55 protein-coding genes and 1 tRNA gene (1 of these 56 cut by a window edge) are annotated in these 57,103 nt (G+C 60.8%); 24 read left to right on the forward strand and 32 right to left on the reverse strand.

Features of this window, described 5'->3' with window-relative positions; genetic code table 11:
• Positions 1-97: 97 nt before the first annotated feature.
• The 3 genes from B0G83_RS38950 (at position 98) to B0G83_RS39655 (ending at position 2,433) form a co-directional block, all read left to right on the forward strand.
• Complete coding sequence (locus B0G83_RS38950) at positions 98-274, forward strand: SGNH hydrolase domain-containing protein (protein ID WP_258168466.1); 177 nt, start codon at positions 98-100, stop codon at positions 272-274.
• 522 nt (positions 275-796) lie between these two features.
• Positions 797-2,038, forward strand: coding sequence for a hypothetical protein (locus B0G83_RS34970; protein WP_146120342.1), 1,242 nt, complete (start codon positions 797-799; stop codon positions 2,036-2,038).
• Between the two features lie 203 nt (positions 2,039-2,241).
• Positions 2,242-2,433 carry an SGNH hydrolase domain-containing protein gene (locus B0G83_RS39655; protein ID WP_374954969.1) on the forward strand — a complete coding sequence of 64 codons (192 nt, stop codon included), beginning with the start codon at positions 2,242-2,244 and terminating at the stop codon, positions 2,431-2,433.
• 348 nt (positions 2,434-2,781) lie between these two features.
• On the opposite strand, the gene B0G83_RS34975 is transcribed toward B0G83_RS39655, so the two are convergent.
• Both B0G83_RS34975 and B0G83_RS34980 read right to left on the reverse strand, forming a co-directional pair.
• Positions 2,782-3,789 (reverse strand): hypothetical protein, encoded by a 1,008-nt coding sequence (locus B0G83_RS34975; protein WP_146120343.1) that lies wholly within the window; start codon positions 3,787-3,789, stop codon positions 2,782-2,784.
• A gap of 310 nt (positions 3,790-4,099) precedes the next feature.
• On the reverse strand, positions 4,100-4,894 hold the full coding sequence (locus B0G83_RS34980) for a hypothetical protein (RefSeq protein WP_146120344.1): 795 nt from the start codon (positions 4,892-4,894) through the stop codon (positions 4,100-4,102).
• A gap of 598 nt (positions 4,895-5,492) precedes the next feature.
• Between B0G83_RS34980 and B0G83_RS34985 the strand changes: the two genes are divergently transcribed.
• Entirely contained in the window at positions 5,493-7,124 is a 1,632-nt protein-coding gene (locus B0G83_RS34985; protein WP_181157162.1) for a TIGR04141 family sporadically distributed protein, read from the forward strand.
• A gap of 216 nt (positions 7,125-7,340) precedes the next feature.
• Here B0G83_RS34985 and B0G83_RS38380 read toward each other — a convergent pair whose 3' ends face one another.
• Positions 7,341-8,567, reverse strand: coding sequence for a hypothetical protein (locus B0G83_RS38380; RefSeq protein WP_146120345.1), 1,227 nt, complete (start codon positions 8,565-8,567; stop codon positions 7,341-7,343).
• Positions 8,568-8,852: 285 nt separating this feature from the next.
• Between B0G83_RS38380 and B0G83_RS34995 the strand changes: the two genes are divergently transcribed.
• Complete coding sequence (locus B0G83_RS34995; RefSeq protein WP_105511878.1) at positions 8,853-9,446, forward strand: recombinase family protein; 594 nt, start codon at positions 8,853-8,855, stop codon at positions 9,444-9,446.
• 728 nt (positions 9,447-10,174) lie between these two features.
• Positions 10,175-12,772: a KGGVGR-motif variant AAA ATPase gene (locus tag B0G83_RS35000; protein WP_146120346.1), complete on the forward strand. Its 2,598-nt coding sequence runs from the start codon at positions 10,175-10,177 to the stop codon at positions 12,770-12,772.
• 324 nt (positions 12,773-13,096) lie between these two features.
• Here the strand turns inward: B0G83_RS35000 and B0G83_RS35005 are convergent.
• From B0G83_RS35005 to B0G83_RS35025, 5 genes are all read right to left on the reverse strand, one after another.
• Positions 13,097-13,186 (reverse strand) — tRNA-Ser (locus tag B0G83_RS35005).
• Positions 13,187-13,246: 60 nt separating this feature from the next.
• Positions 13,247-15,265 carry a sodium:solute symporter family protein gene (locus B0G83_RS35010; protein ID WP_105511880.1) on the reverse strand — a complete coding sequence of 673 codons (2,019 nt, stop codon included), beginning with the start codon at positions 15,263-15,265 and terminating at the stop codon, positions 13,247-13,249.
• 4 nt (positions 15,266-15,269) lie between these two features.
• Positions 15,270-15,674 (reverse strand): DUF4212 domain-containing protein, encoded by a 405-nt coding sequence (locus tag B0G83_RS35015; protein ID WP_181157163.1) that lies wholly within the window; start codon positions 15,672-15,674, stop codon positions 15,270-15,272.
• A gap of 142 nt (positions 15,675-15,816) precedes the next feature.
• Positions 15,817-17,799 (reverse strand): acetate--CoA ligase, encoded by a 1,983-nt coding sequence (gene acs, locus B0G83_RS35020; RefSeq protein ID WP_105511927.1) that lies wholly within the window; start codon positions 17,797-17,799, stop codon positions 15,817-15,819.
• A 307-nt stretch (positions 17,800-18,106) separates the two neighbouring features.
• Positions 18,107-18,802: a hypothetical protein gene (locus B0G83_RS35025; protein WP_105511882.1), complete on the reverse strand. Its 696-nt coding sequence runs from the start codon at positions 18,800-18,802 to the stop codon at positions 18,107-18,109.
• Between the two features lie 287 nt (positions 18,803-19,089).
• On the opposite strand from B0G83_RS35025, the gene B0G83_RS35030 reads away from it, so the two are divergent.
• Positions 19,090-19,971: a DUF1521 domain-containing protein gene (locus B0G83_RS35030; protein WP_181157164.1), complete on the forward strand. Its 882-nt coding sequence runs from the start codon at positions 19,090-19,092 to the stop codon at positions 19,969-19,971.
• 216 nt (positions 19,972-20,187) lie between these two features.
• On the opposite strand, the gene B0G83_RS35040 is transcribed toward B0G83_RS35030, so the two are convergent.
• The 17 genes from B0G83_RS35040 to sctC are packed head-to-tail and all read right to left on the reverse strand — an operon-like array spanning position 20,188 to position 34,658.
• Positions 20,188-20,616: a hypothetical protein gene (locus tag B0G83_RS35040; protein WP_258168459.1), complete on the reverse strand. Its 429-nt coding sequence runs from the start codon at positions 20,614-20,616 to the stop codon at positions 20,188-20,190.
• A complete protein-coding gene (locus B0G83_RS35045) occupies positions 20,616-21,974 on the reverse strand; it encodes a FliI/YscN family ATPase (RefSeq protein WP_105511928.1) in 1,359 nt (452 codons plus the stop codon). Before B0G83_RS35045 ends, B0G83_RS35040 begins: the two co-directional genes overlap by 1 nt.
• Positions 21,975-21,985: 11 nt before the next feature.
• Positions 21,986-24,064, reverse strand: a complete 2,079-nt coding sequence (locus B0G83_RS35050; protein ID WP_105511885.1) for a flagellar biosynthesis protein FlhA — start codon at positions 24,062-24,064, stop codon at positions 21,986-21,988.
• 1 nt (position 24,065) lies between these two features.
• Positions 24,066-24,806: an EscU/YscU/HrcU family type III secretion system export apparatus switch protein gene (locus B0G83_RS35055; protein WP_105511886.1), complete on the reverse strand. Its 741-nt coding sequence runs from the start codon at positions 24,804-24,806 to the stop codon at positions 24,066-24,068.
• Positions 24,803-25,552 (reverse strand): EscT/YscT/HrcT family type III secretion system export apparatus protein, encoded by a 750-nt coding sequence (locus B0G83_RS35060; RefSeq protein WP_258168460.1) that lies wholly within the window; start codon positions 25,550-25,552, stop codon positions 24,803-24,805. Before B0G83_RS35060 ends, B0G83_RS35055 begins: the two co-directional genes overlap by 4 nt.
• On the reverse strand, positions 25,549-25,824 hold the full coding sequence (gene sctS / locus B0G83_RS35065) for a type III secretion system export apparatus subunit SctS (RefSeq protein WP_105511888.1): 276 nt from the start codon (positions 25,822-25,824) through the stop codon (positions 25,549-25,551). Before sctS ends, B0G83_RS35060 begins: the two co-directional genes overlap by 4 nt.
• A complete protein-coding gene (locus B0G83_RS35070; RefSeq protein ID WP_105511889.1) occupies positions 25,821-26,465 on the reverse strand; it encodes an EscR/YscR/HrcR family type III secretion system export apparatus protein in 645 nt (214 codons plus the stop codon). The genes sctS and B0G83_RS35070 overlap by 4 nt, the downstream gene beginning before the upstream one ends.
• Complete coding sequence (locus tag B0G83_RS35075; protein WP_105511890.1) at positions 26,462-27,433, reverse strand: FliM/FliN family flagellar motor switch protein; 972 nt, start codon at positions 27,431-27,433, stop codon at positions 26,462-26,464. Before B0G83_RS35075 ends, B0G83_RS35070 begins: the two co-directional genes overlap by 4 nt.
• Positions 27,430-28,389 (reverse strand): FliH/SctL family protein, encoded by a 960-nt coding sequence (locus B0G83_RS35080; RefSeq protein ID WP_105511891.1) that lies wholly within the window; start codon positions 28,387-28,389, stop codon positions 27,430-27,432. The genes B0G83_RS35075 and B0G83_RS35080 overlap by 4 nt, the downstream gene beginning before the upstream one ends.
• Positions 28,383-29,045, reverse strand: a complete 663-nt coding sequence (locus B0G83_RS35085; RefSeq protein WP_181157165.1) for a hypothetical protein — start codon at positions 29,043-29,045, stop codon at positions 28,383-28,385. Before B0G83_RS35085 ends, B0G83_RS35080 begins: the two co-directional genes overlap by 7 nt.
• Positions 29,042-30,025, reverse strand: coding sequence for a type III secretion system inner membrane ring lipoprotein SctJ (gene sctJ, locus B0G83_RS35090; RefSeq protein WP_258168461.1), 984 nt, complete (start codon positions 30,023-30,025; stop codon positions 29,042-29,044). Before sctJ ends, B0G83_RS35085 begins: the two co-directional genes overlap by 4 nt.
• Positions 30,025-30,336 (reverse strand): acyl carrier protein, encoded by a 312-nt coding sequence (locus B0G83_RS35095; RefSeq protein ID WP_105511892.1) that lies wholly within the window; start codon positions 30,334-30,336, stop codon positions 30,025-30,027. Before B0G83_RS35095 ends, sctJ begins: the two co-directional genes overlap by 1 nt.
• On the reverse strand, positions 30,336-30,806 hold the full coding sequence (locus B0G83_RS35100; protein WP_258168463.1) for a hypothetical protein: 471 nt from the start codon (positions 30,804-30,806) through the stop codon (positions 30,336-30,338). The genes B0G83_RS35095 and B0G83_RS35100 overlap by 1 nt, the downstream gene beginning before the upstream one ends.
• Before the next feature lie 49 nt (positions 30,807-30,855).
• Entirely contained in the window at positions 30,856-31,224 is a 369-nt protein-coding gene (locus B0G83_RS35105) for a hypothetical protein (protein ID WP_146120347.1), read from the reverse strand.
• Positions 31,225-31,239: 15 nt separating this feature from the next.
• Entirely contained in the window at positions 31,240-31,500 is a 261-nt protein-coding gene (locus tag B0G83_RS35110) for a hypothetical protein (protein ID WP_105511894.1), read from the reverse strand.
• Positions 31,478-32,575 (reverse strand): hypothetical protein, encoded by a 1,098-nt coding sequence (locus B0G83_RS35115; protein ID WP_105511895.1) that lies wholly within the window; start codon positions 32,573-32,575, stop codon positions 31,478-31,480. Before B0G83_RS35115 ends, B0G83_RS35110 begins: the two co-directional genes overlap by 23 nt.
• Positions 32,565-34,658, reverse strand: coding sequence for a type III secretion system outer membrane ring subunit SctC (gene sctC / locus B0G83_RS35120; protein WP_105511896.1), 2,094 nt, complete (start codon positions 34,656-34,658; stop codon positions 32,565-32,567). Before sctC ends, B0G83_RS35115 begins: the two co-directional genes overlap by 11 nt.
• Positions 34,659-35,095: 437 nt before the next feature.
• On the opposite strand from sctC, the gene B0G83_RS35125 reads away from it, so the two are divergent.
• The 12 genes from B0G83_RS35125 (at position 35,096) to B0G83_RS35180 (ending at position 44,537) form a co-directional block, all read left to right on the forward strand.
• Positions 35,096-35,395 carry a ribbon-helix-helix domain-containing protein gene (locus B0G83_RS35125; RefSeq protein WP_105511897.1) on the forward strand — a complete coding sequence of 100 codons (300 nt, stop codon included), beginning with the start codon at positions 35,096-35,098 and terminating at the stop codon, positions 35,393-35,395.
• A gap of 158 nt (positions 35,396-35,553) precedes the next feature.
• Entirely contained in the window at positions 35,554-35,964 is a 411-nt protein-coding gene (locus B0G83_RS35130) for a hypothetical protein (protein WP_105511898.1), read from the forward strand.
• 111 nt (positions 35,965-36,075) lie between these two features.
• Positions 36,076-36,687, forward strand: a complete 612-nt coding sequence (locus tag B0G83_RS35135) for a hypothetical protein (protein WP_146120348.1) — start codon at positions 36,076-36,078, stop codon at positions 36,685-36,687.
• A 90-nt stretch (positions 36,688-36,777) separates the two neighbouring features.
• Positions 36,778-37,671, forward strand: a complete 894-nt coding sequence (locus tag B0G83_RS35140; protein WP_105511900.1) for a DMT family transporter — start codon at positions 36,778-36,780, stop codon at positions 37,669-37,671.
• A 249-nt stretch (positions 37,672-37,920) separates the two neighbouring features.
• Positions 37,921-38,529, forward strand: a complete 609-nt coding sequence (locus B0G83_RS35145; RefSeq protein WP_105511901.1) for a TIGR00645 family protein — start codon at positions 37,921-37,923, stop codon at positions 38,527-38,529.
• Positions 38,530-38,584: 55 nt separating this feature from the next.
• A complete protein-coding gene (locus B0G83_RS35150) occupies positions 38,585-40,120 on the forward strand; it encodes a fumarate hydratase (protein WP_105511902.1) in 1,536 nt (511 codons plus the stop codon).
• Between the two features lie 206 nt (positions 40,121-40,326).
• Positions 40,327-40,806: a bacterioferritin gene (bfr, locus tag B0G83_RS35155; RefSeq protein ID WP_105511903.1), complete on the forward strand. Its 480-nt coding sequence runs from the start codon at positions 40,327-40,329 to the stop codon at positions 40,804-40,806.
• A 156-nt stretch (positions 40,807-40,962) separates the two neighbouring features.
• Positions 40,963-41,856 (forward strand): glutamate racemase, encoded by an 894-nt coding sequence (murI, locus tag B0G83_RS35160; protein ID WP_181157166.1) that lies wholly within the window; start codon positions 40,963-40,965, stop codon positions 41,854-41,856.
• 238 nt (positions 41,857-42,094) lie between these two features.
• Positions 42,095-42,331, forward strand: coding sequence for a bacterioferritin-associated ferredoxin (locus tag B0G83_RS35165; protein WP_035551619.1), 237 nt, complete (start codon positions 42,095-42,097; stop codon positions 42,329-42,331).
• Between the two features lie 279 nt (positions 42,332-42,610).
• Complete coding sequence (locus B0G83_RS35170; RefSeq protein WP_105511905.1) at positions 42,611-43,342, forward strand: energy transducer TonB; 732 nt, start codon at positions 42,611-42,613, stop codon at positions 43,340-43,342.
• Between the two features lie 27 nt (positions 43,343-43,369).
• The gene (locus B0G83_RS35175) at positions 43,370-44,101 is read left to right on the forward strand and encodes a MotA/TolQ/ExbB proton channel family protein (RefSeq protein ID WP_105511906.1); all 732 of its coding nucleotides are present in this window, start codon (positions 43,370-43,372) and stop codon (positions 44,099-44,101) included.
• Between the two features lie 16 nt (positions 44,102-44,117).
• A complete protein-coding gene (locus B0G83_RS35180) occupies positions 44,118-44,537 on the forward strand; it encodes a biopolymer transporter ExbD (RefSeq protein ID WP_105511907.1) in 420 nt (139 codons plus the stop codon).
• A 409-nt stretch (positions 44,538-44,946) separates the two neighbouring features.
• Here B0G83_RS35180 and B0G83_RS35185 read toward each other — a convergent pair whose 3' ends face one another.
• Positions 44,947-45,933: a LysR family transcriptional regulator gene (locus B0G83_RS35185; RefSeq protein ID WP_105511930.1), complete on the reverse strand. Its 987-nt coding sequence runs from the start codon at positions 45,931-45,933 to the stop codon at positions 44,947-44,949.
• Positions 45,934-46,055: 122 nt separating this feature from the next.
• Between B0G83_RS35185 and B0G83_RS35190 the strand changes: the two genes are divergently transcribed.
• The 4 genes from B0G83_RS35190 to hemP all read left to right on the forward strand — a co-directional run bounded on the left by B0G83_RS35190 (position 46,056) and on the right by hemP (position 48,520).
• Positions 46,056-46,934, forward strand: a complete 879-nt coding sequence (locus B0G83_RS35190; protein ID WP_105511908.1) for a pirin family protein — start codon at positions 46,056-46,058, stop codon at positions 46,932-46,934.
• 139 nt (positions 46,935-47,073) lie between these two features.
• On the forward strand, positions 47,074-47,472 hold the full coding sequence (locus tag B0G83_RS35195) for an OsmC family protein (protein ID WP_105511909.1): 399 nt from the start codon (positions 47,074-47,076) through the stop codon (positions 47,470-47,472).
• Between the two features lie 83 nt (positions 47,473-47,555).
• Complete coding sequence (locus B0G83_RS35200) at positions 47,556-48,038, forward strand: SRPBCC family protein (RefSeq protein WP_105511910.1); 483 nt, start codon at positions 47,556-47,558, stop codon at positions 48,036-48,038.
• Positions 48,039-48,253: 215 nt separating this feature from the next.
• The gene (gene hemP, locus B0G83_RS35205) at positions 48,254-48,520 is read left to right on the forward strand and encodes a hemin uptake protein HemP (protein ID WP_105511911.1); all 267 of its coding nucleotides are present in this window, start codon (positions 48,254-48,256) and stop codon (positions 48,518-48,520) included.
• A 312-nt stretch (positions 48,521-48,832) separates the two neighbouring features.
• Here hemP and B0G83_RS35210 read toward each other — a convergent pair whose 3' ends face one another.
• From B0G83_RS35210 to uvrB, 5 genes are all read right to left on the reverse strand, one after another.
• Positions 48,833-50,239, reverse strand: coding sequence for a 4Fe-4S binding protein (locus B0G83_RS35210; RefSeq protein ID WP_105511912.1), 1,407 nt, complete (start codon positions 50,237-50,239; stop codon positions 48,833-48,835).
• On the reverse strand, positions 50,236-51,081 hold the full coding sequence (locus tag B0G83_RS35215) for an FTR1 family protein (RefSeq protein ID WP_105511913.1): 846 nt from the start codon (positions 51,079-51,081) through the stop codon (positions 50,236-50,238). Before B0G83_RS35215 ends, B0G83_RS35210 begins: the two co-directional genes overlap by 4 nt.
• A gap of 66 nt (positions 51,082-51,147) precedes the next feature.
• Complete coding sequence (locus B0G83_RS35220) at positions 51,148-51,480, reverse strand: cupredoxin domain-containing protein (protein ID WP_105511914.1); 333 nt, start codon at positions 51,478-51,480, stop codon at positions 51,148-51,150.
• A gap of 118 nt (positions 51,481-51,598) precedes the next feature.
• Complete coding sequence (locus tag B0G83_RS35225) at positions 51,599-52,147, reverse strand: iron transporter (RefSeq protein WP_105511915.1); 549 nt, start codon at positions 52,145-52,147, stop codon at positions 51,599-51,601.
• Positions 52,148-52,579: 432 nt separating this feature from the next.
• Entirely contained in the window at positions 52,580-54,670 is a 2,091-nt protein-coding gene (gene uvrB / locus B0G83_RS35230; protein WP_105511916.1) for an excinuclease ABC subunit UvrB, read from the reverse strand.
• A gap of 312 nt (positions 54,671-54,982) precedes the next feature.
• On the opposite strand from uvrB, the gene B0G83_RS35235 reads away from it, so the two are divergent.
• A complete protein-coding gene (locus tag B0G83_RS35235) occupies positions 54,983-56,182 on the forward strand; it encodes an amino acid aminotransferase (protein ID WP_105511917.1) in 1,200 nt (399 codons plus the stop codon).
• A gap of 99 nt (positions 56,183-56,281) precedes the next feature.
• Here B0G83_RS35235 and B0G83_RS35240 read toward each other — a convergent pair whose 3' ends face one another.
• On the reverse strand, positions 56,282-57,103 hold the 3' portion of the coding sequence (locus B0G83_RS35240) for a patatin-like phospholipase family protein (protein WP_105511918.1). It continues 417 nt past the right edge of the window; 822 of the gene's 1,239 nt are visible here — the last part of the coding sequence; the start codon falls outside the window, past its right edge; the stop codon is at positions 56,282-56,284.

The following is a 57,103-nucleotide window of genomic DNA, read 5'->3' on the forward strand; positions in this document are numbered from 1 at the left end:
CCGATGGCCACTGGCGCGTTTCGTACTCTTTACTGCGAAAGATCGTCGACATTTAGCCGCGCAAAACCGCCCCAACGGGTTTCGCTGACGGATACTGATAACCCGTCATCCAGATCTGACTGTTTATGATCCTACGTCGGTGCTGTGTGATTCGCAGCGGAATGTCTGTCCGATGACAATGAACGGGAAATACCTTTACAGCTACGGCGATCACATGTCCGACTACGCGAATGGACTTGTTGCTGAGCGGTTTCTTCCGCTCGTGAGGCGTTGATCGCGGTACCGGCACTGTCGCCGTAACTATCCCGCCCGGGCGTCCCTCACCGACCGATTGAATCCGCAACCCTCGGGGAATGGTCGCCGCACCCAATATCAGCCATTCAATCTGAGTCTGCGCCTTAACGCTCTTGTTCGACGGCCAACGAGTTCCAGTTATTGCGCGCATTCGGATCGTGACCGGTGGCTGGGAAACGGTCGTGTGGGAGCGTCACGTCATTCTCGCCTGCCCAGGCTGAGTCGTACCGCGACTGTGCTCTGATCCGGCATAGACAATGTAGTAAGCCCCTCATGACCTCCCGGTAATCAAGTTGCCATCGCCCTCTATGGAAACAACTGTGCAGGCGCAAAGCGTTAGCCCTGCAACGCTAAAATGGCCTGACATAGATGTACCATATAACGCACTCCTGCTACGCCTCGCCGGACGTATTACGGCAGTCTTATTGCATCAACGCCAATCTTGCATTGGCTGATCTATACAAAAATCGATTAGAACCTGAGCCAGGCTAGGAAAATTCCAATGATCAAACGCTACCCCACTAGATGTACTCTGTGCGGCCATGCCAATACCTTACGTGTCACGCTCGGCATCAATGCGCGACAACGTCACACCTTTGAATGTCAAGGGTGCGGCGAGGATGGAGTCATCGAACTCAGTCTCGACTTCGTAGATCGAGAAACGATTGAAATCCCCGGCCTTGGAAAGATCACCGGGCCAAGGATAACCGACGTTAAACTTGAAAATGCGGAGTGGACACAAGACGAAGGCACAATTACGAACCTTGATGCTACATTCTTGGTGCCCGAGGATCAGCTTCATCAGGACGGCGCATTTCCATGGATGCACGCCATGAAGGATGTGGTGAGACTCGCGGAAGATGAAGGCCCGCGTTACCGAGATATCATCGATGAAGCAGGGATGGCACGAGGGATTCGTGAGGGCATCGCTGCCACTCTAAAGTCGATTGAATTGAGGAAGAGGGGCAAAGACGATCTCGCGAGAGTACAACTCGATGAGTTGACGAAAATAACGGGCGTTCATATTCAGGGCACCCCGGATGCTATCGCAATTGTCGTTAGTGCTTTTATTGGGAAGAGCGCTTACGGCGATGTGCACACCATCACCGAGCAAGCCAAGCGCGCATTTGAACTGTCGCCCCACCAGTTCAAAGAACTGCGCGCGAAATTGTTGGCTGATGTCGTGCCTGATTTTCTGGACCGTCAGATCGAAGTCCTTAAAGACTATCTACGCGGTTACGATCAACTTAGTCAGGCATGGTTTTATGCAGCAAGGGGGGTCACCGCAGAACCACAGCTTCAGCCGTCAGCTAGAGCGCTTCATCTGGTACGTCATTTTTACGGAACAGCGTTCGAGCAGTTATCGTCCGGCTTGGTTTTGCCAGCTTGTCTCAACAATATTCTGAATGGTCGCCAGTACCATCAGTTCGAGAGAATGGACCTGAAGCAGTATTTGAGTACCGACAAATCAGGCCGGGCACGCTGTATTGAAGCGCGAATTGAATTTCTTCCATTGTGGAGCGAGTTTGACAGTACGTTGAGGAATGGCTCGCATCATCAAGGTCTACGGACCAAACAAAATTCGAAATATACGATTCAATACAGAACTGGTGACACCAAACCATGGCAAGACATCTCGTATTCTGACTATCTGATTCGGTGCAACAAGATTCAGATTTGCTTGCTGAAGCTGCTTTGTCTGCAGATGTTTGTGTTCGGAAGAGACGCATTTGAGAAGGCCTAGATACCGTCAGCTCACGAGGCAGTATTGCGTCGCAGCGAGGAAACGCTTGGCAGGTAGTGCGTTTGGCATCCTCTCATTGCGATACGGTGCTCACCGGTTGCCATACAGAAAGTGCGCCGTCGCTAGGTCGAAAATGGAGCATCACCGGTACGTCCATTAGATGTTATCTCAGTTATCTCGAAGGCGCATCTGCCTAACGCGCCATCGTTGACCAGTTGACAGCGTGCCATCTCGATCTGACTGTCTACAATCCTGCGTCTGTGTTGTGCGACTCGCAGCGAAATGTCTGCCCGATGACGATGAACGGGAAATACCTTTATAGCTACGGCGATCACATGTCTGACTATGCGAATGGACTTATCGCTGAACGGTTTCTTTCTCTTGTGGAGCGTTGATCGCGGCGCTGGCCCTGTTGCCGTGATTAGGCCGCCCGGGTCGCCTCTCAACCCACAGCTGCCGCTTGGCTAATACACTTGCCACCGTACTTGACATCGATAAAGGTTATCTGTCTCATTGGAACGTTCGGGCAACAGGGGCGGCGTATTTCAACAGATTCGGATAATCTTCTTCCGAGTTTTCCTGGGAGGTTGCCCACGACCATCCTCAAGCGCAAGCCGAGCAGCCGACGCGTCCAGCGGGAGCGATCCTGTCGGGCACTATTCGACCATAACAAGTTGCGGTGGCGAATATCGGTCCAAGCGGCTGCCGCTACAGACTACATGCGGGAATACTGTAAATGCGGCTCAACCGGCTCGTTTGTCACGTCCCATGTAGAGTTTCAAATATTTTTCGAGCAACTCCCTAGTTTTATCTAGCGGCAGAGAATCTATATCGCCTTCCATGCTGTGGAAAAAATCATCGCGAACGCGCTTAAGATTTTTGAATAAAGATATATCATCGTCAGCATCGACTTCATTGTAATAATTTGATAAAGCCACGAACTTATCTAGCAGGCGATATTTATCCTTCATTACATCAAGCATGCGTTCTGAAAATACCTTATGGGCGGGATAACCTTTTATGCTAATCTCAACGCTTGATTGAAGCTCCTTGAACTGCTTCGCGATAAACATCTCGAGACCAGTCCAGGCAGCAATGAACGCGTGCAAATGCCCGCTCTCATGGGGTGTGAGCGCATCAGAAAAAAGGTCCACAACAGATCGTAACTCTCCGTCTTGACAGAGAGCCTCAGCCAATGCAGTTACCTTTAGAATTTCTTCGTCAGTAATTTTCGTCGCAGTGTAACTATCAGAAAAATTATTGGGAAATAACTTTTGAAAACCGCCCGATTTCTCATCGAAAGCGTAATAACCATCGAGTATGAGATCATAATTTCTCGAGATATTTTTAAATCTCGACAAAGATATCGCGGTAGTAACCGAGCCAAACGCAGTCGCAGCTATGGACTTATGCGGAAGCTTATCCAAAACTGCGCCTTCAGAATTTTTGATCGACTGCAAATCCACATTAGCCAAAGGCACGCTTGCGTTAACATAAATAGTGGCATGACTGGAACTGTGTGCCAAACATGAGTTCCGACGCAATTGAAGCCGTTTTTTATCACCGTTCTCTAGATCAACAAAACTCTTGCCTGGGGCAATTAGCCATTCATCCAAAACTGATGCATATACATTGCATCCCAAAAGCCGAACGACAACCTGATCGCCACTCAGCAGCACCACATCCATATTCGGGTTAGGCTCATAAATCCCAGTAGCTGAGTAAATGCGAAAATAGTGCAGCTTAGCCATTATGAAATCCCGTAATCATTGCATTCCAGCAATATATCTGATAGGCATCAAGTGTGACTAGCACCTACTGAAGCGTCTGCAGTGACATTGAAGCTGCAACCGTAGCCGCGCTCCCGCTGGGCTGGCCCGCAGGCCGCTTCGAACGGTGGTTCATTGGCTGGACAGAGCTCGATATCGATCGGCTCAGATCGCCCTGTTGTGGTCATCCAATCTTCCATATTACAGCCATTCGAACTGTTCCTTGCACGGTGCGACGGCTCCCGTCGAAAGAGGTCATCGCAGATAGTCGGTTGAAGGAGAACCGGGCGGGTCAGTCGGGTGAGGGGCGTAACCCCATCTTCTTTTTCCATTCCTGTTCGGTTTTTCGATGCTGCTCCTCCTCAGCCTCCAATTTTTCATAAAGGGGTGGACAATAAATCCATTTTTTATTTAGATCATCCTGATGCACTGGCAAAACGACAAACCAGCAGAAAATCCCGATTGTCACCCAAACAGGGAAACTTGCACCACAGTAACCCACCGCCCAATTCGAAATCGTGTGATTCGAATAGCTCCCCGGTAAAAAATAATTGCAGGCGACAAAAATCAGTGCGCAGAATGCATATACTTGAACCTCCCTTTGAGCAACCCGGCCCTCTTGCTCACCACATTCATACTCTGCGTATCTATCCATCAGGAATTTGCTTTCTTTCTCGTGTGCCTCACGCAATAACTCAGTCGGCCGCACGCAATTATGCTGCCTTCTCTGGCGATTGAATGGATCGTCTTTAATTCCAAGCCAACTCTTCTTTATGTGGTAGGAAGTTTTCCAAACGCGATACTGGAGATCAATGTAGACAAGAACAACTGTCACCATCAACGTCGGAAACACTAGTGATATAAGTCCAGAAAATGCGACAAATATCAACGCGACCTCTAGTGCAAGCGAGACGTCAAATCGACCACCACCTTCCACAATATCTTTAATCCCGACACCAGAAAAATAAGCCGCCATCGAATCCAAAAAAAACAAAAAACTTGTGGCAAGCAAGAAAAACTGAGGTCTCACTGCCTTTTCAAGCATCGATAAAAATTTGTCCATGGACAAATTGTTTGCTACTGTCATAACCCCTCCGAGATGCCTCTTCCCCCACGTAGAGGGCCAAGCGCTTTTTCATTTATGGTGTAATCTTCCAAAGCCCCCGCCGAGTCAGGTCATCTGTAAACCGGCTCATAGGCATTCGCCGGATTGTCAACGTTTCCCGAATGCACGTCGAAAGCCCGCTTCTGCCCACGTACTGCCGAATATATCAGGCACATTACAATCCTAAACCATTTCTCGGTGTGCTGTACCGAGTCACTGTAGCCAAGCCATCAACAGCTTGTCGAAGAAAAAGCGGTTGAAAATCCAGTGCCTCTGTTCCATCCAATACGAACACTGATCCGATAGCCGTTCTTGTTGCATAACGGCAAAGTTGTTACCTCCCGTAGCCCGCTAATCTAGCGCCTCATTGGTCAATGGCCGCTGTCGTCGCGCAGAAAGGGACCTTGGAGACAATTGTAAGCTCGCCGTCTTTCGATCACAGTGCGGCAAAGCCATTTCCGCGGCATCTGCTGTTCTTTCGTGTACATGGTTCCGGCGGCGGACTCGACGCTTCGGCTACAGATCGATTTCTGCTAGTCTAACGAAACACAAAGAACGTGTTTGAAGACTGGGGGTGCAAGTGAACAACGAGAAAAAAGTAAATCACTTGAGTGTCTTTCTCATCAAGCCGCAGTACACGACCGCCGAACAAGTGGTGGACGGCAATGCATGCGAGCCGCCAGTGGACATACCGATAACCGGTTGCGGAAACGGGCGTCTATATATCAAGAAATCTCCGCCGAAGCCACCGAAATGGGCGTCGCTGTTCCAAGGATATGTTGACCTCGGTTCATTGGCTATGCCCGGTGTCTCGGCAGTTTTCTTCTTACCTGTAGGTGAACGATGTTTCGCGCTCGCTTTTGGGCACGCAGGCCGATTCCTACTTCGAGATGAAGTTTGGGAAGAAAGATTTGGGCTGCTATGCGCCCTCAACTTGGTCGACCCGAAGAGTTTTCGATGCGTGGATGTTCAGTCGCTAGACGCCATTCAAAGCCATACCCGTATTCAGTCGGGACAGGAGACAACTCCGGAGCAGTTTGGCCTCAATGTTGAACAAGATATGTTAAAGGCAATCGTAGGTGCTCCGTTAAATCATGCACTTGGCAATCGGGTGACCGGAAGCGATTCCCTCTTGGTCTCAGTGAAAATGGACCTTGCCGATCTACCCTTCCTGCTGGATGAGTATCGAAAAAAGTTCGAAACCCAGCTGAGCGTGGAGGACTATCAGTGGGTAAACAACATGTCGATGGTCGCGAATTCAGTGTTAGTTGGTACCCTCGATGCCGCACTGAATGAGAAGCTTGCTACGGGGCAAGTCGACGACATCTGGCTGTCCATTCCGGAAATTATCGACTGGACAATGGTCAAGGGGTTCATGTACACACAAGGAGGCAAGGAGATTCATTCAGATATCAATCTCAAAGGCTTCCTTTCAACTGTAAAGCACGGGACACCGCTTACCCTTGATCTTCTGCGTTCTAGACATGTGCACTGCGCTGACGCCGACCACAACAAGGTGTTCAAATCTTGGCCAATCTTCAAATGCCTATACTCAGAAGTTGATCTCTCTGGTGTCAAATATATCCTGAGCGACGGTAAATGGTTTAAGGTGGCGACGGACTTCGTTGCGAAAACCAATGCGGAATTTTCAACGATACCGTATTCCGGCTTAAAATTATCAGAATACACCGGCAATGGTGAAGGCGCATATAACTCGATGGTGGCCGCAGCCGAACCATCGATTTACGCACTACTGGATGATAAAAAGAAGGTAATGCATGGCGGCGGACATGGGCAAGTTGAAATATGCGATTTGTTTTCGATTGACCGAGAATTCATACACGTAAAGCTTTATAGCAAATCAAGCGTATTGAGTCATCTATTCGCACAGGGATTTGTTTCTGGGCAACTCATTCAGATCGATGCCGACTTCAGAAGTAAAGCGCGTGCTCGGTTAGACCCGCCACATAAGGAACTGATACAGATCGATAAGCGGCCTGCACAAGACGAGTTCACTATTGTCTACGCTATCATCAGCGAAGCAGCAGGCGACAAGCTGCACCTTCCGTTCTTCTCAAGAGTAAATCTAAACAACACCCGCAGATTGTTGGTAGGGTACGGGTACAAGGTTGAACTACTGAAGATCAGTGTCGACGACACGTACGTAAAGACAGTCGCGATTCCACCAAAGCATAAAGCCTCTGGGTCCTGAGTGGATAGACATACGCGGCAAATGGTGCAAGATGGGTATTGACGCCACGTCTTCGAAGACGACCAGCAGTTGAGCGAATCGCAATAGGCTTTGCTTTTTCTCTTAGCTGCTCACGATCCAACTGTGTTTCGAGCATTCGACCAGCAATGAATCCGCTAGTCGGACGGTCGATGCGCAAGAGGCCGTTCAATAGTGGATCGCTCATCAATTTCCAAGTCAGTGCGAGTTCGCTAGATTCTGAAGCCATGAACACGACGTCTCAAGACCATCGTTATTGAACCATAAAAGTCCCAACCCACACCATTTCAACAGGTCTTGTATCTCCGCCGCAGGTTTTTCGGGCAACAGTATCGCGAGATATGTCGACTCCCATTTCGTCGCACCTCTCACAACAAACCAATATGAGAGTAACTGTCCAATCGCCATACGGACATCCGCAACGTCAATCGAACTTTTAACTTCGATGAGCAGATCATTTTTTCTCCCGTCGAAATTCTTGACCATGACGTCGAATTGGGCCGATTTGCTGTTTCCCTCTAGGAGGTTGTATCCCTGAAGAAGGTGCCTCAGCTTGTTTGTAATCGTATTGTGGAGACGCCGTCGCTTCAAGGTTTGTGCTTGTTTAATCGTCTCGATATCGCTATCGTCCTTGAGTGGCAACTCGTTCCCCTCAGTTGGTTGCTCCCCGAGAATTTGCATTGGCGAATTTCCTTTGGAATCGCCGAGAAAATTATGAAGCTCTCCACCTACCTGATCTAGATCAGCAGCATCCTCGATATTCTTCGACCCGATAAGCTTTATCAGCGTGTCAAATTGAACTGGCAGTGGTTCGTTTTTTATCTTTAAAGCCATGAGCAACGAGTTAAGCCGTTTAGCGCCATTGATCAGCGGAAACCGAAGGCGGGGGTCGAGTCCAAAAAAGGCAGGAGTGAGAAGATGGCCCGGGTTCATTGGCTGATCAGGTTGGTTAGGCTTTGGAATTCCCGGCAATCTTTCAATTTTCCTGATTAACCCCATAGCATCAGCGTCGCTTTCAAGAATTAAAGCTCGTCTGAAAAGCGGAAGCGTCGTCGAAAAATTTTCGGCGAGCCAACTTCGAGATGAATTTCTGAAGACGTTGTACAGGTTCGTGAAACCAGTGTGGCTTCGGATAAGGTCCTCGATTTCGCGAGATTTCAACGTTTTCGCTATGTCGCGCGCCACGTAATCTAATGATCTACCGGAGTAATCTCTACCAAATATAGCACCCAGCGCCGGAATTTTCGTGCTTTTTATGTACGATGCATCTTCAGTGCTGTAGCTTTTTGTAATCCACGTGAGCTTGCAAAGTCCGTAAACCTGATCCGGTGTCGGTGGCGGCATGCTATCGGAAAACAGGTGCGCAGCGATTGTCCTCATTAGCCGGTTTGTTCGACGCTGCCTATCCGCCCAGATTGCTGACATTTATATTCCCCGTGAGTTTTAGAAAGACTGCCCATGTCGATTGTATGGTGTCTCACAGTGCGGATGTCAGCTTTGCGCACCGGCCATCGCGGTAGTCTGGGATAGCCGCGAACTGCTCGCCCGTTCTTAATCAAGATCGGCTTTTTTGCGCGCTCTACCGGGGATCATTTGGGTACACCCTGACGAGCCGTGGGCAATAGCCGCTCAACGTAGATCAATAGGATCAACCGCTAGTGAGCCACATGGTATAATTGAGCTATCAATTCAATTGATCCACATGAAACCATGCGCAAACGCTACTATGGGCGGATTTCGACCACTGACGGCCAGTCATCCATAAGCCAGTCCGAGGACGCCAGATTGCACGGTGTACACGAGAAGGACGTATTCATAGACGAGGGCGTCAGTGGCTACCACGTACCCCCCGAAGACCGCGAGCAGTGGCAGAAAGTCGAGCACGATCTGCGGCACGGTGGCGTGCTCATCGTCCGCTGGCTAGATCGAATCAGTCGCCGGTATGATGAACTGCATCGAACGATGCACCGGCTCATGCAACAGGGCGTGCGCATTGAATGCACGCTCAACGGAATGGCGTTCGACGGAAACGCGAAGGACCCGATTGAAAAGGCCACGCGAGATGCAGTACTGGCATTCATGGCTGCACAGGGCGAAGCCGATTATCGAAACCGGGCGGAAATGCAGCGTCGGGGCGTTGCGATTGCGAAGGCGGAAGGGAAATACACCGGACGCGCGCGCTCGTATGACTACGCGGCGATCAAGGCATGGCGGACCGACAGAGGTGCAAGCATACGAGAAACCGCTGAGAAATTCGGCGTCGGAACGGCCACAGTCAAGAGAGCATGTGCGGAGATCGGATAGGTGTCACGCGCCAGCGCGCGGTCTACCACTACCAGCCCGCATGTGAGCCGGAGATGTGGTATCTAGCTTCGCTTGCTCACGACGATGCGACCCTGTTAAAGTCATTTCCAATTAACTAGCTGAGAAGACGCAAGCAAATACGATGGGAACTCAAAATTGGACAGGGCCGTGGTCAATCCGCCCGCATTAGCATTGAGACGCAGAGCCGAAGAGCTATCGGCGTCGGCGAACCGGGAGATGGTCCATAACGAAGATTCGGGAGCGCTTCTTCTGTTCTACGCTGCAGAGTGCGCTCTGAAGGCTGTTTACATGTTCCGGAATAATCTAAGGCATACGGATGAAAGCCGCGGGTCGGCACAACCTGCGAGAAGTTTTATCCATAATCTGGTAGCGATGATGAACGCATTGAACATTCCGCGTTCGAGTGTCGGCGCGCCCCCCACAATTCAGCTTGTGCGAACCGGTGTTCGCGGCGACGTAAGCATCCTTCACCAAGCTTGGCGGTATGGCGAAAAATTGCAAAACACCCAGGCGCTTTGCACGTGGCTTTCTTCATTAATCGAGTGGTGTAAGAAAAACGGATGAACTCTGTTAACCAGTCCCCCCTGACGTGGATGGATGTCGCACGACGCCTCGCGGCGTTAGCGCCCAACTCGCCCGAATTCCCTCCGTCAATAGTCCGGGCGCGAGTCGGCTGGTTCGGCGTGGAACTCGAGACGCGAGCGCAAGTGAGCGATGAGCAAATCGCTGATTGGCTTGAGCAGTTATTCCCCACACGCGTGCGCCACCAACCACTGCGACTCGAACTAGACGGCCCGCAGCATGCGGCGGAGCTACCCATAGAAACCGTGGTCGTTGATAGCGAATCCGTTTTTCGGCAATCGTTTGGGATCGTTGACGGTGTGATTGAATTTTCACAACCGCCACGGTCGGATGCCACTATTCGCCCAGTACCAGTTGTTGCAGCCCTCAGTGTCAAAGGTGGAACCGGACGTACAACAACAGCCACAGCCTTCGCTCTTCGCTGGGCCGCCACCATCAACCGGCCGATACTGTTGGTCGACGCCGACCTCGAAGCGCCAGGCATCAGTTATCTTTTTCAAGGTTATGCGGGCACTCCAAAAATCTCCCTAGAGGATGTGATTACGCTTGCACACTCCGAAGAGGCGGTTGGGGCACCAGAAACGATAGCGTTTGCCGCAGAGCGACTACGCGATCATGCCATTCCCGGGAATCTGTTTGTGCTCCCCCTTCGTCGCGACATAGATGAATTGGCGAGCTCATCAATTCGGCCAGAGCACCTTTCCACGCCGGACCACCCTTTCGCGCTCGCGGATGTGCTTTCTCAGATCGCAGAAAAATTGGGATGCGGCGGAGTGGTAGTCGACGTCCGCGCCGGGTTGGTGCCACTCGGCGTGAACCTAGCGATGGACCCAAACGTAGCGCCAATCCTCGTGACGACCTTGGCAGATCAGTCCATTCGGGCAACGGCAGCGTTGGTTCGATTCCTTGCCAGAGAAATGCGGCGGTCGGGTGGATTTCCTCGACGGCCCCTTCTCGTCATCAATAGGGTGCCCGCCGTTTTCAAGCAGACAGGCATGGACAAGAAATTGATCGAGCCACTTGTCTCCGACCTTCTCTCGAGTTTAGTTTCGGACCAGCCAGAGGAGAAAGCGGCGTCGCAGGGAATCTATGATGATTTGCCCGAGTTGGACCCGTTCCTACAAGTGGAAATCCCTGAGCTGCCAGACATTCAGGTCTTGTCTGGCGAGTGGAGCAGCTACGTCGAGCAAATCACAGGCAGCGGCTTCTCGAAGATCATTGGCCCGGGAATTGATCAATGGATTGCCGCAGAACTCGACTCTGTTTCAGCGCACGCCCCGGAAGCGGTGCAAGAAATCGCGCCTCCCATACACGACACAAGCCGACAGGAACTGGCGGTCTATTCGGAACAACTGATTGCCGCAGAGAATGCCGAAGGACAGGTTCCCAAACCACTGGTTACTCAATCTCTCGCTGCGTTGGCCCAGCGATTCCAGTCGGAAGTTCCTATCGCGGTTAGCGAAGGAGCCAAAGGAACCGGAAAAACGCTCGCGGCTAGGTTCTTTATCGCCCAAGGACAGTGGGACAAAGCGGTCGCCGAACTATTAGGACGAACCGGTGCCATCGGTGCCACTCTCGTCCCTGTATGCGCGTCAATTCAGTCCAGCGCGAAGTTTCAGTCTGAGGTGGATGCGGCTAGAGGGGCCGCCGCTAAATTGCTCGGCCTAGAGAAGCCGATGAATATTTATGAAACAACTTCGTGGCTAAAAGAGCAATTCGGTGCAGATCATACCGAACAAGTGTGGGTCGGAATATGGTTAGACGTCGTCGCTTGGAGCGCTGGATTTAAGCCTGCGACAGTGGGTGCCGGAAATGACTTCATTGAATGGCTTCGCACAAAGGGACACACTATTGTCGCGATCATAGAAGGTCTAGAAGAGCTTTACACCACGTCCAGCGAGCCCGGCGTCGATACGGCAATGCGAGCTGTTTTGGTATCACTTCCTCAGAAACTACGGTCAGAAGCGCGTCGCCCTGTGGGAGTTGTCGTATTTGCGCGGCGAGACACGGTTGAGGCAGCGGTGAAGCAGAATCTCGATCAGTATCGTCGAGAGTACTCCGCGTTTGCGCTCTCGTGGACGGAGGGCGACGTACTAGAGCTTGCGGCTTGGTTGGCGACACAATCGCAAGCCCTACCTGACTTGTGGTCGCCCGAGTTTAGTGCTCTAAGCCTTTCTGATAAGACAAGCCGTTTAGAACGTCTATGGGGTAAAAAGCTGGGACCAGATGATATCCCGGGGAAGCGAACTAGAGAAGCCTATACGGCAACTTGGACTATCGCCGTGCTTTCCGATCTCCGTGGCCGACTGGTGCCACGCGACCTCGTTCGCTTGCTATCGAATGCCGCGACCAACACGCCCGAGGAGGATGAAGTGTCGATGTATCCCGGAAGACTACTGGTGCCGCGAGCGCTGAGAAACGCCATAGAACCCACAAGCAATGCAAAGGTTCACGAGACAGAAGAAGAAATCTCCGAACTTGCACCGATTTTCGCTAAATTCAGATTGCAGGCCGAAAAGGTGGCGGCACCGCTCGGCACAGAGGCTCTTGCCGAAATCGGTTTGGACAACTCCGAAGTCCAAACGTTGATCAGACATGGCATCGTGTTCGGACAGTCTCCCCCCTATGAAGTACCAGAGCTATTTCGACGAGGCTTGGGATTGCGCCATACGGGCGCACGCCGAAGTGTCGTGAATCTTTACAGACGAGCACGGCAACGCTAACTGGTAGGCGAGCAACGATTGAGTCCGATGCCGCAGCGTGAGGCCGACGGCTGAGACTAGCTGTTGACCGAATGCCACATACGCGCTTGAGGCAGCCAAGACAACGCTGCCCCATCTCCTCGCCGCGGCCGAAATATTGCTCCGCTCTACTCACTCGGTTTCGTCCACCGGTTGAAACGTGACGAATTCGGGCTAAGCGCGCTGCACGGAGTCGCCGTCTTAAAGACTGGACATAGCGGTCAACCGTTTGATAGTTGAATCGTGAGTTGGAAAACAAAAAGCCGCTGAATCCTTTAAGATTCAACGGCTTATCATTCATATCTTTGGCGGAGAGACGGGGATTCGAACCCCGGATAGGTATTAACCTATACACGCTTTCCAGGCGTGCGACTTAAACCGCTCATCCATCTCTCCGGCGGGGAGCCGAATTATAGCAAACTTCGGGCCCTGCGCCACACCCCTATGCAAACCGCGCTAAGGATGCCGGATGTAGTCCACCAGCGCCCGCGTATAAGCATCCGGTTTCCGGTCCACGAGACTCACGCCGATCGCCACCAGAAACCCCGCCGGCACGCCGAACACACCCGAGCTGATCGGCTCGATCCCGAACCACCTCGCGCCGGCGAAACCCGTCATCTGCGTAAAGAACGGATACGTCGAAACGATGTAATAGATGCACACCAGCAGCCCCGCCAACATGCCCGCCACCGCGCCCAGTCGCGTGGTGCGCTTCCAGAACACGCCCAGCACCAGTACCGGGAACAGACTCGACGCCGCCAGCGAAAACGCCGCCCCCACCAGAAACAGAATATTCCCCGTATTCAACGACGCCACATACGACGCGAACAGCGCCACCCCCAGCAGCAGAATCTTCGAAACCGTCACGCGCCGCTGACTCGACGCCGCCGGATCGACCATGTGGTAATACACGTCGTGCGATAACGCATTCGCGATCGTGAGCAGCAAACCATCGGCGGTCGACAGCGCCGCGGCCAACGCCCCCGCCGCGATCAATCCCGACATCACATACGGCAGCCCCGCAATCTCGGGCGCGGCGAGCACGACCATGTCCGGCTGCATCTGAATCTCGCTCCACCGCACGATGCCGTCGAGGTTCGTATCGTTCAAACTGATCAAACGCGGTTCCACCCGATTCCATTGCGTGAACCATTGCGGCAGATCGGCAAAATGATGGCCGACCAGATTGGTCAATATCTCGTACTTGATCAGCACGGCCAGCACCGGCACCGTCAGATAAAACAGCGCGACGAAAAACAGCGTCCAGCCGACCGAACGTCGCGCGGACGCCACCGACGTCGTCGTGTTATAGCGCGTCAGAATATGCGGCAAGCTCGCCGTTCCCAGCGAAAGGCACAGCAGCAGCGACAAAAAATTGCGCTCATGAATGCGTCGTTCCTCGTCGTTGGCTGCGGGAAACGGCTCATGCATCGGCACCGGCGCGGCGGCGCGCATCAGCATTTCATCGCGGCGCTGGCTCCAGACGATCTGCGCGGCGGCAGCATCGCGAGGAAACTGGTCGAGCGCTTTCTCGCGTTCCTTGATCTCGCGCAACGGCCCATTGTGGCGGCGCAAATCGGCCACCTCCTGCGTGAGGCGCAACTTCTCGTCGATGAACGATTGCGGCAGCGTATCGAGCCGCGTCTGCATCCGGGCGGCCTGGCGTCGATAGTCGTCGCGTACGGTCTGTTCGAGCGGCGCGTCGCGCACCTGTTTCTCGAGACCCTCAACACGTTCCATCAACCGTCCGTAGTTGAATTGCGGCAGCCAGCCGAGACCGTCCTTGTGCGCGATCATCGACACGGGTATCAATATCGCCGCGATCAGAATGATGTACTGCGCGACCTGAGTCCACGTGACGGCACGCATGCCGCCCAGAAACGAGCACACCAGAATGCCCGCGAGCCCGCAGAAAATACCCACCGCAAAATCGACGCCGATAAAACGCGTCGCGATCAGACCCACGCCCTGAATCTGCGCGACCAGATAGACGAACGAACAGAGAATCGCCGCCAGCGCCGCGAGCCCGCGCACCGCGTTGCTCGAAAAGCGCGTGCCGAGAAAATCGGGAATCGTATAACGCGCCAGTTTGCGCACGTACGGCGCGAGCAGAAACGCGACGAGGCAATAGCCGCCGGTCCAGCCCATCAGATACGCGAGGCCGTCGTAGCCGGTCGCATAGATCGACCCCGCAAGGCCGATGAACGACGCCGCCGACAACCAGTCGGCGGCCGTCGCCATGCCGTTGAACGCGGACGGCACGCGCCGCCCCGCCACGTAGTATTCGACCAGATCCGAAGTGCGCGACAGCAGGCCGATCACCGCATAAACCGCGATCGGCACGAACAGGAACACATAGCCGATCCATACACCGGGGCCGGTGGTCCGTTCAATACGCCACATCACGTAGATGAACAGAAGGAAGCCGAGCGTGTAGAACGTATAGGAGCGGATCAGCCGGTTCGTGAGCTTCATGGACTCAACGTCCGCGCGTCGAAGGTGCGCGGGTATCCGCGCCGGCATTGCCGCCGGAAAGCGCATCGTCGTTCACGCGACCATCCGCCTCGAACGCACGCTGCAAGCGGCGGTCTGCGCGCTGCATCAGCAGGATATATACGACGATCAACGCCATGTAGACCAGAATCGCGCCTTGTGCGCCGAAGTAGAACGGCAAACTGAATCCGCCCATCCGTACCTGTTCCAACGCCGGCGCCATCAACGGCAGAACGAACGACACGAGAAAGCCCAACGTCATCAACGTCGCGATCAACGCGACGTTGAAGCGCCAGTACTTGCGATGCGCGCGCGCCATCGCCGCCGACACCGCGGGCGGTTCAGGTGGAGGATTCAACGTAGCGTGAGAGGAGTGGTGCGGCGCGGCCATGCGCCTATGTATCAAAAAGCCACCGGGCAGGCAATCGGGATTGTCCGCGCGGTGGCTTTTTACAGAGCAAGTGGAGCGAGAGATCGCATCATCCGGTCAGCCGCGCATCCCGAGACGCACACCCGACCAGAACGACGCTAGCTCACAGCGACTCGCCGAGCTGATCGAGAATCGCCGGGTTCTCCAGCGTCGACACGTCCTGGGTGATTTCCTCGCCCTTTGCAAGCGAGCGCAACAGGCGACGCATGATCTTGCCCGAGCGCGTCTTCGGCAGGTTCTCGCCGAAACGGATGTCCTTCGGTTTTGCGATCGGGCCGATTTCCTTGGCGACCCACGCGCGCAATTCGTTGGCGAGCTTCACCGCTTCCTCACCGTCCGGACGGGCACGCTTGAGCACGACGAAGGCGCACACGGCCTCACCGGTCGTCGCGTCGGGTCGCCCCACCACCGCGGCTTCGGCCACGAGCGGATTCGACACCAGCGCCGACTCGATTTCCATTGTGCCGAGCCGGTGACCCGACACGTTCAGCACGTCGTCGATACGGCCCATGATCGTGAAGTAACCCGTGTCCTTGTCGCGCACCGCGCCGTCGCCGGCGAGATACAGCTTGCCGCCGAGCTCTTCGGGGAAATAACTCTTCTTGTAGCGGTCCGGGTCGCCCCACACGTTACGCAACATGGAAGGCCACGGACGCTTCACCACCAGAATCCCGCCCTGCCCGTTCGGCACGTCCTGGCCGGTTTCGTCGACGACCGCGGCCATGATGCCCGGCAACGGCAGCGTGCACGAACCCGGCACCAGCGGCGTGGCGCCCGGCAGCGGCGTAATCATGTGACCGCCGGTTTCGGTTTGCCACCACGTGTCGACGATCGGGCAGCGGCCGCCGCCGACGTTCTCGTGATACCACACCCACGCTTCCGGATTGATCGGCTCGCCGACCGTGCCGATAATGCGCAGCGACGACAGGTCGTAGCTCTTCGGATGCACTTTCTGGTCGGCCTCGGCGGACTTGATCAGCGAGCGGATCGCGGTAGGCGCCGTGTAGAACAGCGAAACCTTGTGCTTCGCGATCATGTCCCAGAAGCGGCCGGCGTTCGGATACGTGGGCACGCCTTCGAACACGACCTGGGTGCCGCCGAGCGTCAACGGACCATACGTAATGTAGCTATGGCCCGTGATCCAGCCGATGTCGGCGGTACACCAGAACACGTCGGTGGGCTTCCAGTCGAAGGTCCACTTCAGGGTCTGCGCGGCCCACAACAGATAGCCGCCCGTGCTGTGCTGCACGCCCTTCGGCTTGCCGGTCGAACCGGACGTATAGAGAATGAACAACGGATGCTCGGCGCCGACCCACTCCGGCGGGCACTGATCCGATTCGGCTTGCGCGAGTTCGTGCATCCACAGATCGCGGCCTTCGTGCCACGCGACCTTGCCGCCGGTGCGCTGATAGACGATCACGCTCGTGACCGCTTCGCAGCCGCCCATGGCGAGGGCTTCGTCGGCGATATTCTTCAGCGGCAGCGCTTTGCCGCCGCGCATCTGTTCGTCGGAGGTGACGAGCGCGACCGCACCCACGTCCACGAGGCGCTCGTTGAGCGACTTCGACGAGAAGCCGCCGAACACCACCGAATGCGTGGCGCCGATCCGCGCGCAAGCCTGCATCGCGACGATGCCTTCGATCGACATGGGCATGTAGATCACCACACGGTCGCCCTTCTTCACGCCGCGCTTCTTCAACGCATTCGCAAAGCGCGACACGCGTTGCAGCAGATCCCGATAAGTCACGTTGGTGACGGTGCCGTCGTCGGCCTCGAACACGATCGCCACGCGCTCGCCGTTGCCCGCTTCCACATGACGGTCGAGGCTGTTGTACGACGCGTTCAGCCGGCCGTCCTCGAACCACGTGTAGAACGGCGCGTTCGATTCGTCGAGCACCTTGGTGAAGGGCGTATTCCAGCTAAGCGTCTCGCGGGCGAGGCGCCCCCAGAAACCTTCGTAATCGCGTTCCGCCTCGGCGGCGAGCGCCCGATAAGCGTCCATACCGGAGATCGCGGCGCCGGCCGCTGCTTCAGCGGAGGGCGGGAAAACGCGGCGTTCCTGAAGAACCGATTCAATCGCAGACATCGACAACCCCTTGGTGAAAATCAAACCTGAAACCTGTGCCGGCGCGCGAGCGGTCGACGGCATGCTGCCAGGATAAATGCCGCAACTTACCCGTCACTTACATCGGGTCGTCGCGGCGCATCGTGCAAGAGATACTGGGATTGTTATGTTAGCTGATGCGCCCAGGCAATGTCATGGGCAGCACGGAGCAACGCTTATGCCGAGCGGGTGGGCGCGATCGGAACCAGGGTTAGCACGGAGACGTCGACGCGCTTCGGCACCGAGATCAGTGTTAACCCGCGCGTCGAAACGGGCTCACACAAAACGCCTACTCGGGCGACTCGCCGCTCGACGATCCGGTCATCGCCTTGAAGGCGCTCATATCGAGCTGCGCGAACTCAGCGTCGAGAAGCTGGCCGTAGATGACCTGAATCTGGGACTCCCTCAGATCCAGGTGGCGTGCGATATCCGGCATATCGACGCCACCCCGCAATTGCCGGATCACGGCTTGCCGAACATCCGGCGACGTCGGCGGCGGAGTCACCAGGCCCGGCGGCAGACTGGCACGTTCGATCCGGATCGGCTCATCCACGCCTCGCAGCGCGTTCTGCAAATATAAAAATTCCGTCTGCCAAGCGGCCTGTTCCGACAAGCCCAGATTGTTCGCTATCTGATTGGGCGGCAGCCCCGCTTCGGCCTGCCTGACGATGGCGGAGACCAGCGCGCCGGAAACCGCCGCGCGCGTCTCGACACGCCGACGCTTCGCCGCAGGCGACGATGGCTCAGATCGTCCAAGGACCGGGCGCGTTTCACCGCCGGTCGACGTACCGGGTTGCGGAGACCGAGGCGCGGTCAAGGCCGGAGTCGGCCCCGCCCCGACGCCGCCCCGCAACGCCGCCGGCGACGCGGCCGACGTATCGAATACCGCGGGCGCCGGCCCGAGTCGAACACCCGGCGCATCGCTTCGATTCGTCACCGCCGCGTCGCGGCCGACCGCTTGACTACTGACTGACTGGAGCTTCATTTCGCTATCCCTGTCTGAAGGAGAAATCGGAGAAATGCAGGCCCATTGAAATGCCGCAACGCCGTCAGCAGGTCTTATCTATCTGGATGCACGAACGCGCAAATCGTCACTATCGGCCAGACGCGACAGCCGCAGTCAAATATAGCGTGACGGGTATAGATAAGTACGCCGAATCGCGCGCTCATCTCTCTACTATTGATCAAGCGGCGCCGATCCAACCGATCCGGCGACGTGGACCCGACTCGCCAGGCTCAAGCCTGGCTTCTTTTAATTTCAGGAATCACGACATGCAAGCAACGTTGCAAAATCCGTCTTCTTTCTTCCCAAACCTGACTCAACTGACCGCGCAGTTCGGCGGCGCGTCGTCACTCTCGCGAATCCCGGCATTCAATAACGGCCGCAACGCGCCCTCGCCGATGTCGAACATGGCGAGCGGCTTTTCGAAGAGCACGTTCTCGGTCTTCGGTCAGAACACGGCGAACGGTCAAAGCAGCACGTTCTTTGCGCAAGGCACAACGATCAATCGCGGGGCGCCCGCCAACGCCATGCAGGCAAGCTGGGGCCACACGACCCGTCAGGGTGGCTACGGCGACTACTCGCGTGGCGGCAACGGCACGTCGCAAGGCCGGAATTGCGGCTGCAACGATCGGAGCCGGACCGATCAGACGCAATGGAGCAATACGCCGGTCGCCAACAACAAGACCAGTATCGATCTGGGCGACTACAAACTCGACTTCAGCAAAACTAATTCGTCGATGCTTCTGACGAACAAGAAGACCGGCGATACGACAAACATCTACGGTGACCCGCATATCGAACAGCATGCCAACGGCGCCAACAAAACGTCGGCGATGTTCAACGGTCCGATGACGTTCATGCTGCCGGACAACACCAAGATCAGCGTGGGCACCCAGGCGGCCAAGAACAACCCGTCGGTCTCGTACGCCGATCAGGTCACCATCACCAAAGGCAATCAGGCGTATCAGGTCTCGGGTCTGAGTCAGCAGGACTCGGCGGCGCTCAGCGTGCAGAAGAGCAACAACGGCCGCGCGCTCGACGTCGCCACGCCGGACGGCTACACCATCGTGGCCTCCCGCGACGGCAGCGGCTTCATCGACCCGGCCACGGGCAAGCAACCGACCGCGGACGACTTCAAGAAAGCCGCATAAGCCAACCGCACGAAACGGGGACGACAGCGCAGCGCGGTATCCTCGATGTTCGCCGCGAACACATCGGCCATGTGTTCGCGGCGTCCGGCGATCGACCGGCAGTCCGCGCTGCCCGCCCCGCCCGCGCTGCCCGCGAGTCCACGACCGCGACCGCGACCACGACCACGACCACGACCGCGAGCACGAACCGCGCTCCGGCCGCCTCGACACGCAACGCTAGGCGTTTTCTCCATCAATGGCCAGGTGACGCGCGCTCGCCAACCGCACACGCTCCTTCGCATCATCGTGCCGGCCTTGCTCCACCTGCCACGCTCTCAACGCGAACCCCGCTTCGGCGCGCGCCGCCGCGTGCGCGTCGCGCGCCTCGCTCAATTGCAGCTGCAAGCCGGCCAGGCGCGCATCGTGTGCGCGCAGCGTGGCACGCCATTGAGCGCCAACGCGTCCATTACGCCGGCAAAACGTCAGCACCCGTTGCCGTTGCCGCGCATGCTGCTCCAGCGCCGCAAGCCGCGCGGCGAACGCATCCGCCGCGTGCCGTTCGTGCCGCCGCGCGTCGGCCAGCGCACGCAGCTTGCGCCGCACCCGCAAACCTCGCACGCGCACCAGCAGCCGCCAGAACGCCGCTTCCCGCGCCGGGTCGCGCATCACGCCGTCCGCCCGCCGGCACGCAACGCATGCAGCAGCGCACGCGTCTCGTCCCATTCACTGCTGCGGTCGTATGGTTGACGCAAAAACTGCTGGATCGCCGGACGCCGCTCGATAGCCAGGTCCGTGTCGCCGTCATGCCCTCGCTCGTATTCGCCGATCTGCAACAGCATCTCGACCTCTTCATAACGCGCGAGCCAATCGCGCACCCCGTTTGCGTCGGCGAGTTGCGCCCGGTCCGCGACGCGGTTCATCAAGCGGCTGCGGCTACGCAAGATATCGATCGCCGGATAGTGGCCGGACGCCCCCAGCTTCGACGACAACTGGATATGGCCGTCCAGCAGCGAGCGCGCTTCTTCCGCGACCGGGTCCGACAGATCGGATTCATCGGCGAGCACGGTGTAGAAACCGGTAATGCTGCCTTGTGCCGTCACGCCGGCGGTTTCGATCAATTTAGGCAAGCGCGCGAACACACTCGGTGGAAAGCCGCCGCGCAGCGGCGGCTCGCCGACCGCGAGGCCCAGTTCGCGCAACGCCCGCGCGTAGCGTGTCAGCGAATCGAATAGCAGCAGCACGTTGCGCCCGCTCGCGCGCAATCCCACCGCGACCTGCGACGCGAGTTCCGCCGCCTTGATCCGCTCCGCCGCGGGACGGTCGGACGTCGCCGCGATCACGACGGTCGACGCGCGCCGGTGTGCGAGGTGATCGTGAATGAATTCGCCCACCTCGCGGCCACGCTCGCCGATCAGCGCGACCACGATCGCATCGGTCGATGCGCCGTTCGCGATCATCCCCATGATCGTGCTCTTGCCACCACCCGCTGGCGCGAAGATGCCCGTGCGCTGGCCGACGCCGCAGGTCAGCAGGCCATCGATCGCGCGCACGCCGGTGGCGAACGGGGTCGTGATGACCGGGCGCTCCAGCGGATTGAGCGTGATCTCACCGCCCACGGAGCGCGCGGAGCCCAATAAACCCGCTGAACCCGCCGAACCGCGCGCGATGTCTCGTTGCGGCGGCAACGGTCCACCGTCGAGCGGATTGCCGAGACCATCCACCACCCGCCCGAGCAAACCCGTGGCGTCGACGCTGCCCCACGTCGCACCGCAACCCTGCACCTCGGTGATATCCGACAGCCCGGCGAGTCCGGCTAGCGGCATCACCAGAGCGCCGTCGTGCGCGAAGCCGACGACTTCGCCGTACTGCGCCTCGAGCGTATCCGGCCGCACCAGCCGCACCTTCTCGCCGATTCGCAACGACACGCCCACCACCCGCGCAATCACGCCGCGCGCCTCGACCACCCGGCCGCGCAACTCGGGGGCGGACGCAAACGTGGGCCAGCTCGTTCCCAACGACTTCATCCCGCGCTCCGTCATGGCGCGCCCAACGTCGCGATGGTCTGAATCCGATAGATGTCGAATGGAATCTCTTCTATCGCGAGCACGTCGGTACGCCAGCCAAAGTCGCGCAACAATCGCGCGAGATGCGGGCGCAGCACCGCATTCGTGACGATCAGCCCGATGCCGGACAGGTCCGCGCCCAGGATCTGCTGTGCCCGCTCCATCTCGTCGGCCGGCAACACGCACACCGGCTCGCCGTCGACTCCGCCGCGGATCTGCGCCTCGAGGCTCGCCTCCCAGCCCGGCTCCAGCACCGCCGCGGAAATCGTCCACGATTCGAGGTCGGCGAAGTTGCGCGAGATCTGCCGCCCCAATTGAATGCGCGCCTCGCGCACCATCCGGTCCAGCGTGCGTTCACCCGCCGGCACGCGCACCACGGCTTCAAGAATCGCCCGAAGATTGCGAATCGGCACGCGCTGCTGCAGCAGTTGCCGCAGCACGCCGGCAAGCTGCACCGTGTTCGCGGCCTGGACCGCTTGCGCCACCAGCTCGCGGAATTCGATCCCGAGCTGATCCAGTAGAAAGCGCGTTTCCTGAGTGCCGAGAAAATCGGCCGCCGACCGCTCGCACACTTCGCCGAGGTGCTCGCATAGCGCTTCGTCGACGCTCGCTTTACGGATCGCCGGATCGTCGACCGAGGCGGCCTGCGCGTTCGGCACCCACACCGATCGCTCGGCACGCGGCCGGTAGCCTTCGGTGCCCTCGAACGTGAGGCGACTACCGTCGCCGCTCAACAGCGTATGCGCGGCGACCAGCGTGCCGCTCGCGAACGGCACGTCCTCGACGTCGACGATGTAGCGCTCCGGCGCGAGCCGCGCGTCGCGCAGCAACGCGAGGCCCGGAAACGGCACGCCCAGTTCGACCATCAGGTGCCGCCGCAACTGCCCGAGTTGCCGGTTCAGCGCTTCGGGCCGCAAGGCGTCGAACGCTTTCAGGCCGAGCCGTAACCGCAAGGTCGCGCTCGTGCCCAGTTCGACGTCGTCGAGAATGCGCGGTACGTAGTTGCCGCCGTCGCGGGTCATGCCCGGCATCAGGGCGCGTTGCGAATTCGTCGCCGCCGCGGCATTGCGCATCAGCGTGATGGCCAGCACCACCAGCAGCCCGCCGGCCAGCAGAAACTGCAGATGCGGGAAACCCGGAATCGCGGCCAACGCGCAACAGGCCGCGCCGGCCATGCCGATCGCCTTCGGCTGCACCGTCAGTTGCCGGTAGATATCGCCGCCTAGATGCGCGTCCACACTATCGGCCGAGGCCACCCGCGTGACCAGGATGCCCGCCGACACCGACACGATCAGCGACGGAATCTGCGCCACCAGACCATCGCCGACGGTGAGAATGGTGTAGGTATGCAACGCGTCGGCGAACGACATGCCGCGCTGCGCGATACCGATCGCGAGACCGCCCACGATATTCACCAGCGCGACGACCAGCCCCGCGACCGCGTCGCCCTTGACGAATTTCATCGCGCCGTCGAGCGAGCCGTAGAAATACGTTTCGCGTTCGAGCGCCGCGCGCGCCCGGCTCGCCTGCGCGGGCGAGATCACGCCGGAGCGCAGATCGGCGTCGATACTCATCTGCCGGCCGGGAATGCCGTCGAGCGTGAAGCGCGCGCCGACTTCGGCGACCCGGTCCGCGCCCTTCGCGACCACGATGAACTGGATCGCCGCGAGCACGATGAACACCACGAGGCCGACCGCCACGTTGCCGCCCACCACTAGTTCACCGAATGCGCCGATGATCTGCCCGGCGTGCGCATGCAACAGAATCATCTTGGTCGACGCAATGGCCAGCGAGAGCCGCAGCAGCGTGGTGATCAGCAGCAGCGACGGAAAACTCGCGAGGTCCGCGGCCTTCGACACATACAGCGTGGTGCTCAGCATCGTCAGGCTGGAGGCGAAGCTCACGCAGATGAACAGATCGAGCACGAACGGCGGCACCGGCACGATCAGCAGCGCGAGCACGGCCAACAGGCCGATCGCGACGGCGAGATCGGCGTGCCGCGCGAAGAACGCCGACAGATCGTAGCGGCTGAGAATGGAACGGTTCGGCATGTTATTGACCAAGCTCCCGGTGTAGCGCACGGCGACGGCTCTTGACGTAGGGATCGCCCTCGTCGTCGCGGTATTCGCGTTTGATTTCGTTCTTGTCCATGCGCAGATTGCGCAGCCACAAGAAACGCTGGATGAAATAGTCCGCCACGGCGGGCGCGATCTGCGACGCGACCATCCAGGCGAGCAGATGCGAGTGCGACGTCGCCGTGTAGCCGAGCAGCGCCGGCAACGCGAACGCATAAATCGGCGCGAGCTGCCGCAACCACGCGATCAGCGCCTGCCAGAACAGCAACAGCAGGATCGTGAACTGCAACAGCGTGAGCAGCGTGTCCCACACGAGACGCAGGCTGAACATCTGTTTGAGGCCGTTGAGAGGATTCAGCCGCTTGAGATCGGGCTTCACACGCTTCAGGGCGATCAGCCCGCGGGTCTGGATCAATTCCGGCACCACGGCGGCCAGCACGCCGACGCCGAGCGCACTCAGCACCGGCGGCAGGAACGCGGTCAACAGTGCGAGGGTTCGCGCGAACCGGTCGTCGAACGAGAGGCTCGCGTCGAGCGTCGTCACCGCCAGGATCAGCCGCGTGCCGAGCGCGTACAGATGCGGCGCTTCGATGAACAGATACAGCCACCAGCACAGACCGCTGAACGCGACGCTCAGGTGCGCGCTCTTCGCGGTCTCGCCGTCGTCGCGCGCGCGGCGCAGCCGTTTGGCCGTCGGCGCTTCGCTCTTGTCGCTCATGGCGAAACCCGCAAATGAATCAGATAGGTGAACACGATCTGCAGTTGCCCGAACAACGCGGGCACGCTGAGCATCGCGGCGAACGAGAGGATCATGGCCTTGACCGTGCGCGCGGTGGCGAACGGATTGAGCCGCTTCGCGTGGCGCGTCATCAGGCCGAACGCGACGTCGATCAACAGCACGAGACCGAGCAACGGACTCGCGAGCCGCAACCCTTCGGCAAACGAGCCGGCCAGCGAAGACGTCGAGTCGCGCAGCGCGACATGCCGGAACACCTCCACCAGATCGATGCGCCAGCGGCCCGGTGGCCACAGCACCCAGGCATCGGTGAAGAAGCCGAACAGCAGCGGCAGGCCTGGGCCGGTGAACATCGCCAGCGCGGCGAATTGCGAGAACAGCGTTTCGAATAGCGCCGCCTCCTGCTGGAAGTGCGGATCGTAGATCGCCGCGCTCGCATAGCCGCCTTGCTGATCGAGCACCGCGCCCGCCACGGCCGCCGCATGAAAGATCGTGCCGAGCAGCAGGCCGAGCACCGCGCCAAGGGCCGCCTCGACGCACAGGGCCGGCCACGGCTCCGCCGGCCAGCCGACCTGGTGCGGCAGCGTCGCCAACGCGAGCAGCATCGGCACGCGCACCCGCACGCCGAGCGAGCCGCTCTGGCCGAAGGGAATCAGAAACAGCGCGACGGCGGGTCGGATCGTGCAGAACGCGTAACCCGCGAAATAGCCCATGTAGTCCGGGGTCAATGCAGACGCCCCGCCGCGATGAAGGTGAATACATGCGCGAAAAACCGCGCCAGCTCGCGGCTGGCCCACGGCGTGGTCACGATCAGCACCACGCCGACGCAGATGATCTTCGCGCCGTAAGGCAGGCTCTGATCCTGAATCTGCGTGATCGACTGCAACAGCCCGATCAACAGACCGACAAGGGTCGCCACCGCGAGCGCGGGCAGCGACAACCAGAACACCAGCATCAACGCGTCGCTGGACAACGTGGCAAGAGACGGGAGCGCGTTCATTTGACGTAGCCGACGATCAACGCATGCATCAGCTTCGAGATGCCGGACACCGACACGAAGATGAACAGCTTCAACGGAATCGACACCGTGCTCGGCGACAACATCACCATGCCCATGGCGGTGAGCACGTTGGCGACCACCAGATCGACCACCAGAAACGCGATATAGAGCAGAAAACCCGCCTCGAAACCGCTCGAAATCTCCCCGATCAGAAACGCCGGAATCAGCAGGCTGAGATCGGTCTCGCGGGCGTCGCGCGCCGGATCGATACGCTTCACGGCGCCCACCAGGAACTTGCGTTCGTCGGGGCGCGAATGCGCGAACATGAACTCGCCGAGCGGACCGCGCACCGCCTCGAACAACTCGGCGGGACGCGGCAGCTGGAACTCGCCGCTGTCCGCGCCCGGCAGCGCGGCTTCGATCTTCGCAAGGGTCGGCGACATCACGACCAGCGTCGCCGCGAGCGCGATACCCGAAATCGCCATGTTGCTCGGCGCCTGCTGGACACCGAGCGCCGAGCGCAGCAATGTCAGCACGATGCTGAACTTCGTGAACGAGGTCGTCATCACGACCGCCAGCGGCAGCAGACCCAGCATGAAGAACATGCCGATGGTCTGTAACTGGTCGAATTGAGCGGTCATGCCGGGCGGTCCTCCTGGGTCAAACGGGTCACGCGCACGCCGAGCGCCCCCTCGATCTCGATCAGCTCGCCGCGCGCGAACGGAATGCCCTGGCACAACAGCGTCACGGATCGCTCGCGGGCGGGCAGACGGAACGCGACGATCGAGCCCTGGCGTAAATGCGCCAGTTCGGCAACCGAGAGCGACAGCGTGCCGAGCACGGCGTCGAACGCGAAGGTCAGGGAGTCGATCGGCAGCAGTTCGCTGGTCACTTCGACGGCGGGGGTTTCATCGTTCAGAACCTGGTCTATCAAGGTGTGCTCCTCAGTGAATTTCAAAAGAATCCGGCACGCGCCGAGTCGCAACGGCACGCGCAGAAAACAGGCGTCACGCTCGAACAGCAGCGCGTCGCCGACCGCAAGCTTGCGCAGCCGCGGCAGCGACAGCGACGGGCCCGGCAGGCAGATCGGCAGCCGCACGAACAGACGACGCAGCAGCGCATCGGCGGTCGGCTGCGCCGGCACGTGCAGGCGCAGCCACGCATCGACCGCGGGACTGCAAAACGAGAAATGGGCGGTCCGGCCGCTCGCCATCTGCGTGACGGCGAGGCCATAGGCGCCCGCTTCGGGAACGGCGTCGAACGCGACGCCGGTTAGATCGATCGTGAAGCCGAACAGGCCTTCGAGCGCGCAGAGCCAGTCGCTCAACGCGTCGGCGATATGCGTCAGCGCGGCGGCGCCGAGCGTGCCGGGCACTTCCGCCGCGAGTTCGGGCAGCAGCGCGCCGGCGTCGCAGACGGCGCTGAACGGCGCTTGCGACGCCACGCCCGACAGCCGCAACGGATAGCGCGCGCGGCACGGCTCGAATTCGAGCGTGAAGGCGTGCCGGCCCGCACGCACGATGCGCGGCGAGCCGAAGTGCCGCAGCGCGAGGTTGTGACGCTCGGCATCGGCCAGCGTGAGGGTGTCCAGGTCGGGCCAAAGGCTCATGTGGCCTCCCGTTTAAAGACGCGGCGGACGACGAGGGGCTGGTGAGCCTCGTGAGCCTGTTGAGCCGGTGCGGGTCGCGCAAGCGGCTCGGGCGCCGTTGGCGTTGGCGTTGGCGTTGGCGTTGGCGTTGGCGTTGGCGTCGGCGTTGGCGTTGGCGTCGGCGTTGGCGTTGGCGTTGGCGTTGGCGTTGGCGTTGGCGTTGGCGTCGGCGTCGGCGTCGGCGTCGGCGTCGGCGTCGGCGTCGGCCGTATCGCTACCGGCGCCGCCAGCACAGCCACGGTCTCCCGTACGCCCTGCCCGATCGCATCGATCGTCGTCCGCCCCGTCTCGTCGTTCAGGTCATAGTTGCGCAACACTGCGGCCACGCCTTCGCGAATACCTCGCTCGAGCGTGCGCAATTGCACCGTCAAACCGCCATCGATCACCCCGGCCTCGGTCTCGATCACGCACGAATGCGTGGGCAATCCCGCATCGGCAAGCACGGTGCAAAGCGGCGCGCCGTATTCGCGCTGAAGCGTCGAGGTCAGCCGCGCCGTGTCCTCGAACACCGCCGGCGCCACGCGTATGGAAACGAGCCGCTGCGATTGCGCCACCGCCACCGCGCGGCGCAGTTGGTGCATCAACGCGGCCGAGGGCGGCAGCGCACCGACGATGTCGTTCACCACCCCCAGCACGATCTGCGCGAGCCGCTCCTCGAGGCGTTGCGTGACGAACGCGGCCGCGGCGTCGCGACCGGCGTAATCGCGCAACGCCGCCAGCTTGCCGGCCGAGTGACCGTGACGCCACGCGCGACGTTTCAATGCGCGCACCTGCTCGCCGAGCCGACCGCGTTCGCGCGCCGCGTCGGCCGCGCGCTCCGTTTCGACGGCGCGCAGTCCTTCGAGCGACGCCAGTTCATCCGCGCTCACATGGCCATCCGATTCGATGCGCCATGTACCCATCCGGCAGATCAGCATCGCGGCACCTCCATCAAACGTTTCGCGTCGGCCAGCAGATCAGCGGCATCGGCCGCCGACAAACCCCGCACGCCATAGCGCTGCGCGGACTGCGCGATCTCGCGCGGCAGCCGCAAACTCCACCAGAACGCGTGGCTCAAATCCGCGTCGGCCCGTTGCACCAACGCGAGCCCGAGCGCCGTCATGGCGTGTCGATCGAACGGCGACGCGGCCGGCTCGACATGCAGGTCGGGAGCGAGCGCGCGCGGGTGTCGCTGGATTGCTTCGAGCAGGCGCGGCGCCACGCTGGCGGCGAATGCCGTATGCGACTGCGCCGCCACGACGCGCCGCAACGAACGCCCTAACGCGAGCGCCGCGACGACGCGGCACAATCGCGCGCAGGCCGGCCGCGGCCAGACGGGTAATCCGGACGACGCGGCGGCGCGCGTCACGTCGGCCAGTTGCGGATAGCGCTCGAACAGAAAGGCGTGGGCGGCACGCGCGCTACGCTCGTTACGCACCGGACGCGGCGCTTCGAGCCAGCTGTGATGCGCCCAGTAGGCCGTGGCGCATCGAGAGGCCGCGACGGAACCCGTCGGCGTTGCGGCGCTGGAATGCCGGCCGCTCGTCGGCTCCGCGGATGACGGAACGGAGAGTCGAACAGGTTGCAGAGTCATGCGTCGTCTCCGAGGCGGCCCGAGGATCGCGACTGGGCGCCGGTAGCGCCGGCGACGTCAGCGGCATGGGCGGCATTGACGTCTTGCGCGCCGCCGTTGTCGCCGTCATCGTCAGCCGCGCCGGTACGGCCGGCTTCCTGCACGCCCTGGCTCACGCGCCCCGGCAGTTCGGCGGCCCGCGCCGCGACCGCTCCGCCGCGCGGCTTGCGTTTGAACCACGTGCGCCGTCCCGAGCGCCACAGCCACATGAAGCCGGTCGTCAACGCCACGAGCAGCGCAAGCACGGCCAGCACCGCCGTGGCGCGCGACGGGCCGCTGCTGCCGTCGTGCACGCAATCCGTCGTGGTCACGCCGCCCGCCGCGCTGGCGACATCCGCGCCTTGCCCGCAATTGCCGGGAAAGGTCAGCACCGGCGTGACCGGCAACAGCGTCAACGAGACGCGCGCGGCCGTCAGTCCCTCGACGCTGCCCGCGACGATCGCGCGAATCCGGTCGCGCAGCAGGTCGAGGTTGTAGTCGCTGCGGTAACGCATCATCACGGACGCCGACGGCAACGTGTCCTGCGCCGGATCCATCGGGTCTTTCTCCGGCAGCACGATGTGCACGCGCGCGAGCAGCACGCCGTCCATCTTTTCGAGCGTCTCGGACAACTCCTGCGAGAGCCCGTACACGTAGCGCACGCGATCCTCCTCGGGACTCGAAATCAGTCCCTGGCGGCTGAACAACTCGCCGAGATTCGCGTGGCCGCCGCGCGGCAGCGCGTAGGCGCTCGCCAGTTCCGTGGCGATCACCGCGTCGTCGTCGTCGACCGAAACGTTCCATGTCTTGTCCGCGTTGCGGTCTTTGTAGCCGGTGATCCCGTGGTGGCTAAGCGCCGCTACGATATGGTTCGCCTGGTCCTCGTCCAGGCCTTCGAACAATGAGGTTTTGCAGCCGGCGAGGAGCAGCAGAAGCGGCAGCACGATCAGGGCGCGGCGCATCAGCTTCGCTGCGACAGCGTCTGGATCGCGCTGCCGATCTGGTCGGCGATGCGCACCGTCATCTGCACACGCACCGTGAACGCGCCCATGTCGGCTTGCAGGCGCAACAGGTCGATCGTCGACACGCGCCCGGCGGCGAGCTGGTTGAGATCCACCGACAGTTGCTGCACGGACGTGTCCTGCGCGTTCTGGGCATGCGCCAGCAGACGCTCCATCAGCGAACCGGGGCCACCGGCGCCGGGCTCCGCGGGCGACATCGGGACCGATGCGCCGGCTGGCGCCGGCGGCGTTGTGATCGGAAGTTGCAACATCAATTCCTGCCTCGAATAGTCAGTCGTTCAATCGTTGAAAGGGGCGCCGCGGTGTGAGCGGGAGGTGCCGCGCCGGACGCATTGGCATTCACAAAAGGCACGCATTCCGGCAGCTTCAGAAACGCCAGCGCCATCGAATTCGCACTGGGCTCGTCGCTGCCGACCACCTTCGTCAGCGTTCGCGCCCCCAGTGCATAGTGGCCGTCGAGCACCTGGGACGTCCCGAGCCATGCACACGCGAGCGCGCTGTCCGGCACGACCTCGAGCGCCCTCGCGAATAGCAACGACGCGCCGCGATAGTTCGCGCGATCGACCTCGACCAGGCCCAGCCCGAGATACGGAAAAGCGCGCTGCGGATACAGCAGCGCGAGCCGCTCGAACAGATAGCGCGCGTCGTCGAAACGACGGTAGACGCGGGCAAGGTGACCGATCGAGATCAGCAATTCCAAGGTGTCGTCCTGCATCGGCATGGATCACCGAAGACGCCGCGAAGGCGTCTCCGTCCTGGTTAAAAAAGCGTTATCGGGTGTTCTGTGCCACCGCCTTCTGCGAATCGTTGACGCTGTTCATCATGTTCGTCGCGGTGGAGTTAAAGGTGCTCAGTTCGCCCACCGCCTGCTGGGCCTCCAGCATTTCGATGTTCCCCTGGTTGCTGCCTTGCGCCGCGTTGGCCATCTGACCGCCGAGCTGTTGTTGGGCCCCGTCAGCGTTCTGCGCGTTCTGCAACGTGTTGTTGACCTTGTTGTTCTCCTTTTCGAGGATCCTCTCCAGCAAACCGAGCAGTCCGCCGGTAGAGAGGCTTTGATTGCCCGCGAGGGCGGAGCTGGAGAAACCCGGCGCGAAAGGACCCGCGATACCACGGTTGATCGCGTCCATATTCATTGTCATGATTGATACTCCTTACTATTGACTACGCGCGTCGACGAAGCTTGCGCTTCGTTCCACCACCTGCCGAGCGGCGCGTAAACACTCGACAAGAAGAATCAGTTCTTTTCTGAGCGCCGGCGACGCGTTCGTCACGGCGTCGCTCAGGCGCTCGATTTCCGCCGTCAACCGGGCCACGATCACGGTCCGGCCCGCGCCGCCGCGCTCGGCGAGTTGTGCTTCGAGCGGCAGATCGCCAAACGAGCCGAGCGTGCTTTTACCGGCAGTTGTCGGGGGCATGGGCGGCATCCGCGACGAATTCGTAGATCGAGCCGTCGTCGTCGCGCGTGACTTCCGCAGCGCACGCCGAGAGGCGACTGACATGGCCGATCGGCAAGCGCGCGCCGACGAAGTAGCGCACGCCCTGCGCGTCCGTCAGCCAGGCTGCATGTCGGCTCGCGAGCAAATTGAGGCCGAGCGCGTCGAGCGGCACACGCACCCGTTCGCGCGGCTGCGCGTGACCGGGAAAAGCAAGCTCGCGCAAGCCACCGATGTCGGCGCGCGCGAGACGCGCCACGCGCGCGTAGTCCCATGCTTCCGGCGATAAAAAACCATGCGCGTCGGGCAACAGCGCGTTGAACGCGCCGGGTTGGGTGGCGCGCACCTCGGCGCCACGGTAATAGCGCGCCAGAAATTCGCCGACCTGCTCCTGCAGTTGCGCCAGCGCGAATACATGCATCACCGGCGCCCGCTGCCGCGACCAGGCGTGCGCGGTCAGCGCGGCGAGATCGGTCGCGGTCTGCACATAGCCCTCGTAGACCAACGCACCGGTCTTCGGATCGACATGCGTCGTTACCAGCCGGAAGGTTTCTTCGTGGCGCGTGAGACGCTTTTCGACAGACGGCGCGGACGAGCCGAGCCACGCCAGCATCGCGAACGCGACGGGTACACCGAGGGCCGTCGCCTTGGTGACCGGTGCGGCGTCGGACCAGCGCTTCACGATGTAGCCCAGCGGTTCGTGACGCAGCAAATACGCGCGCTCGGCGTCCCGCGCGAGCGTCGGGCCCGGCGTATCGCGGCCGGCGAAGCGGAACGTCACGCCGGCCACCGAAAACCATGCGCCGCGCTGCATCCGCACGCGACGTCCGGGCGGCACGCGCCGCCCGAACGCGGCGACGCCGTCGTGCTGCGCGACCAGCGAGAGCGTGTCGTGTTGCAACTCGACGGTGGCGTGCAGCGGTTCGACGCCGTCGTCGATCACGATCAGGTCCGCGTCGCCACCGCTGCCGATTCGCAACGGCTGCCCGGCGGACATCACCATGCTCGCGCCGGTATGCACGCCGTCCATCACGACGATCTGCGCGTCAGCGGTCATCGCGAGCCTCCCAAGGCATTTTTTGCACGAGCGGTAAGGCGGCCGGCGCGGCAGGCAAGGAAGCCGGCGGCGGCGCGAGCTTGCGCAGAGCAGCGTCGACAGACGGCGTGGATGGCGTGGATGGCGTGGGCTCCGTCATCGTCAGTAGCGCGGCGACGCCATCCGTTTCGGGAGCCGCAGCGGCAACCGGGACCGCCGCGTCCGCGACACTCGCCGCGCTTGAACCCGCCAGCGTCACATTCGGCGCACCGTCGCCGGCCACGCTTTTCAAACGCGGCGTGATCACGATCAGCCGCTCGAGCCGCTCATGCTTGGTCTCCGTGTCGCGGAACAGTGCGCCGAGGTAAGGCACGTCGCCGAGCACCGGCACCTTCGACGTCGTGCGCTCGCTCCGCTCGTACTGATAGCCGCCGATCAGCAGACTCTCGCCGTCACGCACGATCGCCTGCGTGACGACCGAATGGTTGTCGACCTGCGGAATCCCATCCACCGACGCGGTCGCGTTGAACGCGCCATCGTCGATCTGGATGTTTAGCCGGATATTGCGGCGCGGCTCGCCGCTCGATTCGATGTTGGGCGTCACCTTGAGCGTCAGGCCGGTGTCGATGTTGTAGAGATCGACAGCCTGATTGCCCGCGACCCGCACGTACACCGAACTACGCGACGTCAGCGCCGCTTCCGTGTTGTTCAGCGTGAGCACGCGCGGACGCGATTGCACCCGCGCTTCGCCGGTGTTTTCGAGGGCGTTGAGCTGGGCGAACAGGTACTGCGCGGAGTTACCCACCAGCGTCGCCAGATTCAATCCGGCCGCGGCGCTCGCCGGCGTCATCAGCGCGGCCGCGCCGAACGAGAGCGGCGCGGCCGCGGTCCCCGAAGCGCCGTTGATCCGCCCATTCGCGCCGCCCCAACTGACGCCGAGCGAGCGCGCCGCGTTCGACGACACGTCGATCACCACCGCGTCGATCTCGACCAGCTCCTGCGGCTGATCGAGCATGGCGATCGCGCGCTCGTAGTTCGGCATCGTCGCCGTGAGGTCGCTGACGATCACAGCATTGGTGCGCGCGTCGGCCACGATATTGCGGCGCACTGGGGACGCGGACGACGCCATGCTGCCGTCGCTTTCAGGCAACGGCGCAAGTGTGCCGCCCGTGCCCCCGCCGCCCGGCGGCACACCCGCCAGACCGAGCCCCAGCAGACTCGGCAACGGCGGCGGCCCGCCACGCGCGTTGCGCGCTTCGGTCCGCGCGGCGGCACGGGCATCCGCGCTCGCATGCGCATCGTCGGCGCGCGGGCGCGGCGCGTTGCCCGGCCAGCTCTCCGCCATCAACTGACGCAGTAACGAAGCGACGCCCGGCATCACGCGTTCTTGCGAGCCGACTGTGTAGCGAATGTCCTGCGCCTGCGCATAACGCAGCGGGAAGATGCGGATCACCGGGTCTTCAGGGTTCGGCGCGACCGTGGTCTGCCGCTGCGCCTGGTCGATCGCTTCCGTGACGGCATCGACAAAGCGCGAAGGACCGGCCACCTTCACCGTGGTCGCCGAATATTTGATCGGCAGACGGGCGTCGTCGAGATCGAGATTGCGCAATAGCGAGGCGACCGCTTCACGCGTCATGGGCGCGAACGGGATCACCCGGCTGCGCACGTCCGCCGCACTCGCCACGTGCATCGCCTTGCCGTCGAAATACCAGACCAGCCCGTAGGCCTCCGTCAACTGCGTGAATACGTTGCCCGGCGTGTCGTCGAAGCGGCCGTTGACCACCCCTTTCACATCGCGGCCAATGTCGGCGCTCAAGCCCTCGACGGCGAGCACATCGCGCAATACATCGGGCAGCGGCGCGCCGTTCACCGCGTAGTGAATCGGCGTGCCGTGCCATGCGGGCGTCGCGGCATTCGCCGGTGTAATCGGGACAAGCGTCGCGATCGACGCAAGCGAAGCAAGCGACGCACGCGGCAACAGCGCCCAGGCCGCCTCGAACGGCCCCGCGAGGTGACGCAGCGCGGCGCGGGTCGCAACCGGCAACCAGAGCGGTGGCCCGTCACCCTTCCTGATAATCGAATTATTGCGCCACATCATAAGCATTAAAAATCCCTGGCTACGTTCATTGACAGCGTTGTCGAGAATTTAATGACGACCAGCCCATGCCGGGTAATACACATGTAGGGCCTGCGCGAATGGCTCAATGCCTTGATTCGAACGACCACGACGCCTGATTGCCGGCATTAGGCGCGCATATCGATCCGAAGACCCGGAAATCCGACTTATCCCGAAATAATCGCGGCTTATCTAGAAAATACGAAAAAGATATAAATGTCGGCAAGTCGTACTCCTGTATGACCTACTTCGTTCACAGAGAGAGAGGATTGACCAACCCGCTAATCGATTAATCCGATCATGAAAAACGACCCACTCAATCCGTCTCGAAGCGAATTGCCTTCATCGAAACTTCTTAGTGATTTTTCGGCAACCGACTACTTACTTTCGACGTGCTCACGTCAGACTCCTACATACGACTTCGTATGGAAATGATGCGGTTTTGCAATTTCGCGCCTGGACTGGCCCGCCCCAAGCTGCGTTCGATCCGCATTAACGGTTTTGCAACCTGTTTGCGGCTGGAGGAAATTTATTGGCGAATCATCGAAGAAATCGCACGTCAGGAATCGCTGACCGTGGGCAAACTGATTTCCAAATGGGCACTTGAAATTGATATGACACAGGAAACCATCTGTAATTTCACGGGCTTTATCAGAATTATCTGTGTCACACAAATATTGGAGCAGACATATCCCATCGATATGAAGACGATCGCGCCGCAATAATCATTCATTTAGCATAAAAATGCGCAAGGAGGTCCATCAAACAGAGCCACTCATTCCCCTCACCTATCGACACACGACAAAATCGATCACCACGCGCAATTGCTCACGCAAAAACCGCAACCGAATGGTTTAACTTTTAATCAGGGATTTTTCTCACTATGGCGAATACGATCGACAATTTCGGCAACAACACGCCGTACGATTTTGGCGATACCTCGATGCCGCAGCAAAACGGCATGCAGTTCAGCGCGAATTTCAACACCGTCTCCATGTTCCCGCCTGACGACGGCGGAGATATGGGCGGCGTCGGCGGGATCGGCGGGATCGACGGCAGGCAGCGGTCGTTTGCCATGCCCGGCCAGAACGTCGACACACAGGCGCTGCAAGGCGGCGGCGCAGGCGGCGGTGCAGGCGGCGGTGCAGGCGGAATGGGCATGGGCGGCATCATGGACATGGTCAAGTCCGTCCTTTCCGCCGTGATGCAACTGGCGTCGCCGCTGCTCGGCATGATGGGTTCGCTGATGGGCGGCCTGGGCGCGCAAGGCAACCAGGGGAACGGCACCGCCTGACGCCACGCTGAAAAACCGTCGGCCGTCGCGTGTTTTGCCGGCGGCCGGATCCGGGGGCGGCGTCACGACACGCCGCCCCCGCGCCTACCCCGCTTGCCCTTTCCGAACACCATGAATACTTCCTGCGAGCTTGAGCCCGCCGATCGCCTGCGGCTCGACACGCTCATTCGATGTGCCAACACGACACGGCACCCCGCCATGATCGAGTTCATCGACAGCGGCCATCGACACATCAATGAAACGCTGCGCAATGCCTTGCCCCCCGACGAAACCGTGCAAGGCTTTCTCGATACGCTTCCGCTCATGGCGGATTACACCGGCACGTCGTACCGCGTGTCGCACATCACGCGGACCGGTCTCGCCGCGCTGCAACGCGGCCACGCGCGACGTTTCGCCGACCTCGGCGCGCAGTACGCCTTCGTGCTGCCGCGCAACGCTGCCGCCTGGGCGCTGCGAACGGCGTCGGCGTATCCGCACGACGGCCTGTGCGAGCTGTACTCGATCTTCGACGAATCGGTCCCGCAGAAGAATCTGTCGAGCAGCCGTCTCGCGGATCTGGTGGTCGTGCCGCCGGCCTCGACGCTGTGCCTGAAAGCGCTGAGCTTCGTCGTCGGCACGGCGCCCGCACGCGCCGGCCGCACGCGCGTGGTCGCTCATTTCGGGCGGGCGGAGCCGTCGTGCGCGGCGCGCTACGATCTCTTCAGCGGAACACGGCACCGCTGAAGAGATCGTCGCCGGGTGCGAGCGGCCGGGCGATTCGACGGCCCGTCCGGTAAACTGCAGCGCGCCGTGCACTTATCCGGATTTCCCGACTTGAACCGCTACGCCCTCCTTCTCATTACCTCGATGCTGCTGGTCGGCAGCAATGTCGGCATCGGTAAAACGATCGTCGAGTTCGTTCCCGTGCCGTTGTTCGCGCTGCTGCGCTTCGTGATCGCAATGGCGGTACTGTGGCCTTTGCTGCGCGTGGCCAAACTGCGTCGCGTCAAACGCGGCGAATGGATCAACCTGTTTCTGCAGGGGCTGTTCGGCACCTTCGGTTTCACGCTGCTGATGCTCAACGGCGTGCAGCGCACCAGCGCGGTCGCGGCCGGCGTCATCACGAGTACGATTCCCGCGGTCGTCGCACTGCTGTCGTGGCTGATTCTCAAGGAACGTCCGAATGGCCGGGCGCTCGCGTCGATCGCGCTGGCGGTCGTCGGCGTGGTTGTGATCAATCTGGCGCACGTCGATCGGAACGCGGGCGGCGAGACCTCGTTGAGCGGCAATCTGATGATTCTCGGCGCGGTGTGCTGCGAATCGCTCTACATCATTCTGTCGCGCCGCCTCACGCAGACCCTCGCGCCGATCGACATCTGCGCGTACACCCATCTGTTCGGCCTGTTGCTGATGCTGCCGCTCGGCGCCGGCACCCTGTTCGAGTTCGACTATCGCGCGGTGCCGCTCGGTGTGTGGACACTGGTGCTGTGGTACGGGCTGTCGGCCAGCATCTTTTCGTTCTGGCTGTGGATGAAGGGTATCCGCCACGTGCCCGGCAGCCTGGCCGGCGTGTTCAGCGCGGTGTTGCCGGTGGCCGCGGCGATCTACGGCATCGCGTTTCTCGGCGAACGGCCGACGCTCGCGCATGGGATCGCGCTCGCCTGCGTCGTCACGGGAATCGCGCTGGCGAGCCTGAAAGTTGGACGGACGCCGCCCGTGGCGTCTTGAGGGCCATCGCGAGTGGCTTCCGGCGCGGCATTCCGCGCGAGCCACCCTGCCCGCCGTACGGCAGCCAGGCCGGGCGACGCTGTACAATAGCGCGCCCGTTGCGGAGTTTTCCGGCCAGCCGTTGGTCATGCTCCGCGCCGTCCGTGCTTCATTTGTGTTTCCGTGTGTCTCTCCGCTCCGCGCGCCTCGCTCGCCGGTTCGGCACATCGAGGCCGTATTCCGTCACCTGCGTTTCATCCGACTCCGCCTATGTCCGCTCCGCGCCCCGACTCAGCCCGCACGCGTCGCCCCATGCGCCCGTTGCCCGCCATCATTTTCATGAGCCGCTGGCTGCAAGTGCCGCTCTACCTGGGCCTGATCGTGGCCCAGGGCGTCTATGTCGTGCTGTTCCTCAAGGAAGTCTGGCATCTCGTCTCGGCCTCCATGACGCTCGACGAAACCAACATCATGCTGGTCGTGCTCGGTCTGATCGACGTGGTGATGATCTCGAACCTGCTCATCATGGTGATCATCGGCGGGTATGAGACCTTCGTGTCGCGACTCGGCGTCGAGGGTCATCCGGACGAACCGGAATGGCTCGACCACGTGAATGCCGGCGTACTCAAAGTCAAATTGTCGATGGCGCTGATCAGCATCTCTTCGATCCATCTGCTGAAGACCTTCATCAGCCCCGACCAGAATTCCACGCACGCCATCATGTGGCAGGTGATCATTCACGTCGCCTTCCTCTTGTCCGCGCTGGTCATGGCGGCGGTCGACCGCCTCACCACCGGCACGCACCCCAAACATTTTCAGGAACCCGCCGGTCTGCACGCGCTGGGTTCCAACGGTTCCACTCCCCTGAAGGCGCACGACTGACTCGCGCAGCCCTGCGATCAGTACAACAAGCGCCATTGTCCCCACTGAGCTAGCCATGACCGTCATCAAACAGGAAGATCTGATTCAGAGCATTGCTGATTCGCTTCAGCACATCAGCTATTACCACCCGCTCGATTACATCCAGGCCCTGGGCCGCGCGTACGAACTCGAACAGAGCCCGGCCGCGAAAGATGCGATCGCGCAGATTCTCACCAACAGCCGCATGTGCGCCGAAGGCAAGCGCCCGATCTGCCAGGACACCGGCATCGTCACGGTGTTCGTGAAGGTCGGTATGGACGTGCGCTGGGCGAGTGAGTCCGGTTCGGCGACCATGGGCGTCACCGACATGATCAACGAAGGCGTACGCCGCGGTTATCTGAACCCGGACAACGTGCTGCGCGCGTCGATCGTGAGCCCGCCCGAAGGCGGCCGCAAGAACACGAAAGACAACACGCCGGCCGTGATCCACTACGAGATCGTGCCGGGCAATACCGTCGACGTGCAGGTCGCCGCCAAGGGCGGCGGCTCGGAAAACAAGTCGAAGTTCGCGATGCTGAATCCGTCGGATTCGATCGTCGACTGGATTCTGAAGACCGTGCCGACCATGGGCGCGGGTTGGTGCCCGCCGGGCATGCTCGGCATCGGCATCGGCGGCACGGCTGAAAAAGCCATGGTGATGGCGAAAGAATCCCTGATGGACCCGATCGACATTCAGGACGTGATCGCGCGCGGGCCGCAAGACTGGATCGAAGAACTGCGCGTGGAACTGCACGAGAAGGTCAACGCGCTCGGCATCGGCGCGCAGGGTCTCGGCGGTCTCGCCACCGTGCTCGACGTGAAGATCATGGCCGCGCCCACGCATGCCGCGAGCAAGCCGATCGCGATCATCCCGAACTGCGCGGCGACGCGTCACGCGCACTTCACGCTGGACGGTTCGGGCGTGGCGAAGCTCGAAGCGCCGTCGCTCGACGCATGGCCGAAAGTGCAGTGGGAACCGGACACCGAGAAGAGCCAGCGCGTCGATCTGAACACGCTGACGCCGGAACAGGTCGCCGCGTGGACGCCGGGCCAGACGCTGCTGCTGTCGGGCAAGATGTTGACGGGCCGCGACGCCGCGCACAAGCGCATCGCCGACATGCTGGCGAAGGGCGAGAAGCTGCCGGTCGACTTCACGAACCGCGTGATTTACTACGTCGGCCCGGTCGATCCGGTGCGCGACGAAGCCGTCGGCCCGGCAGGCCCGACCACCGCCACGCGCATGGACAAGTTCACCGAAACGATGCTGTCGCAAACCGGCCTCATTTCGATGATCGGCAAAGCCGAGCGCGGCCCGGTTGCCATCGAGGCGATCAAGAAGCACAAGGCCGCCTATCTGATGGCCGTGGGCGGCGCGGCGTACCTCGTGTCGAAGGCGATTCGCAGCGCCAAGGTGCTGGCCTTCGAAGACCTCGGCATGGAAGCGATCTACGAGTTCGACGTGCAGGACATGCCGGTGACCGTCGCCGTCGACTCGAACGGCACCTCCGTGCACCAGACCGGCCCGAAGGAATGGCAAGCAAAGATCGGCAAGATTCCCGTCGCAACGGTTTGAACTTGTATTGAGACAGGTTGATCTCTTCAACCGATAAATCTCAAGCCGGGGTCTCGTACCCCGGCTTTTTTTCGGCTGAAATGAGAACGTTACTCATCACGCAAAAAAACCTTCAAAATCAAGCATAAAACTGTATTTTTGCCTTGGCTTTTTGCGCTTCGCCGTTTATTGTTCTGGGAAATTCAAATCCCCTACAAGGACATCTCATGCAAGGCGACAAGAAGGTCATCGAATATCTCAACTCGCAGTTGAAAAACGAACTGACCGCGATCAACCAGTACTTCCTGCATGCGCGCATGTACAAACACTGGGGCCTCGAAAAACTCGGCAAGCACGAATACGACGAGTCGATCGGTGAAATGAAACATGCCGACTGGTTGATCGAACGCATTTTCATGCTCGACGGCCTGCCGAACCTGCAAGACCTGCACAAACTGCTGATCGGCGAGGAAACCAAGGAAATTCTCGAATGCGATCTGAAGCTCGAACAGATTTCGCAGAGCACCTGCAAAGAAGCGATCGTGTATTGCGAATCGGTTCGAGACTTCATCTCGCGCGAAATCTTCACGAAGATTCTCGACGATACGGAAGAACACATCGACTGGCTCGAAACGCAGATCGATCTGATCGACAAGGTCGGCATTCAGAACTACCAGCAAACCGCCATGGGCCCGATCGGGTCCTGAGCGAAACAGGCTGGAACGCGCCACGCGCCGGCTCATGAGAATGCGCTTTACCTGCAGCGTTCTTCGTGACCCGCGTCGCGCGAACGATATACTTGCGCACTATCCTGTTTCGCTGAGTTTTCGTTGACCGCCGTGCCGCGCGCGTCCTTTCCGCCTATGCCTACAGAATTGCCGTCCACGGGTGTTCGACCTGTTATTGCCGCCGCGGCTGAGTCGCGCGCGCCGGTCGGCATTTTCGATTCGGGTTTGGGCGGGCTGTCGGTGTTGCGGGCGGTGCGGGCGCAACTGCCCGACGAAGCACTTCTCTATGTGGCCGACTCGCTGTACGCCCCGTATGGCGAACGCGACGACGACTTCATCGCCGACCGCACGCTCGCCATCGGCGAATGGCTGGTCAAGCAAGGGGCCAAGGCGTTGGTGGTCGCATGCAACACGGCGACCGCGCAATCCATCGCGCTGGTTCGCGAAAAGCTGTCCATTCCGCTGGTCGGTGTCGAACCGGGTATCAAGCCCGCCGCGCTGCAGTCGAAAACCCGCGTCGCCGGGGTGCTCGCCACGCAAGTCACGCTGCGCAGCGCGCGCTTCCAGGCACTGCTCGAGCGCTACGCCGCGGATTGCCGCTTTCTCTGCCAGCCGGGCCATGGCCTCGTGCAGGCGGTGGAACGCTGCGACGTCGACTCGGCGGAACTGCGCGCGCTATTGCGCAGCTACCTGCAACCCATGCTCGACGCGGGCGCCGACACGCTCGTGCTCGGCTGCACCCACTACCCATTTTTCGATGCGGCGATTCGCGACCTCGTCGGCGACCGGCTGATGCTGATCGATACGAGCGTGGCCATTGCCCGCCAACTCGAGCGGGTGCTCGACCAGCACGGTCTGCGCGCCACGCCGGGCGACACTGACCCGCCCGCTCTGCCCCGCTTTTATTCCACCGACGACGGCATGCATCAGAAGCAACTCGCCGCGACGCTGCTGCACCTCGACGCCCATGTCGAACGCGTGTTGATCCCTTCGCGCCGTACCGCACCGCCCAACTCCCAAGCCGCATAAATTTGCTCCTGCGCGGCGCCTTTTGCGCTGCCGGGAGACTTTCCGGGTCCATTTGCGGCGGTTTTCCTCCTCATTGCCCGTTTTTTGCGCTTCCAGGCTTGCGCGCGTCGAATTCCGTCCTATAGACGAAACCCTTCTAAGAGTCTGGTTTTGTTACAAAAAATCATGCAGGACGCTTGCCAAACGCCACAAACAAAATGATAATAATTCGCATTAACGTTAGCTATGACGCCCTGCCATGATTGTCTGTGTCTGCAAGTCTGTTTCTGACCGAAAGATCCGTGCCTCGATCGAAGACGGCATGGACTCGTTCGACGAGCTTCAGTTCGAGTTGGGCGTCGCGTCCTGCTGTGGCAAGTGCGCCGAGTCCGTGCGCGACGTCATGATGCAAAGCGGCGTGTGCGCGAGCCGTTGCGGCTTCGAGCATCACCCGCAAGCCGTCCCGCTGACGTTTTACGAGCGCAAGGCCGCCTGAGGCCACGTTTCACTGCGCGGCTCCGGCCGCGTAGCAAAAAGCGCCCGCTGTCCCCATTGTTTCACGCGCCTGTTTTGCGCTCGTTTTACGCTTTATCCCACTGCCGTCAGCAAGCCAGTCTCCGTACCAGCCAGCTAGCCCCGCTCACCCGTTGAAAAGGAGTTTGAGATGGAATTGCTGATCGGTTTCGTGACTACTTTGTTCATTTCGCTGCTGATCTTCCGAACATGACGATGTCTTGTCTGATGCGCTGTTTCGACAGCGCGCCGCCACGCTAACATGCAGGCCTCGCCTACCGTTTCAGCCGGCGTCACGCCGGCTCCGTCCGCCCGAATGAATTCACGTGCCCTGACCGCAACCGCCGCGGTTGCGGCGATTCACGTCGCATTGCTTGCCGTGGTCCTGACGTTGCGCCACGATCCGGTCCAGCCGGTGCTCGAATCGCACGTCATGACGGCGCAATTGCTGCCGCCGACGCCAACGGCCACGCCGGTCGCGCTGCAATCGATCGCGCCGCCCCCGCCCAAGCCGACGCCGCCGGTTCATACCAAGCCCAAAGTCAAACCGACTCCAACGCCCAAGCCGACGCCCACGCCGCTGCCGCAAGCGGCCGCGCCGTCGCCGACAGCGATTGCCGCACCGGATCCGACGCCGCCGGCGCCTGCTGCACCCGCCACGCCACCGGCAGCTGCCGCACCGGCTATCGCCCGTCAGACGATGGAGATCGCCGCACCGAAGAACGTCTCGCATCTCGACTGCAATATCGCCAAGCCCGATTACCCGTCGCTGTCAAAGCGGCGTGGCGAAACCGGCACCGCCTACGTGAAATTCGTGGTCGGCCTGAGCGGCAAGATCGAGAACGTCGAACTGAAGAAAAGCAGCGGCTTCAGCCGCCTCGACGACGCCGCGGTCGCAGCGGTCCACGCGAGCGCCTGCAAGCCCTATCTCGAGAATGGTCAGCCGGTTCGCGCGGCGTACACCCAGCCTTACGACTTCAATCTGAACGATTGAGGCAGATTTTAAAAACAAGGAATTGCAATGCAAAACTACGGATTGGCGCACGTGTGGGCGCAAGGGGATTTCGTGACGCGCGGTATCGCGCTCGCGCTGATGATCATGTCGGTGATGTCGTGGAGCGTGATCGTCATCAAAGCCTGGAATGTGATGCGCCTGAAGCGTCTCACGAAGAACGCCGAACAGGCGTTCTGGCATTCCGACGATCTCGCCGACGGCGTGAAAAAGCTCGGCGCGGAATCGTCGACGCCGCAGGACAACCCGTTCCTCGCGCTGGCGCTGTCGGGCCAGGAAGCGGCCGATCACCATCATCAGACGCAGCCGCATCTGCATGACCGCATGGACGTGTCGGACTGGGTCACGCGCTGCCTGAAAGACACCATGGATGAAAGCGTCGCCCGTATGCAAAGCGGTCTCGCGATTCTCGCGTCGATCGGCAGCACGGCGCCGTTCGTCGGTCTGTTCGGCACGGTGTGGGGCATTTATCACGCGCTGCTGGCGATCGGCGCGAGCGGTCAGTCGTCGATCGATCAGGTTGCCGGCCCGGTCGGCGAAGCGCTGATCATGACGGCGTTCGGTCTGTTCGTCGCGATTCCCGCCGTGCTCGGCTACAACGCATTGACGCGCGCCAACAAGTCGGTTGTCGCCAAACTGAGCCGCTTCGCGCACGGTCTGCACGCATTCTTCGTGACGGGCGCGCGTTTGTCGTCGTCGAAACGCGGCGACGGCCTGCGTCTCGCGGCCCGCACCAACTGATCGACGAGGCACTCCGATGGCAATGAGCCCTTTCGCCAGCGACGATGACGACGGCCTGATGAACGAAATCAACATGACGCCGCTCGTCGACGTCATGCTGGTTCTCCTGATCGTCTTCATGGTGACGATTCCGGTGATTCGTCACGCGGTCAAAATCGATCTGCCGCACGCGAGCAGTCAGAAGGAAGATACGAAACCCGCGCAGGTCACGGTCGCGATCGACGCAGACGGCAACGTGTTGTGGGACGACCAGAAGGTCGATGAAGCCACCCTGAATACGAAGATCGCGCAAGCAGCGCAAGCGGATCCGCAGCCGGAACTGCATCTGGATGCGGACCGCAAGGTGCCGTACGAGAAAGTGGCGGAAGTGATGTCGGCGGCGCAGGCCGGCGGCCTCACGAAGATCGGTTTCGTGACGCAGCCCAAGAGCCGGTAACGACCGTCGAGTGACTTCGCGGGCAGACCGTCGGCTTGAAAAGCCGTGTGCCACAAAACACAGAAGAGCCCTTAAAACAGGGGCGAAAAGTAAAAGGCCTTCATCGTCAGATGAAGGCCTTTTTTTGTGCGCACTCGGCGCCTTCGGGCGGCATGACTACTTGCCATCATTCGAAGATTGATAGCTCGTCGTGTCACTGCATGCGACAGCCGTGATCGACACGGACAGCGCGGTCAGCCCTATCAGGCCGGCTATCATAGCGGCCATGAGTTTTCGCATAAGAGACTCCTTAGCGAAGGGATTTCAATATAGGCCCGCCAGCGCGTGCATTCAAGCAAACCGTCATTGAAAGTACTCATGACAGCCCGCGCTTAAATGCTAAAAGCGATGCCGCGGCCTGCAAACACAGCTACGACACCGCCGCCAGCATCGGTTGGGCCGCCGCTTTTTCGCCGCGCGCGGGGCACTCGCCCGTAATGTGCTTGCCCTCGTCCGGATCGAGCATCTCGACCAGATAGTCGACGAATGTCCGCACGGCCGGCACCATGCCCTGCCGCGACACGAAGACCGCGTACAACTGCGGCGTCGGAAAAGTCCAGCCCGGCATGACCGGCGACAGTTGCCCGGCGCGCAGCGCGGCGCCGTACATCATCTCTGGCAACGCGGCGATGCCCACGCCGGAGAGCGCCGCTTCGCGAAGCATCATCAGGTCGGCGGTGACGAGACGTGGCTCATGTTCGTGCGCGTGACGCGTGCCGTCGGGCGAGATCAGATTGAACACGTGACGCCCGTCGCCGCTCGGCACGTCGAGCGTGTCGAAACGGCTCAGATCGGCCGGCAGCAGCGGCGGCGCATTCTGTTGCAGCAGGCTCGGCGCGCCCACCAGCATCTGCTGCGTGCGCCACAGCGGCCGCACCACGATGTTCGCGCTTTCCGGCGGATCGGAGCGCACGCGCAACGCGACGTCGATCGAATCCTCGAACAGGTCGACCACGCGATTGGTCACGCGCATCACCACGCGCACCTCCGGATAGCGATGCATGAATTCCGGCAGAATCTGCGACAGGATGGTCTGCGAGATCGTGACCGGCACACTGACGCGCACCGTGCCGCGCGGCGACGAGCGCAACTGCTGCACGACGTTGACGGCCGCCTGCGCCTCGGTCAGCATCGCCTGACAGTGCTGATAGAACAGCTGCCCGGCTTCCGTGAGCGCCAGCTTGCGCGTGGAACGCTGCAGCAGGCGCACGCCCAGCGACGCCTCCAGCTCCGTCAGCCGGCGCGACAGGCGCGACTTGGAGATGCCCAGCACGCGCTCGGCGGCGGAAAAACCGCCATGTTCGACGACCTGCGAAAAATACATCAGGTCATTCAGATTGTGTGAATCGATCTTCATCTCATCGTTCCAGTAATAGAACAATCCATTGCGTAGCGGTGGCTGGCACCCCTGAAAACGGTCCCTATAATAGCCTCATGTTTCAAAAATAACGCTATTCCCCATTTTCTGAGGTGACTTTGATGAGCACGAGCCGCACGATCGAACGCACGTTTCCCGCTGTTCGCACGACCGAGGGCGGAGGCTTTATCGTCCACCGTCCGTTTCCGACCCGCCTGTTGATGGACTTCGATCCGTTCCTGCTGCTCGACGAAATGGGGCCGATCGACTACGCGCCCGGCGAGGCCAAAGGCGCGCCCGACCATCCGCACCGCGGCTTCGAAACGGTCACCTACGTGCTGGAAGGCCAGTTCGGCCATAAGGATTCGGCGGGCCATGCAGGCACGCTGCATGCCGGCGACGTGCAATGGATGACAGCCGGTGCGGGCGTCGTACACAGCGAAATGCCTGACCCGTCGTTCGTACGGACTGGCGGACGTGTGCACGGCCTGCAGTTGTGGGTGAACCTGCCGCGCCGCGACAAAATGATCGCGCCGCACTATCAGGAAATGCCGTCGTCGAGCATTCCGGTCGCCACGTCCGAGGACGGCCAGGTCCGAGTCAAGGTGATCGCCGGCGAGGCGCTCGGCGTGAAAGCCGCGATCGAAACGCGCACGCCGATTCTCTACCAGCATTTCACGCTGCAGCCCGGCGCGACGATCCGGCAACCCGTGCCGCCCGACTATCGCGTGTTCGCTTATAGCCTGGCGGGCAAAGGCTTTTATGGCGAAGGCGAGGCACGCCAGGAAATCGACCCGCGGAAAATGGTGGTGTTTCAGAACGACGGCGAATGCGTCACGTTGACGGCCGGCGCCGAACCACTCGACGTGCTGTTGCTGGGCGGCGTGCCGCTGAAGGAACCGGTGGTGCGCTACGGCCCGTTCGTGATGAACACGGAGGACGAGATCCGTCAGGCCGTGGTCGACTACCAGGCCGGGCGGATGGGCGCGATCACGCACTGAGCGCATCGGCGCGGGCACCGCAGCCCAGTCACGAAGCCCGTTAAATTCGTTCACAATAGCGATTCATTCCACGCGCCGCGCCGTTTATCCATAACGGGACGCGGCGCGCGGCAATTTCCGTCCCTGTTCAGGAGCGCGCATGGCAGAGTCCCCCGTCACCGCCCACATCGGCTCGACGAATTTCCAGGTCCTGTTGGACGACGGCAAGCACACGTGGCTCGCCGACGAACCCGAGTCAGCCGGCGGCGGTGACCGCGGCCCGACGCCCGTCGCGATGCTACTGTCGAGCCTCGGCGCCTGCACGTCGATCACGCTGAAAATGTACGCCCAGCGCAAGGAATGGCCGCTCGACGATGTGCGCGTCGAGCTCTCGCTGGCAAACGGCGATGCGGGCACGACCATCGACCGCAAGATCGTGCTGGAAGGTGATCTGTCCGACGAGCAGCGGGAACGGCTCTTGCAAATTGCCAATGCGTGCCCAGTTCACAAGATCCTCACGCATCCGATCACGATCCGTTCGGGCCTCGCCGTCGCTTAAGCGGCAAGGGCAGCGGCGAACAGCGCTTCGCCACGGCGGCGTGGACCGCACGTATTGCAACGCTTTCATAGGAAGCCGTCGTTTTGAATTTCGAACACCTTATCCAGATCAACGACCCGTTGAATCCGTTTGTCGACTCGATGACCCGCGCGCAACTGTGGGAGGGTCTCGTACTGCGCGCCGAACAGCCGCAACTGTTCGTGATAGGTCTCGACAGTTGCACGATCCTGTCGCGCGCCGGCAATGTCATCGAACGGGAACTGCACTACGGTCAGGCGACCGTGCGTGACCGCGTCACGCTGCAGGACGGCCAGAGCGTACGCTACGACATCCTGCCGACCGCGGACCACGTCGGCGGCTCGCTGACCATGACCATCGAGCAGCCGGACGAGCTACAGCTGTTTCTGCGTTTCGAATACGCGACGACGCTGCCGGAGTCGACGGATCCCGACGCGCATCAGACGCAGGAGATCGTCAAGTCGGCGTATCGCGAGAACGATATCGATACCGTGCGACTGATCCGCCAGTTTGTGCAGACCAGGCAGGAACCGGGTTCGTTGCACTGAAGTACTGAAGCTTTGAAGTACGCGCGGGCGCCCTGCCCGCGCTGCGCATTGAGCGCAAAGACCGCCCGTCGCAGGCGGTCGTTCATGTCTCCCCGTTACGAGTACCCAGGTCCACTTAGCTATCGAAATTCGAAACCGATGAATTTCTCTTTCTTGTAAATGGGAATAGTTATCATTTAGAATTAATCCATCGAATCGACCAACAGCTAAAACGAATGACCGATCTCACGCGCCCTTCCACACTCAGCCTGCGCCGCCCGGCGGCCGCGCTGACCAGCCGTCCGAAACCGTCGACGGCAACGGCAACGGCAACCGCGGCGAAGCCTGTCGCGGATCGCGCCAACGGTGCAGCCGGCACGTCAGATCGAGTTGTTCGCAGCGACGCTTTGCTGCAGGGCAATAGTCACGTCAGCATTCTGCATAACGGCGAAACCTACCAGCTGCGTGCAACGCGCTTGGGCAAGCTAATTCTGACGAAGTAACACCGAACATAGCAGTACGTACCGGGTATTGTGGGGACCACCTCCTCGAGAGGTGTTAGGCAGTAGCCAGCCACGACGGCTTGCACGTGAGAACTAGACCCCTTCGTGCAGACACCAAGCCAGCCGTCGCAGCAAGCCAAGCCGCTTTTTTGGTTCTCACTCGATACGGCAACACGAAACATCGTGTGCCGGACATGCAGAAAATGGAAAAGCCGTGGAGATGAAATTCATCCCACGGCTTTTTGTTTGGCGGCACGGGTCGGCTTGTTCATGCGCCTCGGCGAAGGCGATAGCGGCGCAATACCGTTGACGCTATTTCGAAGCCCAGCCCCAGAACATCAGCCACCATGCGCTGTCGACCACCGCGAGCGCGCCGCCGAACCACAACATGGCGAGACCGCGCTGTACGAAGCGCTCGCTATAGCGACGCGTCACGAGCCACGCGAGCCATGCGCTCCACAGGTTGGCGATCGCCAGAATCGCGATGCGCAGATCCGACGCCCACCACAACGACACATGTTCCGCACGCAGCAGCGACAGCGTCGTAGCCGACAAGCCGAGGAACACGCCAGCGCCGGCAATCGGAATCAGCCCTTGCGTCAAATGATGCAAACGCACCGTGCTAAAACGCCCCAGCATGCGCGTCGCGCCCGCCAGCAACACCAGCAGCACCGTGCCGTACACCAGCGCCGTGGCGACGATGTAGCCGATCACCATCGTGCCGTCGAGCCACGAAAACACATCGTTCTGCTCGGGATAATGCGTGAACAGGAACCACGGTGCATTGGTTTCGAGCGGCCAGGTAATGTCGTGATCGACGAGCCACGTCGCGAAGAACATCTTCAGGTCGATGAACCAGCGCGAAGCGGTCCAATGAAACGCGCCGATCGCGATGCCGAGCAGGCCGTACAGGATCAACGCGGTGTCCCAGGCGTTCGCCTGTTTGTCGCCGAGTTGCACCACTTCCGTCGACGGCGCGCGCCACGTCAGCGCGACCGCATCGCGGTGACCGCTGCAACGGCCGCACATATGACAGTCCGACGCGCCCTTCATGTTGCGCAACGGCACGAGCGGCGCGCAATTGATCGGAATCACGCGATGCCCATGCTCGCCGTTCTTGTACGAATGACGCCACGCGGCTTCATCGACTTTGTAGTGGAACGGCGCGAGGCGCGCCAGAAGCGAAAAAACCCCGTTGACGGGGCACAGATACTTGCACCAGACGCGCTTCTCGCGCCCGTAGAGCAAACCGATAATCATCGCCGCGAACGTCGAGCCGCCCAACACCAGCAGCACGGCTTTCGGATACTGGTAGACGCTCACCATCTGACCGTAGATCGTGGTGATGCCGAACGCGACGAAGGGCCAGCCGCCCCAGCGCATCCAGCGCGGAATCGCCCAGCCGCGACCGTACTTGCTGGCGAATTCGGCGAGCGCGCCTTCCGGACACAGCACGCCGCACCAGACACGTCCGAGCATTACCATCGACAGCAGAACGAACGGCCACCAGATGCCCCAGAACACGAACTGCGCGGCGAGCGTCAGGTTGGTCCACAGATGCGCGGTGTCGTCCGGCAGCGGCATCACCGCCGGCACGAGAATCAGAAACGCGTACACCGCCACCACCACCCACTGGATGCCGCGAATCGCGGAACCATGACGCTGCATCCATTGCCCGGCCGCGGCGAGGCGCCCCGGACGGGTCATCACGCGACTCATACTGCGCGCCCCGCCGCTTGCTGCGCCGGCTTGCGATTCGCACGACGCACCAGCAGGTAGACGATCGCCCAGTACACGGCATAAGCGAGCAGGTTCATCAACGCCGGATGCGCGCGATAACCGGTGAGCGTCGCGACCAGCGAACCGAGGGTGCTCGAATCATCGAGAATCGCCGACGAGTTCCACATCTGGTCGACGAGCGTCGGCAGGAATTCCTTGTCGATCAGCTTGTCGACGCCGGTCTGGAACAAGCCCGCGCCAAGGAACAGCAGCATCATTTCGGTGACGCGGAAAAACAGCCGCCACGAAAAGAACTTGCCGCCCAGTTGCAGCACGTAGAAGGTCAGGAACGCGAGACCGAGGCCGATCACGACCGCGAGCATCTGACTGCCGTCCACGTGACCCGATTGACCGAAGCCCAGCCCGTACAGAAAGATCACCGTCTCACTGCCCTCGCGCGCGATCGCCAGCGCCACCAGCAACGCGACGCCCCACCAGTTCGAATCGCGCTGACTCTTTCGCAGCGACTGTTCCATGTCGCGCTTGAGCGAGCGGCCATGCTGCTTCATCCACAGCACCATCTGCACGATCAGCACGCAGGCGACCAGCACCATCGCAGTCTGGAAATAATCCTGGGCGTCGCCCGACAGCACTTCGGTAAAACCGACCAGCGCGGCGCCGAGCGCCACGGCCGCGATCAACCCGGCCACCACGCCGCCCCACAGGTACGGCAAACCGCGACGCGCATCGTCGTCGCCATTTTTCAGCCACGCGTACAGGATGCCGACGACCAGCAACGCCTCGACACTTTCCCGCCACACGATGAATAGAATCTGCCCCATCTAACTCTCCTCGACTGCTTTAACGAACCCGCGACCGCCGACGGCGCGCGCTCGTGATTCAAGCCACTACTTCGCGACGATCACGCCCTGCGCCTGCTGGTGGAAGTCGTCGAAAAACTTGTACTCGCCCGGCTCGAGCGGTGCGATCACCACGAACGAATCCGCGCCGGGCGCCAACACTTTTTCCTTGCGCAACTGCACGCTTTCGAATTCGGCGGCGCCTTTGCCGACGTTGTGCACTTCGATCTTGATACGCTGCCCCGCCGGCACTTCGATGCGAGCCGGGTTCAGCTTGCCGTCGTTCATTTCCAGCTTGAAGGTCGGCAAATCGGCGGCATGGGCCGCACCCGCCAGCAAGGCGGTGGTAGCGAGAAGCGCGATGTTTCGGTGAATTCTCATTGGCCTTTCCGGAAAAACGCGGCGCGCCGGGCTTGATTCCCAGCGCGCCGCCTGCTGCAGTCAGTCACTTCCGATCACGATCACATCACGACGCACGACGCGTGACGAACCGCGACGATCAGTAGCCGCCCTTCTTGCCGATACCGGCGAAGGTGAAGTCGTAGTCGAGCGTGATCGGCTTGAACCACGCGCCCACGCCGGTTTCCTTGTCGACGTGACGGCCGAAAGCCATGTGGCCCGTTTGCATCGGCGCCTCGACGATCAACTTCAGGTGGTATTTGCCCGGCCCTTGCAGCTTGACGTTGTCGCCGTAGTGCGGACCGTCGTTGGCGACCATCGCCATCATGTCGCCCTTCTGCGTCTGATTCGAACCGGCCTTCGTCAGCTCGTAACGCACTTGTAGATACGGCATCCAGTCGCCTTCGGCGAAACCGGTCGGGTTGTTTTTGACAGCGTGAATATCGGCTTCCAGATGAACGTCCGAATCAGACGCCTTGCGCATCATGCCTTCGGGTTCCATCGTGATCGGCTGCAGGTAGACGGCGCCGATCTCCATGCCACCCTGGATCTGCTGCTTGCCGATCGGATATTCCGCGGCCGATGCCGAGAGCGCCGCGACGGCGGCTACTGCTGCTGCGCCACCGCGCACAAATGAAGAAATCCGCATTGAAACTCCTAGTTTTTATCAGTGAGACTGGAATGAAACCCATTGGAATAGTGCGGTCAGGCACGTCTCGGCTGGCGCGGCCATTATCTTTCAAAAAACCCACATGCCGTAAGCAAGGCGCATACCAAAACGTTAATGCGAACCATTCTCAATATTGAATGAGTTTATCATCGATCGCTAGTGAGGACAAATTGGGACGTGCGCAAAGCCTTATGGCAGCGGGGTCTTAAGGCTTTCTTAAGGAAACGTCCGAAAACGGCGACAGATGCCGAGCCGACCCGGTGTCGGGTAGCTGTCGGTCTGCCAGGTGGTGTTATGTAGGGAGGTTGTCGGGCCAGTGTCGGGCACTTGCCGATGCTTTGTCCGATGTCAAAAGAAAAGGCGCGGCAGACTGCCGCGCCTCGCATGCCGACGATCCATAAATCAGACGGATCAGACGCCGGAGATGTGATCGCCGACGTTCGCGCCGAACACGCGTTGGCGCAGCAGCGCCAATTGGTCGCGGGTCTGCGCGGCTTTCTCGAATTCCAGATTCTTGGCGTGCTCCATCATCTGCTTTTCGAGGCGCTTGAGTTCCTTGGCGAGTTGCTTCTCGGACATGTCCTCGAACTTCGCGCGCGTTTGCTGTTCCTTCAGTTCGGCGCGCGCGTCGTCGACGTTATACACACCGTCGATAATGTCGCGAATCCGCTTGACCACGCCGCGCGGCGTGATGCCGTTCGCAACATTGAAGGCGGTCTGTTTGGTGCGCCGCCGCTCGGTTTCGTCGATCGCGCGACGCATCGAGTCGGTGATCTTGTCGCCGTACAGAATCGCCTTGCCGTTCACGTTGCGCGCCGCCCGGCCGATGGTCTGAATCAGCGAGCGCTCGGCGCGCAGGAAGCCTTCCTTGTCCGCGTCGAGAATCGCGACCAGCGACACTTCCGGAATATCCAGCCCTTCGCGCAGCAGGTTGATCCCGACCAGCACGTCGAATGTGCCCAGGCGCAGATCGCGGATGATCTCGACCCGCTCCACCGTATCGATGTCGCTATGCAGATAGCGCACCTTGACGCCGTGATCGGCCAGAAACTCGGTCAACTGCTCGGCCATGCGCTTGGTCAGCACGGTGACCAGCACGCGGTCGCCGACCTTGACGCGTTCGTTGATCTCGCCCAGCACGTCGTCCACCTGGCTGCGCGCCGGCCGCACTTCGATTTCCGGATCGACGAGCCCGGTGGGTCGCACCAGTTGTTCGGCCACCTGGCCGGCGGTTTTCTTCTCGTAGTCCGCCGGCGTGGCCGACACGAACACCACCTGACGCATCTTGCGCTCGAACTCGTTGAACTTGAGCGGCCGGTTGTCCAACGCCGACGGCAAACGGAAACCGTAGTCGACGAGGTTCTCCTTGCGCGCCCGGTCGCCGTTGTACATGCCGTTCAACTGACCGATCAGCACGTGCGATTCGTCGAGCAGCATGATCGCGTCCGGCGGCAGGTAGTCGACCAGCGTGGGCGGCGGCTCGCCGGGCGCCGCGCCCGAAAAATGCCGCGAGTAGTTTTCGATGCCTTTGCAGAAACCCAGCTCCTGCAGCATTTCCAGATCGAAGCGGGTACGCTGCTCGAGGCGCTGCGCTTCGACCAGCTTGCCGTCGCCATAGAAAAACTCGAGCCGCTCGCGCAGCTCGTTCTTGATGGTTTCGACCGCGCGCATCACCGTATCGCGCGGCGTTACATAGTGCGACGACGGATACACCGTGAAACGCGCAATCTTCTGACGCACGCGGCCGGTGAGCGGATCGAATAGTTGCAGCGTTTCGACTTCGTCGTCGAACAGCTCGAGGCGCACCGCCATCTCGGCATGCTCGGCCGGGAAAATGTCGATGGTATCGCCGCGCACGCGGAACGAGCCGCGCTGGAAGTCGGCTTCGTTGCGGTTGTACTGCATCGCGATCAGCCGCGCGATGATGTCGCGCTGGCCCAGTTTGTCGCCGGTGCGCAGCGTCAGAATCATCTTGTGGTATTCGGACGGATTGCCGATACCGTAAATCGCCGACACCGTCGCCACGATTATCACGTCGCGCCGCTCCAGCAGGCTCTTGGTGGCCGACAGCCGCATCTGTTCGATGTGCTCGTTGATCGATGAGTCCTTTTCAATGAACAGGTCGCGCTGCGGCACATACGCTTCCGGCTGGTAGTAGTCGTAGTACGAAACGAAGTACTCGACCGCGTTGCGCGGGAAAAACTCGCGGAACTCCGAATAAAGCTGCGCGGCAAGCGTCTTGTTCGGCGCGAACACGATCGCCGGACGACCCAGCCGGGCGATCGTGTTCGCCATCGTGAAGGTCTTGCCGGAGCCGGTCACGCCGAGCAGCGTCTGGAACGACAGACCGTCTTCGACGCCTTCGACGAGCGTGTCGATCGCCGTGGGCTGGTCGCCGGCCGGCGGGTACGGCTGGTATAGCTGGAACGGCGAGCCTTCGAACGTGACGAACTTGGATTCGTCGAGCGCGTCTTCGGCTTCAGTGTGGTGTTGTTCGGACATGTGGGGCGGCACCGGGCCTTGGGCAAAGAACTATTCTAACGGGTTGCGCGAGTGCGGGCTGAGCGGGTCCGCGTAGAGGTTGAGACTCGATTCCTGACTACCACCTGGCGCCCAGCTGCCTGTTTTTCAAGCAATTAATTCCCCTCAACAGGCCGCGTCGGCCGAAAAATGGTCGTGAATTCGTTACAATGCGAAGTTGCGCTCGCTCGCAGCCGCCCGCCACCCGCCTGCTTTTTTTCGTCAGACGCCGCTGTTCGGGCCGCCCCGCGCGCGATGCCGCCGCCCTCTTTTCACTACTGCTGCCCACCCATCATGTCTCTGTTCTCCGCCGTCGAACTTGCTCCCCGCGACCCGATTCTGGGCCTGAACGAAGCTTTTAACGCCGATGCGCGCGCCACCAAGGTCAATCTTGGCGTCGGCGTGTACTTCAATGAAGAAGGCAAGATTCCGCTGCTACGCGCCGTGCGCGACGCCGAACGGGCGCGCGTCGAAGCTGCGCTGCCGCGCGGCTATCTGCCGATCGAAGGCATCGCCGCCTACGACGCAGCCGTGCAAACGCTGCTGCTCGGCAACGACTCGGCGCTGATCGCGGCCGGTCGCGTCGTGACGGCGCAGGCACTGGGCGGCACGGGCGCGCTGAAGATCGGCGCGGACTTCCTGAAGCGCCTGGATCCGAACGCCAAGGTCGCGATCAGCGACCCGAGCTGGGAAAACCACCGTGCGCTGTTCGAAAGCGCAGGCTTTGAAGTCCTGTCGTACCCGTACTACGACGCGCAAACGCATGGCGTGAACTTCCAAGGCATGCTGGGCGCGCTGAACAGCTACGCGGCGGGCACGGTTGTCGTGCTGCACGCGTGCTGCCACAACCCGACCGGCGTCGACCTCAGCGTCGAGCAATGGAAGCAGGTGGTCGAAGTCGTCAAGGCGCGCAATCTGGTGCCGTTCCTCGACATCGCTTATCAAGGTTTCGGCGACAACATCGAATCCGATGCCGCCGCCGTGCGCCTGTTCGCCGCGTCGGAACTGAACGTGTTCGTGTCGTCGTCGTTCTCGAAGTCGTTCTCGCTGTACGGCGAGCGCATTGGCGCGCTGTCCATCATCACCGCGAGCAAGGAAGAATCCTCGCGCGTGCTGTCGCAGCTCAAGCGCGTGATCCGCACGAACTACTCGAACCCGCCCACGCATGGCGGCTCGGTGGTTGCAGCGGTGCTCGCGTCGGCCGACCTGCGCGCCACGTGGGAAACGGAACTGGGCGAAATGCGCGATCGCATCCGCGCCATGCGCAACGGTCTGGTCGAACGCCTGAAGGCAAGCGGCGTGGATCGCGACTTCAGCTTCGTGAACGCGCAACGCGGCATGTTCTCTTACTCGGGTCTGACGGCGCCGCAAGTGGACCGTCTGCGCGAGGAGTTCGGCATCTATGCGGTGAGCACCGGTCGTATCTGCGTGGCTGCGCTGAACACGCGCAATCTCGACGCAGTGGCTAACGCGATCGCTCACGTGTTGAAGTAAGAAGGCATTCAGACGCGCGGCTTGTTCCCCGCGCGCTGTCCCGACGTGAAAACGGCGCCCTTAGGGGCGCCGTTTTTCGTTTGTGGCTTGCGATCTTTATCAGCGTGAATCGCGGTGAATATCGTGCGTGACAAAACCCGCATCGTTATCCGGTATGTCGAGCCAATCGGGTTGCGCAAGCGAGCGCTGGATATCCTCCAGACCACTTTGCCAATGTTCGCGCATGGTGGAGAGACCGAACTGGAAGTCCTTGAAATGCCCTTCGTATTCCTTTTGCCGGTAGATCAGATGCATCACGTTGTAGCGCTTCGAACACGATAGATCGTCGGCCAGCTTGCACCACGGATCGTCGCGCTGATCGGACGGCACACGGTCCAGCACCTCGCGCAACACGTGCCGGAAACGCTGCGAGCGTTGCAGCATATCGGTCACGAGACGCGTGCGGCTCGAGTACTGAATGTCTTTCATGCGCCCCTGAACGTCGGTGATGTTATCCGGCACCGGCCCGATCGCGCTCCACAGATCGACCTGAAACGCGAGCGTGTCACGACGCGGCGTGGACTGAATCACCTCGTAGAGCGGCGTATTCGACATCAAGCCGCCGTCCCAGTAGTACTGACCGTCGATCTCGACCGCCGCGAAGCCCGGCGGCAACGCACCGGACGCCATGAAATGCTCGGGCCTTAGCGTGGTGTGCGTGTTATCGAAGTACGCGAAATTCCCCGTACCGCAATTGACCGCGCCCACCGACACGCGCATTTCCTTCGAGTTGATCCGGTCGAAATCACACAGCGCTTCAAGTGTGGCTTTCAGCGGCGTAGTGTCGTAGTAGCTGGCCATTTGCGGCGGCCCGGACACCGTGGGCAGCGGCGGCGGGAAACGCGGAACAAAAAAGCCCTTTTGCCCTTCGACGATAGCGCC

It is taken from the genome of Paraburkholderia sp. BL21I4N1 (assembly GCF_002973525.1).
Lineage (GTDB): Bacteria > Pseudomonadota > Gammaproteobacteria > Burkholderiales > Burkholderiaceae > Paraburkholderia.

Excerpts from the sequence above, each read along its gene's own strand:
- B0G83_RS34970 (WP_146120342.1), top strand. The coding sequence starts at position 797 with ATGATCAAACGCTACCCCACTAGATGTACTCTGTGCGGCCATGCCAAT.
- B0G83_RS34975 (WP_146120343.1), bottom strand. The coding sequence starts at position 3,789 with ATGGCTAAGCTGCACTATTTTCGCATTTACTCAGCTACTGGGATTTAT.
- B0G83_RS34980 (WP_146120344.1), bottom strand. The coding sequence starts at position 4,894 with ATGACAGTAGCAAACAATTTGTCCATGGACAAATTTTTATCGATGCTT.
- B0G83_RS38380 (WP_146120345.1), bottom strand. The coding sequence starts at position 8,567 with ATGTCAGCAATCTGGGCGGATAGGCAGCGTCGAACAAACCGGCTAATG.
- B0G83_RS34995 (WP_105511878.1), top strand. The coding sequence starts at position 8,853 with ATGCGCAAACGCTACTATGGGCGGATTTCGACCACTGACGGCCAGTCA.
- B0G83_RS35010 (WP_105511880.1), bottom strand. The coding sequence starts at position 15,265 with ATGAAGCTCACGAACCGGCTGATCCGCTCCTATACGTTCTACACGCTC.
- B0G83_RS35015 (WP_181157163.1), bottom strand. The coding sequence starts at position 15,674 with ATGGCCGCGCCGCACCACTCCTCTCACGCTACGTTGAATCCTCCACCT.
- acs (WP_105511927.1), bottom strand. The coding sequence starts at position 17,799 with ATGTCTGCGATTGAATCGGTTCTTCAGGAACGCCGCGTTTTCCCGCCC.
- B0G83_RS35025 (WP_105511882.1), bottom strand. The coding sequence starts at position 18,802 with ATGAAGCTCCAGTCAGTCAGTAGTCAAGCGGTCGGCCGCGACGCGGCG.
- B0G83_RS35030 (WP_181157164.1), top strand. The coding sequence starts at position 19,090 with ATGCAAGCAACGTTGCAAAATCCGTCTTCTTTCTTCCCAAACCTGACT.
- B0G83_RS35040 (WP_258168459.1), bottom strand. The coding sequence starts at position 20,616 with ATGCGCGACCCGGCGCGGGAAGCGGCGTTCTGGCGGCTGCTGGTGCGC.
- B0G83_RS35045 (WP_105511928.1), bottom strand. The coding sequence starts at position 21,974 with ATGAAGTCGTTGGGAACGAGCTGGCCCACGTTTGCGTCCGCCCCCGAG.
- B0G83_RS35050 (WP_105511885.1), bottom strand. The coding sequence starts at position 24,064 with ATGCCGAACCGTTCCATTCTCAGCCGCTACGATCTGTCGGCGTTCTTC.
- B0G83_RS35055 (WP_105511886.1), bottom strand. The coding sequence starts at position 24,806 with ATGAGCGACAAGAGCGAAGCGCCGACGGCCAAACGGCTGCGCCGCGCG.
- sctS (WP_105511888.1), bottom strand. The coding sequence starts at position 25,824 with ATGAACGCGCTCCCGTCTCTTGCCACGTTGTCCAGCGACGCGTTGATG.
- B0G83_RS35070 (WP_105511889.1), bottom strand. The coding sequence starts at position 26,465 with ATGACCGCTCAATTCGACCAGTTACAGACCATCGGCATGTTCTTCATG.
- B0G83_RS35075 (WP_105511890.1), bottom strand. The coding sequence starts at position 27,433 with ATGAGCCTTTGGCCCGACCTGGACACCCTCACGCTGGCCGATGCCGAG.
- B0G83_RS35080 (WP_105511891.1), bottom strand. The coding sequence starts at position 28,389 with ATGCTGATCTGCCGGATGGGTACATGGCGCATCGAATCGGATGGCCAT.
- B0G83_RS35085 (WP_181157165.1), bottom strand. The coding sequence starts at position 29,045 with ATGACTCTGCAACCTGTTCGACTCTCCGTTCCGTCATCCGCGGAGCCG.
- sctJ (WP_258168461.1), bottom strand. The coding sequence starts at position 30,025 with ATGCGCCGCGCCCTGATCGTGCTGCCGCTTCTGCTGCTCCTCGCCGGC.
- B0G83_RS35095 (WP_105511892.1), bottom strand. The coding sequence starts at position 30,336 with ATGTTGCAACTTCCGATCACAACGCCGCCGGCGCCAGCCGGCGCATCG.
- B0G83_RS35100 (WP_258168463.1), bottom strand. The coding sequence starts at position 30,806 with ATGCCGATGCAGGACGACACCTTGGAATTGCTGATCTCGATCGGTCAC.
- B0G83_RS35105 (WP_146120347.1), bottom strand. The coding sequence starts at position 31,224 with ATGACAATGAATATGGACGCGATCAACCGTGGTATCGCGGGTCCTTTC.
- B0G83_RS35110 (WP_105511894.1), bottom strand. The coding sequence starts at position 31,500 with ATGCCCCCGACAACTGCCGGTAAAAGCACGCTCGGCTCGTTTGGCGAT.
- B0G83_RS35115 (WP_105511895.1), bottom strand. The coding sequence starts at position 32,575 with ATGACCGCTGACGCGCAGATCGTCGTGATGGACGGCGTGCATACCGGC.
- sctC (WP_105511896.1), bottom strand. The coding sequence starts at position 34,658 with ATGCTTATGATGTGGCGCAATAATTCGATTATCAGGAAGGGTGACGGG.
- B0G83_RS35125 (WP_105511897.1), top strand. The coding sequence starts at position 35,096 with ATGGAAATGATGCGGTTTTGCAATTTCGCGCCTGGACTGGCCCGCCCC.
- B0G83_RS35130 (WP_105511898.1), top strand. The coding sequence starts at position 35,554 with ATGGCGAATACGATCGACAATTTCGGCAACAACACGCCGTACGATTTT.
- B0G83_RS35135 (WP_146120348.1), top strand. The coding sequence starts at position 36,076 with ATGAATACTTCCTGCGAGCTTGAGCCCGCCGATCGCCTGCGGCTCGAC.
- B0G83_RS35145 (WP_105511901.1), top strand. The coding sequence starts at position 37,921 with ATGTCCGCTCCGCGCCCCGACTCAGCCCGCACGCGTCGCCCCATGCGC.
- B0G83_RS35150 (WP_105511902.1), top strand. The coding sequence starts at position 38,585 with ATGACCGTCATCAAACAGGAAGATCTGATTCAGAGCATTGCTGATTCG.
- bfr (WP_105511903.1), top strand. The coding sequence starts at position 40,327 with ATGCAAGGCGACAAGAAGGTCATCGAATATCTCAACTCGCAGTTGAAA.
- murI (WP_181157166.1), top strand. The coding sequence starts at position 40,963 with ATGCCTACAGAATTGCCGTCCACGGGTGTTCGACCTGTTATTGCCGCC.
- B0G83_RS35165 (WP_035551619.1), top strand. The coding sequence starts at position 42,095 with ATGATTGTCTGTGTCTGCAAGTCTGTTTCTGACCGAAAGATCCGTGCC.
- B0G83_RS35170 (WP_105511905.1), top strand. The coding sequence starts at position 42,611 with ATGCAGGCCTCGCCTACCGTTTCAGCCGGCGTCACGCCGGCTCCGTCC.
- B0G83_RS35175 (WP_105511906.1), top strand. The coding sequence starts at position 43,370 with ATGCAAAACTACGGATTGGCGCACGTGTGGGCGCAAGGGGATTTCGTG.
- B0G83_RS35180 (WP_105511907.1), top strand. The coding sequence starts at position 44,118 with ATGGCAATGAGCCCTTTCGCCAGCGACGATGACGACGGCCTGATGAAC.
- B0G83_RS35185 (WP_105511930.1), bottom strand. The coding sequence starts at position 45,933 with ATGAAGATCGATTCACACAATCTGAATGACCTGATGTATTTTTCGCAG.
- B0G83_RS35190 (WP_105511908.1), top strand. The coding sequence starts at position 46,056 with ATGAGCACGAGCCGCACGATCGAACGCACGTTTCCCGCTGTTCGCACG.
- B0G83_RS35195 (WP_105511909.1), top strand. The coding sequence starts at position 47,074 with ATGGCAGAGTCCCCCGTCACCGCCCACATCGGCTCGACGAATTTCCAG.
- hemP (WP_105511911.1), top strand. The coding sequence starts at position 48,254 with ATGACCGATCTCACGCGCCCTTCCACACTCAGCCTGCGCCGCCCGGCG.
- B0G83_RS35210 (WP_105511912.1), bottom strand. The coding sequence starts at position 50,239 with ATGAGTCGCGTGATGACCCGTCCGGGGCGCCTCGCCGCGGCCGGGCAA.
- B0G83_RS35215 (WP_105511913.1), bottom strand. The coding sequence starts at position 51,081 with ATGGGGCAGATTCTATTCATCGTGTGGCGGGAAAGTGTCGAGGCGTTG.
- B0G83_RS35220 (WP_105511914.1), bottom strand. The coding sequence starts at position 51,480 with ATGAGAATTCACCGAAACATCGCGCTTCTCGCTACCACCGCCTTGCTG.
- B0G83_RS35225 (WP_105511915.1), bottom strand. The coding sequence starts at position 52,147 with ATGCGGATTTCTTCATTTGTGCGCGGTGGCGCAGCAGCAGTAGCCGCC.
- uvrB (WP_105511916.1), bottom strand. The coding sequence starts at position 54,670 with ATGTCCGAACAACACCACACTGAAGCCGAAGACGCGCTCGACGAATCC.
- B0G83_RS35235 (WP_105511917.1), top strand. The coding sequence starts at position 54,983 with ATGTCTCTGTTCTCCGCCGTCGAACTTGCTCCCCGCGACCCGATTCTG.